51 protein-coding genes and 1 tRNA gene (2 of these 52 running past the window's edge) are annotated in these 55,888 nt (G+C 71.5%); 25 read left to right on the forward strand and 27 right to left on the reverse strand.

Going from position 1 to position 55,888, the window contains the following annotated elements; genetic code table 11:
- Both OHB04_RS19470 and OHB04_RS19475 read left to right on the forward strand, forming a co-directional pair.
- A protein-coding gene (locus OHB04_RS19470) for a helix-turn-helix domain-containing protein (protein ID WP_326688974.1) crosses the window boundary here: on the forward strand, positions 1-576 show its 3' portion. 246 nt of this gene lie to the left of the window's left edge; only the last 576 of its 822 coding nucleotides appear in the window; its start codon lies off the left edge, out of view; it ends in the stop codon at positions 574-576.
- Positions 573-908, forward strand: coding sequence for a DUF397 domain-containing protein (locus tag OHB04_RS19475; protein WP_326807910.1), 336 nt, complete (start codon positions 573-575; stop codon positions 906-908). Before OHB04_RS19470 ends, OHB04_RS19475 begins: the two co-directional genes overlap by 4 nt.
- A 21-nt stretch (positions 909-929) precedes the next feature.
- On the opposite strand, the gene OHB04_RS19480 is transcribed toward OHB04_RS19475, so the two are convergent.
- Both OHB04_RS19480 and OHB04_RS19485 read right to left on the reverse strand, forming a co-directional pair.
- Positions 930-1,538 carry a DUF7691 family protein gene (locus tag OHB04_RS19480; protein WP_326807911.1) on the reverse strand — a complete coding sequence of 203 codons (609 nt, stop codon included), beginning with the start codon at positions 1,536-1,538 and terminating at the stop codon, positions 930-932.
- A gap of 29 nt (positions 1,539-1,567) precedes the next feature.
- Complete coding sequence (locus tag OHB04_RS19485) at positions 1,568-2,557, reverse strand: hypothetical protein (protein ID WP_326688977.1); 990 nt, start codon at positions 2,555-2,557, stop codon at positions 1,568-1,570.
- 569 nt (positions 2,558-3,126) lie between these two features.
- Between OHB04_RS19485 and OHB04_RS19490 the strand changes: the two genes are divergently transcribed.
- Complete coding sequence (locus tag OHB04_RS19490) at positions 3,127-4,059, forward strand: D-alanyl-D-alanine carboxypeptidase family protein (protein WP_326807912.1); 933 nt, start codon at positions 3,127-3,129, stop codon at positions 4,057-4,059.
- A gap of 26 nt (positions 4,060-4,085) precedes the next feature.
- Here OHB04_RS19490 and OHB04_RS19495 read toward each other — a convergent pair whose 3' ends face one another.
- The 3 genes from OHB04_RS19495 to OHB04_RS19505 all read right to left on the reverse strand — a co-directional run bounded on the left by OHB04_RS19495 (position 4,086) and on the right by OHB04_RS19505 (position 7,807).
- Positions 4,086-4,970: a geranyl diphosphate 2-C-methyltransferase gene (locus OHB04_RS19495; protein ID WP_326688979.1), complete on the reverse strand. Its 885-nt coding sequence runs from the start codon at positions 4,968-4,970 to the stop codon at positions 4,086-4,088.
- 50 nt (positions 4,971-5,020) lie between these two features.
- Positions 5,021-6,274, reverse strand: a complete 1,254-nt coding sequence (locus tag OHB04_RS19500) for a family 2 encapsulin nanocompartment cargo protein terpene cyclase (RefSeq protein ID WP_326807913.1) — start codon at positions 6,272-6,274, stop codon at positions 5,021-5,023.
- Between the two features lie 120 nt (positions 6,275-6,394).
- Positions 6,395-7,807, reverse strand: a complete 1,413-nt coding sequence (locus OHB04_RS19505) for a family 2B encapsulin nanocompartment shell protein (protein ID WP_326807914.1) — start codon at positions 7,805-7,807, stop codon at positions 6,395-6,397.
- A gap of 929 nt (positions 7,808-8,736) precedes the next feature.
- On the opposite strand from OHB04_RS19505, the gene OHB04_RS19510 reads away from it, so the two are divergent.
- Positions 8,737-10,206, forward strand: a complete 1,470-nt coding sequence (locus OHB04_RS19510) for an FG-GAP repeat domain-containing protein (RefSeq protein WP_326807915.1) — start codon at positions 8,737-8,739, stop codon at positions 10,204-10,206.
- A gap of 112 nt (positions 10,207-10,318) precedes the next feature.
- Here the strand turns inward: OHB04_RS19510 and OHB04_RS19515 are convergent, their stop codons facing one another.
- Complete coding sequence (locus tag OHB04_RS19515; RefSeq protein WP_326688983.1) at positions 10,319-10,894, reverse strand: YciI family protein; 576 nt, start codon at positions 10,892-10,894, stop codon at positions 10,319-10,321.
- A gap of 409 nt (positions 10,895-11,303) precedes the next feature.
- Entirely contained in the window at positions 11,304-11,873 is a 570-nt protein-coding gene (locus OHB04_RS19520; protein ID WP_326688984.1) for a DinB family protein, read from the reverse strand.
- A 597-nt stretch (positions 11,874-12,470) separates the two neighbouring features.
- Here OHB04_RS19520 and OHB04_RS19525 point away from each other — a divergent pair.
- The 3 genes from OHB04_RS19525 to OHB04_RS19535 all read left to right on the forward strand — a co-directional run bounded on the left by OHB04_RS19525 (position 12,471) and on the right by OHB04_RS19535 (position 15,000).
- On the forward strand, positions 12,471-13,745 hold the full coding sequence (locus tag OHB04_RS19525) for a DMT family transporter (RefSeq protein ID WP_326807916.1): 1,275 nt from the start codon (positions 12,471-12,473) through the stop codon (positions 13,743-13,745).
- Positions 13,746-13,932: 187 nt separating this feature from the next.
- On the forward strand, positions 13,933-14,505 hold the full coding sequence (locus tag OHB04_RS19530; protein ID WP_326807917.1) for a DUF5994 family protein: 573 nt from the start codon (positions 13,933-13,935) through the stop codon (positions 14,503-14,505).
- 123 nt (positions 14,506-14,628) lie between these two features.
- A complete protein-coding gene (locus OHB04_RS19535; RefSeq protein ID WP_326688989.1) occupies positions 14,629-15,000 on the forward strand; it encodes a hypothetical protein in 372 nt (123 codons plus the stop codon).
- Between the two features lie 6 nt (positions 15,001-15,006).
- On the opposite strand, the gene OHB04_RS19540 is transcribed toward OHB04_RS19535, so the two are convergent.
- A complete protein-coding gene (locus OHB04_RS19540) occupies positions 15,007-15,171 on the reverse strand; it encodes a hypothetical protein (protein WP_326688990.1) in 165 nt (54 codons plus the stop codon).
- Between the two features lie 212 nt (positions 15,172-15,383).
- Here OHB04_RS19540 and OHB04_RS19545 point away from each other — a divergent pair, with 212 nt between their 5' ends.
- Complete coding sequence (locus tag OHB04_RS19545) at positions 15,384-16,553, forward strand: sensor histidine kinase (protein ID WP_326688991.1); 1,170 nt, start codon at positions 15,384-15,386, stop codon at positions 16,551-16,553.
- On the forward strand, positions 16,544-17,191 hold the full coding sequence (locus tag OHB04_RS19550) for a response regulator transcription factor (protein ID WP_326688992.1): 648 nt from the start codon (positions 16,544-16,546) through the stop codon (positions 17,189-17,191). Before OHB04_RS19545 ends, OHB04_RS19550 begins: the two co-directional genes overlap by 10 nt.
- A gap of 12 nt (positions 17,192-17,203) precedes the next feature.
- On the opposite strand, the gene OHB04_RS19555 is transcribed toward OHB04_RS19550, so the two are convergent.
- The 5 genes from OHB04_RS19555 to OHB04_RS19575 all read right to left on the reverse strand — a co-directional run bounded on the left by OHB04_RS19555 (position 17,204) and on the right by OHB04_RS19575 (position 22,900).
- Positions 17,204-19,768: an ABC transporter permease gene (locus OHB04_RS19555; RefSeq protein ID WP_326807918.1), complete on the reverse strand. Its 2,565-nt coding sequence runs from the start codon at positions 19,766-19,768 to the stop codon at positions 17,204-17,206.
- A complete protein-coding gene (locus tag OHB04_RS19560; protein WP_326807919.1) occupies positions 19,765-20,559 on the reverse strand; it encodes an ABC transporter ATP-binding protein in 795 nt (264 codons plus the stop codon). The genes OHB04_RS19555 and OHB04_RS19560 overlap by 4 nt, the downstream gene beginning before the upstream one ends.
- A 239-nt stretch (positions 20,560-20,798) precedes the next feature.
- Entirely contained in the window at positions 20,799-21,056 is a 258-nt protein-coding gene (locus tag OHB04_RS19565; protein WP_326688995.1) for a hypothetical protein, read from the reverse strand.
- Between the two features lie 126 nt (positions 21,057-21,182).
- On the reverse strand, positions 21,183-22,121 hold the full coding sequence (locus tag OHB04_RS19570) for a 3-hydroxyacyl-CoA dehydrogenase family protein (RefSeq protein ID WP_326807920.1): 939 nt from the start codon (positions 22,119-22,121) through the stop codon (positions 21,183-21,185).
- 35 nt (positions 22,122-22,156) lie between these two features.
- Positions 22,157-22,900 (reverse strand): acetoacetate decarboxylase, encoded by a 744-nt coding sequence (locus tag OHB04_RS19575; RefSeq protein WP_326688997.1) that lies wholly within the window; start codon positions 22,898-22,900, stop codon positions 22,157-22,159.
- Between the two features lie 212 nt (positions 22,901-23,112).
- Here OHB04_RS19575 and OHB04_RS19580 point away from each other — a divergent pair, with 212 nt between their 5' ends.
- The 5 genes from OHB04_RS19580 to OHB04_RS19600 all read left to right on the forward strand — a co-directional run bounded on the left by OHB04_RS19580 (position 23,113) and on the right by OHB04_RS19600 (position 28,248).
- Positions 23,113-24,798, forward strand: coding sequence for a bifunctional phosphatase PAP2/diacylglycerol kinase family protein (locus OHB04_RS19580; protein WP_326688998.1), 1,686 nt, complete (start codon positions 23,113-23,115; stop codon positions 24,796-24,798).
- A gap of 314 nt (positions 24,799-25,112) precedes the next feature.
- The gene (locus tag OHB04_RS41865; RefSeq protein ID WP_405804766.1) at positions 25,113-25,256 is read left to right on the forward strand and encodes a hypothetical protein; all 144 of its coding nucleotides are present in this window, start codon (positions 25,113-25,115) and stop codon (positions 25,254-25,256) included.
- Between the two features lie 202 nt (positions 25,257-25,458).
- Positions 25,459-26,304: a DUF4097 family beta strand repeat-containing protein gene (locus tag OHB04_RS19590; RefSeq protein WP_326688999.1), complete on the forward strand. Its 846-nt coding sequence runs from the start codon at positions 25,459-25,461 to the stop codon at positions 26,302-26,304.
- Positions 26,305-26,407: 103 nt separating this feature from the next.
- Positions 26,408-27,460, forward strand: coding sequence for an ATP-binding cassette domain-containing protein (locus OHB04_RS19595; protein ID WP_326807921.1), 1,053 nt, complete (start codon positions 26,408-26,410; stop codon positions 27,458-27,460).
- Positions 27,457-28,248 (forward strand): ABC transporter permease, encoded by a 792-nt coding sequence (locus tag OHB04_RS19600; RefSeq protein WP_326689001.1) that lies wholly within the window; start codon positions 27,457-27,459, stop codon positions 28,246-28,248. Before OHB04_RS19595 ends, OHB04_RS19600 begins: the two co-directional genes overlap by 4 nt.
- Positions 28,249-28,448: 200 nt before the next feature.
- On the opposite strand, the gene OHB04_RS19605 is transcribed toward OHB04_RS19600, so the two are convergent.
- Positions 28,449-29,246 carry a hypothetical protein gene (locus tag OHB04_RS19605; RefSeq protein WP_326807922.1) on the reverse strand — a complete coding sequence of 266 codons (798 nt, stop codon included), beginning with the start codon at positions 29,244-29,246 and terminating at the stop codon, positions 28,449-28,451.
- A 163-nt stretch (positions 29,247-29,409) separates the two neighbouring features.
- Positions 29,410-31,014: a CocE/NonD family hydrolase gene (locus OHB04_RS19610; protein WP_326809474.1), complete on the reverse strand. Its 1,605-nt coding sequence runs from the start codon at positions 31,012-31,014 to the stop codon at positions 29,410-29,412.
- 186 nt (positions 31,015-31,200) lie between these two features.
- On the opposite strand from OHB04_RS19610, the gene OHB04_RS19615 reads away from it, so the two are divergent.
- A complete protein-coding gene (locus OHB04_RS19615) occupies positions 31,201-31,956 on the forward strand; it encodes a TetR/AcrR family transcriptional regulator C-terminal domain-containing protein (protein ID WP_326689003.1) in 756 nt (251 codons plus the stop codon).
- 311 nt (positions 31,957-32,267) lie between these two features.
- Here OHB04_RS19615 and OHB04_RS19620 read toward each other — a convergent pair whose 3' ends face one another.
- Entirely contained in the window at positions 32,268-32,579 is a 312-nt protein-coding gene (locus OHB04_RS19620) for a hypothetical protein (protein WP_326689004.1), read from the reverse strand.
- A gap of 72 nt (positions 32,580-32,651) precedes the next feature.
- Positions 32,652-33,374, reverse strand: a complete 723-nt coding sequence (locus OHB04_RS19625) for a DUF4097 family beta strand repeat-containing protein (RefSeq protein WP_326689005.1) — start codon at positions 33,372-33,374, stop codon at positions 32,652-32,654.
- Between the two features lie 172 nt (positions 33,375-33,546).
- Here OHB04_RS19625 and OHB04_RS41870 point away from each other — a divergent pair, with 172 nt between their 5' ends.
- Positions 33,547-34,281 carry a GbsR/MarR family transcriptional regulator gene (locus tag OHB04_RS41870; protein ID WP_405807440.1) on the forward strand — a complete coding sequence of 245 codons (735 nt, stop codon included), beginning with the start codon at positions 33,547-33,549 and terminating at the stop codon, positions 34,279-34,281.
- A gap of 773 nt (positions 34,282-35,054) precedes the next feature.
- Positions 35,055-35,528 carry a hypothetical protein gene (locus tag OHB04_RS19645; protein WP_326807923.1) on the forward strand — a complete coding sequence of 158 codons (474 nt, stop codon included), beginning with the start codon at positions 35,055-35,057 and terminating at the stop codon, positions 35,526-35,528.
- Positions 35,529-35,839: 311 nt separating this feature from the next.
- On the opposite strand, the gene OHB04_RS19650 is transcribed toward OHB04_RS19645, so the two are convergent.
- From OHB04_RS19650 to OHB04_RS19660, 3 genes are all read right to left on the reverse strand, one after another.
- Entirely contained in the window at positions 35,840-36,250 is a 411-nt protein-coding gene (locus OHB04_RS19650) for a TraR/DksA family transcriptional regulator (protein WP_326689007.1), read from the reverse strand.
- 53 nt (positions 36,251-36,303) lie between these two features.
- Complete coding sequence (locus OHB04_RS19655) at positions 36,304-37,155, reverse strand: class I SAM-dependent methyltransferase (protein WP_326807924.1); 852 nt, start codon at positions 37,153-37,155, stop codon at positions 36,304-36,306.
- A 101-nt stretch (positions 37,156-37,256) separates the two neighbouring features.
- Positions 37,257-38,306 carry a methyltransferase gene (locus tag OHB04_RS19660; RefSeq protein ID WP_326689009.1) on the reverse strand — a complete coding sequence of 350 codons (1,050 nt, stop codon included), beginning with the start codon at positions 38,304-38,306 and terminating at the stop codon, positions 37,257-37,259.
- 337 nt (positions 38,307-38,643) lie between these two features.
- Between OHB04_RS19660 and OHB04_RS19665 the strand changes: the two genes are divergently transcribed.
- From OHB04_RS19665 to OHB04_RS19695, 7 genes are all read left to right on the forward strand, one after another.
- The gene (locus OHB04_RS19665) at positions 38,644-39,147 is read left to right on the forward strand and encodes a PhzA/PhzB family protein (protein WP_326807925.1); all 504 of its coding nucleotides are present in this window, start codon (positions 38,644-38,646) and stop codon (positions 39,145-39,147) included.
- A gap of 152 nt (positions 39,148-39,299) precedes the next feature.
- On the forward strand, positions 39,300-39,935 hold the full coding sequence (locus OHB04_RS19670) for an isochorismatase family protein (RefSeq protein ID WP_326807926.1): 636 nt from the start codon (positions 39,300-39,302) through the stop codon (positions 39,933-39,935).
- Positions 39,932-41,995 carry an anthranilate synthase family protein gene (locus tag OHB04_RS19675; RefSeq protein WP_326807927.1) on the forward strand — a complete coding sequence of 688 codons (2,064 nt, stop codon included), beginning with the start codon at positions 39,932-39,934 and terminating at the stop codon, positions 41,993-41,995. Before OHB04_RS19670 ends, OHB04_RS19675 begins: the two co-directional genes overlap by 4 nt.
- Before the next feature lie 182 nt (positions 41,996-42,177).
- Positions 42,178-43,125 (forward strand): PhzF family phenazine biosynthesis protein, encoded by a 948-nt coding sequence (locus OHB04_RS19680; protein ID WP_326807928.1) that lies wholly within the window; start codon positions 42,178-42,180, stop codon positions 43,123-43,125.
- Between the two features lie 121 nt (positions 43,126-43,246).
- Entirely contained in the window at positions 43,247-43,891 is a 645-nt protein-coding gene (gene phzG, locus OHB04_RS19685) for a phenazine biosynthesis FMN-dependent oxidase PhzG (RefSeq protein WP_326689014.1), read from the forward strand.
- A gap of 436 nt (positions 43,892-44,327) precedes the next feature.
- The gene (locus tag OHB04_RS19690; protein ID WP_326807929.1) at positions 44,328-45,416 is read left to right on the forward strand and encodes a hypothetical protein; all 1,089 of its coding nucleotides are present in this window, start codon (positions 44,328-44,330) and stop codon (positions 45,414-45,416) included.
- 182 nt (positions 45,417-45,598) lie between these two features.
- A complete protein-coding gene (locus OHB04_RS19695; RefSeq protein WP_326689016.1) occupies positions 45,599-46,333 on the forward strand; it encodes a GOLPH3/VPS74 family protein in 735 nt (244 codons plus the stop codon).
- Positions 46,334-46,415: 82 nt separating this feature from the next.
- Here the strand turns inward: OHB04_RS19695 and OHB04_RS19700 are convergent, their stop codons facing one another.
- From OHB04_RS19700 to OHB04_RS19730, 7 genes are all read right to left on the reverse strand, one after another.
- Positions 46,416-47,090: a response regulator transcription factor gene (locus OHB04_RS19700; protein WP_326807930.1), complete on the reverse strand. Its 675-nt coding sequence runs from the start codon at positions 47,088-47,090 to the stop codon at positions 46,416-46,418.
- A gap of 102 nt (positions 47,091-47,192) precedes the next feature.
- A complete protein-coding gene (locus tag OHB04_RS19705) occupies positions 47,193-48,497 on the reverse strand; it encodes a hypothetical protein (protein WP_326689018.1) in 1,305 nt (434 codons plus the stop codon).
- Between the two features lie 488 nt (positions 48,498-48,985).
- Positions 48,986-49,990: a CPBP family intramembrane glutamic endopeptidase gene (locus OHB04_RS19710; RefSeq protein ID WP_326807931.1), complete on the reverse strand. Its 1,005-nt coding sequence runs from the start codon at positions 49,988-49,990 to the stop codon at positions 48,986-48,988.
- Between the two features lie 517 nt (positions 49,991-50,507).
- Positions 50,508-50,580: transfer RNA gene (locus tag OHB04_RS19715), tRNA-Lys, on the reverse strand.
- A 149-nt stretch (positions 50,581-50,729) separates the two neighbouring features.
- Positions 50,730-52,856 (reverse strand): DEAD/DEAH box helicase, encoded by a 2,127-nt coding sequence (locus tag OHB04_RS19720; protein WP_326807932.1) that lies wholly within the window; start codon positions 52,854-52,856, stop codon positions 50,730-50,732.
- A 332-nt stretch (positions 52,857-53,188) separates the two neighbouring features.
- Positions 53,189-53,833 (reverse strand): hypothetical protein, encoded by a 645-nt coding sequence (locus OHB04_RS19725; RefSeq protein ID WP_326807933.1) that lies wholly within the window; start codon positions 53,831-53,833, stop codon positions 53,189-53,191.
- A 167-nt stretch (positions 53,834-54,000) separates the two neighbouring features.
- The gene (locus OHB04_RS19730; protein WP_326689022.1) at positions 54,001-54,363 is read right to left on the reverse strand and encodes a metallopeptidase family protein; all 363 of its coding nucleotides are present in this window, start codon (positions 54,361-54,363) and stop codon (positions 54,001-54,003) included.
- Between the two features lie 241 nt (positions 54,364-54,604).
- On the opposite strand from OHB04_RS19730, the gene OHB04_RS19735 reads away from it, so the two are divergent.
- Positions 54,605-55,888, forward strand: partial view of a metallophosphoesterase family protein gene (locus OHB04_RS19735; protein WP_326689023.1) — the 5' portion only. 426 nt of this gene lie beyond the right edge of the window; only the first 1,284 of its 1,710 coding nucleotides appear in the window; the start codon lies at positions 54,605-54,607; its stop codon lies off the right edge, out of view.

Raw genomic sequence — 55,888 nt, forward strand, 5'->3', positions numbered from 1 at the left:
ATGGACAAGTACCCGTTGTGGGCGGAGGAGTTCATCGACCGGGAGCGGGAGGCTGTGGCCATCGACTGGTTCGAGAACCAGGTGCTGCCCGGCCTGTTGCAGACGGAGGAGTACGCCCGCGCGGTGTTCCGCAGCAAGGAGCCGCCGCTGGACGCGGATGAGCTGGAAGTCCAGGTCGCCGGTCGCCTCGACCGGCAGGACATCCTCCAACGGAAGTGCCCGCCCTCCGCGAGCTTCGTCATCTCCGAGGCGGTCCTGCTGGACCGCCTCGGCGGACACGCCGTGCGGCGGGAGCAGTTGCGCCGCCTCCGGCAGGACGCCGAACTGACCGGACTGTCAATCCAGATCATGCCGCTCGGGCGTGAGACGCACGCGGGGCTCAACGGACCCTTCATCGTCCTGGAGAGTCCGGACAACGAGACCTTGGGTTACATGGAGACACAGCGCGGAAGCATGCTCGTCTCCGAGGCGCATGAGGTCAGCATCCTCTCGCGACAATATGCAATGCTGCGAACTCAGGCTCTCAACATCGAAGAGTCACGGAGCCTGCTTGATCGACTGCTAGGAGAGGCATGACGAACGCACAGTCCACCCTCGGCACCGAAGACCTGGCGTGGTTCAAGTCCAGCTACAGCGGCGACCAGGGAGGCGCCTGCCTCGAAGTCGCTTTCGACTGGCGGAAGTCCAGCTACAGCGGCGAGGAAGGCGGCAACTGCCTCGAAGTCGCCTACGACTGGCACAAGTCCAGCTACAGCAGTGACAAGGGCAACGCCTGCCTCGAAATGGCCACCTGCCCCGACGCCCAGGTCCACATCCGGGACTCCAAGGACCTCACCGGTCCCACCCTCGCCCTCTCCCCCGCCGCCTGGGCCTCGTTCACGGCGTTTGCCGCGAGCCGACGGCCCTGATCCGCGCCCGCGGGGCTTCGCTCACGAGCGGAAGCCGATGACGCCGAAGCCCTCCCGGGCTTCGGCGTACCGCATCCAATCGAGGCACTGCATGACGGCCTCGACCACCTCCGGTTCGAGCGGCGGGGCGTGCTGCGCCGCCTTGGTGGCCTCGAACTGCTCCAGTGCGCTGGCGATCTCCGTGGGGGTCCAGGTGCCGCAGCCGGGCATGTGGGTCCACGGGAGGGGCTCGGGAAAGTCGGAGTAGCCGAACTCCTCCACGGAGACGGCGGTGATGCGGAGGGCCTTCAGGCCCTCGTCCACGACGGACAGCCAGTCGCCCCGGTGCGGGGTGAAGCAGTCGTTGGGCAGGAACGAGCCGGTCAGGTCGCACAACCGCTTGTAGGCGTAGCCGTACTGGAAGGCGTGGTCCTGGTTGTCGCTGAACGGGCCGCCGTTGACCACCGCGCTGAGCGCGTCGTAGGCGTTCGGCGCACCGCGTTCGATCTCGAAGCTGTGGTAGTCGTCGTCGCGCTTGAGGTCATCGGCGAAATTGGTCCGTATGGACTCCAGAAGCTGCTCGTCGCGGGATCCGACGAACGCGCGGGTGGCGGCGACGTCGAGCAGATACACGCTCAGTCCGGAACTCATGGGGCGATCCTGGGTTCGTGGGCGGACACTCATGCCCGCCCCCCGTCGGCCTCCGCCTGCGCCGCCCGTATGACGGCGTCGGCGTCCCGTGCCGGGGCGATGCCCAGGTGCTCGTCCAGCCAGTTGAGGTACTCCACGTGGGCGGGGCTCGGTTCGCAGTCGCGCAAGGCGACACCGTCGTCGGTCACCTGGATCTCGGTGCCGTCGAGAGCGCCCAGGAGTGCGAGGAACTCGCGCACGTTCCGGGCGACCACATGGCGGCTGTCGTCCTCCCCGACCACCACGACCGGGTGGCCGGCGAGGTCCGACCGGTCGTCGCGCAGCCACAGGGCGTAAGTGTCGAAGTCGTCGTTGGCCTCCGCGACAGGCATCAGATCGCTGTCGCCGTCCCAGTCCTCCCGGTCCTCGGAGGAGAGCAGGAAGAAGCCGCCCGCGTAGCTCTCCTTGGTGCCGTCCTGGAACCTCTTGAGGAGGTTCAGTTCGTGCACGGGGGAGAAGACGGCCCCCGGCAGGAGTGGGTGGATCCACTCGGCCCACTCCTTGCCGAGCTCTTCCTGGGCCGCTTCGATGATGTCCCAGGCGTCCTCGGGCGGGGTCAGCCCGAAGTTCTCCTCCAGCCAGGCGTGGTAGTCGGCCCGAGCAGGAAGCTCTTCCTCGTCCCGTTCGTAGACGTCGTCCCAGTCGCAGGCGAGATCGGCTTCGAGCCCCGCCAGCAGCCGGAAGAACTCTCTGAGGTCGCGAGCGACCAGGTGCAGGCCGCCCTCGTCCCCGAGCAGTACGACCGGCAGGGCGGCCAGGTCGGCGCGGTCGTCGCGCTTCCAGAGGGCGTACAGCGAGCCGCTGTGATTGGCGTACGCGAACCCGGTCAGGCCGCGCATCAGCTCCGGGGTGTCGCGCAAGAACGACAGCTCGCGGAAGTCGTCCAACCACGCCCAGGGGGCGTAGGCCTCTTCGCAGCGCTCGTCGAACTGCTTGAGAAGGTTCAGTTCAGGGATCGGTGAGTAGGCGTCGTCCGGCATGGGAGGCTCCGTGAGCAGTCAGGTCGTGGCGGTCTTGGCTGCGCGAATGCAGCCCGAATGCAGCGTTGCGGATCTTACGGAAGAGCGGACCGGCGCGAGGCGCGGCGGCGGACAGACGCGTTGCCGGATTTCCACAACCCGTGCCCCTGAACTGACGCCCGACGGGACCGAGGACGACGGCGGCGGCATCCACCTACACCCCTGGCCCCTCCCTACCTCCTGACCAGCGTCACCGGTCAAGGGGGTGATCCCATCACACTGCCCACCCCGCCCGGACGCCCGCCCCATGCGCGGCGCCTTTGAAGCGATCAGTCAGTGGCTGTCGTCGGGGCGCACGCCTTCTCAGCCACCGGTCGGCCGCCTCCGCGCAGACAGCGGCGGCGGGCTCCGCGCAGACAGCGGCGGCGGGCTCGCCATGGTCGCTCTTTCCGCCCGGCCGTGAACTTTTCCCCCGGGCCCGCCATCGAACCTCGGTGTCGGGCCCCCTGCCTCCACGTCCGCACCGGCGCACGCCGTCGCGCCCCAGAACCCGTTCCACCACACACCCCGCAGATGCGGAGCACCTCGTCATGAATGCCAGAACTCTGAAGGGACGCAAGGGCGTTGTCGCCCTCGTCATCGGCAGCGCACTGCTCGTCGGCAGCCCGCTGGCCGCCTGGGCCGTCACGTCCGGGCACGGCGACCCGCCGACGGTCTCCGCCAAGGGCGTCACGCTGCTGGACGACAAGAAGGGCAGCACCCTCTACAGCAAGGACGCCGACACCGTCCGGCCCCTGGCCAGCACCGTGAAGATCATGGTCGCCTCCGTGGTCCTCGACACCAAGAACGTCGACCTGAAGCGCAAGGTAGCCGTCCGGCAGCAGTACCGCGACTACGTCAACAAGCGCCACGCCAGCACGGCGGACCTCCAGACCGGCGACAAGGTCACCGTCCGCCAGCTCCTCTACGCCTCGCTGCTGCCCTCCGGCGCCGACGCCGCCTATGCCCTGGCCGACACCTTCGGCACGGGTGACACCCGTGCCGAGCGGATCACGTCGTTCATCACGAAGATGAACGCGAAGGCCCACGAACTCCACCTTCGCAAAACGAAGTACGAGACCTTCGACGGCACGGGCAAGGACTCCAGCACGCCGACCGAGCTGGCGCGGCTGGCCCGGCACGCCATGAAGGATGCCACCTTCCGTCAGGTCGTGAAGACCAAGAAGTACAAGGGCGACGCTCCGGCGGCCAACGGCGGCACCCGCACCTACACCTGGACCAACACCAACCAGCTGCTCGGCGCGTACGACGGTGCCATCGGTCTCAAGACCGGCACGACCGCCCGGGCGGGCAAGTGCCTGGTGTTCGCGGCGACGCGCGGCGGCAAGACCCTCGTCGGCGCCCTGATGAACAGCGACGACCGGTTCAACGACGCCGCGAGGGTACTGGACAAGGGCTTCGGCTCCGACAGCGCCAAGGACCTGGACATCCGCGAGCTGCCGTCAGGCGGCGGGCACGGCTGACGCGCCGCCCTTCGGCCGACGACCGGTCAGACGCGGTCGGCTGCGATCAGGAGGTACTGGAAGGAGCCGTCCTTGTAGGAGTTGATGAACGCCTCTTCGATTCCGGTGATCAGGGAAGACGTGGCCCGCAGCTCCCAGTAGGGCAGGGTCGCGGCGGTCAGGTCGACGACGGCCGCCGGTACGAGACGGTTGTCGGCCATGGCGCGCAGGTACTCCCGGCGGGAGTGGATGTTGCACTCGAAGTGCGCGTTGATCTGGGAGACCCACTTCGAGGGCTGGCCGTGACGCGGATTCCAGCAGCCGGTGATGGTCACGTAGCGACCCCCGGCGGCGAGGACGCGGGAGTGCTCCGCGAAGAGGTCGTGCAGGTCGACGTACATGCTCGACTCGTTGTTCCACGAGGCCGCGGCCAGCCCCGTCTCGAAGGGCATGTCGAGCATGTTGCATACCCGGGCCCGGACATGGTCCTCGATACCGAGTTCTAGTGCGCGCTGATGCGCGAAGTCGGCCTGCTTGGTCGACAGGGTGACGCCCTCGACCTTGCATCCGAAGCGCTGGTGGGCCATGACCATCGAGCCGCCCCGGCCGCAGCCGGCGTCCACGAGCGTGTCGTCACGCCCGATGGGGCCGAGGTGGTCCAAGAGGACTTGGGTCTGCGCCGACTCCAGGCGGTGGAGCTCGGCGATCAGCCTCTTCTCATAGTCGCTGTCGTGGGCGTCCCCGAGGGCGGCCCGGTCGACCTCGCCGACCCCGTAGTGATGGTGGTAAAGCCCGTCGACATCGCCGAGCCGCAGGTTCACCGGCCTGGCTTCCTGGTCCCAGTATCGGGCGATCTCGCCCTGATAGGGCGACGAGGGGGCGGGGATGAACGCGGAGGGAGCCTTGGCGTTGGTGAGCTTCGTGCTGGCCACGGAGCGGTCCTTTCTTGCAGGTCTTACGGGTCTCACGGGTCTCACGGGTCTTACAAGAAATCAGGCAGGCTGTACCGATAGGTGTTGGTCTGGTGCCAGTAGTGGTTGCCGTCGACCCATGCGGCCACTCCGCGAAGGAAGCGCAGCACGCTCGGGGCCGGACAGGCGGCGGCCAGGGCGGCGGCCTCGGCTTCGAAGCCGTGCATCAGCTCGTTGTGGACCTCGATCGCCTTCAGGTACGCCTCCCGCTCGGAGAGGCCCTCCCGTTCGGCGATCACCACCGGCAGGTTCAGGTGCAGGCCGGGGCTCTTGAGCTCCTTGGTGTAGGAGTACAAGTCGTTGACGATGGTGGTGGCGTTGCCGCCGAGCGCGATGACCCGCTGCATGGCCGGCCGGGCGTGCAGGTCCGCCGGGAGTTCATAGCCGCCGACGGTGTCGGTGATGGTGGGACAGGGGCGGAAGTTGTTGAACTGGCGCATCGCCAGGTACTCCCACACCTCGGGCACCTGTTCCGCCTGGGCCCACGCTGCCTCCGCGAGATACCCCAGGTGCAGACGGCCCATGTCGTGCCGGAACCGGTCGGCCTGGGAGGGGGTGGCCTGCTGAAGGAAGTACTCCATGGCGGAGCGGTAGGCGCGCCGGGGAGCGTCCGACTCCAGCGACTCCTTCCACTGCGGCTCGTACTCCTTCGTCGTGTGGAGCGGGTCGAGAGCCGTGTGGGCCAGCAGAAGTCGGCTGCCGAGGCCGATGGGTGAGCCGCCGTGGTCCTCGCAGTAGCAGTCGTCGACCGCGTTCTCGGCGACCATCAGCCGTGTGGCGACCATCAGGTGGTCGATGGTGGGAGCGTCCGGATGGCAGGCGACCATGTAGCGGCCGACGGCGAAGCCGTCGAACTGGTCCGCCCACTCCGGGGGGTACGCCTGGACCTCGTCCACCGCCCACGCCTTGATCCTTCGGCTGACCTCCTCCACCCGCACAGGGTCGGGTTCCCGCACGGGGTGGTGGTAGAGACCCGGGATCGCCTCGCCCTCCGCCGGTGTCCCAGGCCCCGCGGGCTCCTCGAACCGGCCCAGGTGCAGCCCCACCGTGCCCAGACCGCTGGGGCCGCGCAGGATCCGTTCCATGGCGATGCCCGACTGCCTCGCCGCAGCGGCGCCCTCCGCCACGTGCTCGGCGATCAGGTCGCCACCCGGGCCGTCGTCGGGGACGGACACGTCTGCGGGAAGGGCCCTTGCGGCAGGGACGGGGACGGGGGCGGGGACGGGGGGCGGGCCGGGCAGAGGAGAAGGCCCAGGATCGGACATCCGTGGCTCCTTGGTGAGGTGGGTGGGCTGCCCCGAATCTCGGGCGGTCGCGCCCGCTCCGGGCGGGTCCGGACCGTCGCAACCGTCGGTCGGGCGTCCTCTGGTCGCGCCTGGTCGCGCCTAGTCGCGCCAGTGGCCGACCTGCACGTTCTCCAGAACGCCGAGTGCGTCGGGCACCAGGATCGCGGTGGAGTAGTAGGTGCTGACCAGGTACGAGATGATCGCCTGCTCGTTGATGCCCATGCAGCGCACCGACAGGCCCGGCTCGTACTCCTCCGGCAGGCCGGTCTGGCGGAGGCCGATGACACCTTGGTTGTCCTCGCCGGTACGCATGGCGAAGATCGAGCTGGTGCCCTCCTTGCTGACGGGGATCTTGTTGCAGGGCAGGATCGGGACCCCGCGCCAGGCCGGGACCTGCTGCCCGCCGAGGTCGACGTGGGTCGGGTAGAGGCCGCGGGCGTTGAACTCCCGCGCGATCGCCGCGATCGCTTTGGGATGGGCGAGAAAGAGCTTGGTGCCCCGGCGGCGGCTGAGCAGCTCGTCGAGGTCGTCCGGGGTGGGCGGGCCGGAGTGGGGCTGAATGCGCTGCTTGAAGTCGGCGTTGTGAAGCAGACCGAACTCCCGGTTGTTGACCAGCTCGTGCTCCTGGCGCTCACGCACCGCCTCGATGGTGAGCCTGAGCTGCTCCTCCGTCTGGTTCATCGGCCCGTTGTAGAGGTCCGCGACCCTCGTGTGGATCCGCAGAACGGTCTGCGCGACGGAGAGTTCGTACTCGCGCGGGTTGAGTTCGTAGTCGACGAAGGCTCCCGGAAGCTCGACCTCGCCGGTGTGACCGGACGACATCGCGATCTCGGCCTCGCCCTTACGGTTTTGCGGTTGGCGGGGAAGCGAGCGGTACTGCCGAATGTGGGCCTGGAGGCTCGGCGCCGCGGAGAGCACAGCGGCGAAGTCGTCACGGGAGAGGGTGAGCAGGGTGCCGGACGTCTCGGCAGTGGCGGTGAACTCCCAGTCGGCGTCGGTGTCCAGGAGCACGTGCTCGCCGAACTGGTCGCCGTCGGCGAGCACGCCCACGTCGATCTCGTCGCCGTACTTGCCGACGGAGGTCTGCTTGATCCGGCCGTGGGCGATCAGGTGGATCCGCTCGGCAGGGGCACCGCGTTCGACCAGCACCTCGCCGGTGCGGAAGTCGCGCTGTACGCACCGGTCGGCGATCCGGGCCAGGGCATCGGCGTCGTCGAAGCCGCGCAGCAGGGCCAGTTCGCCGAGCTCGTGGGGGATCACCCGGACCTCGGCACCGTCCTGGACGAACTCGATGCGACCGTCGCCGACGGTGTAGGTCAGCCGCCGGTTCACCCGGTAGGTGCCGCCCTTGACCTCCACCCAGGGGAGCACGCGCAGCAACCAGCGGGAGGTGATTCCCTGCATCTGCGGGGCGGACTTGGTCGTGCTGGCGAGGTTCCGGGCGGCGTCGGTGCTCAGGCTGGACTGCTGAGGCAGCCCCAGCCGCGCTTCCGGGTTGGTCTCAACGGTCATCGAGCGAACTCTCCTTCGAGACGGTGATGATCGGCGTGCGCGCGCCGACCAACGACGCGCAACCAACAAAAGGGGAGAATGCGGGTGAATCCATAGGAATCCGTGCAGTTCCCTGGCAACAGTACGACCGGCATGCCCGGCCCGCCCCATGCGGCCGTTGGAGTTACCTCGATGCGGTGTTCTTGTACCGCCCCGGGTTTATCCGAATAACCGATGCCGTTCGGACCACGACGCGGCTATGGGCGCGGCGGCTGCCGGGTCGTCGCCGGGCGGGGCTTACCCGGGTCTGTGAGCGGGGGTTTCCACACGTTGCCGGAGTGTCAGGCAAGGCGGCGTCGAGGCGGTAGAGGCAGTGGTGGGCAAACGCAGTGGTGGGCCGACCGCTGTCCCCGCGCGTCGGCCCACCACATATCCACTCACCCGCTCAATCGCTCAACCACTCCTCCAATTCGCCACTCAGCCGCTCATCCATCGGCCACGTCGCCGCGCCGGCAGCCCGCCTTGCGGCCGTGATCCGTCTCCCTCAGCAGTCCCACCCGTGCTGACCGGGCCGTACACAAGATGAGATGGCGGGTACGGCGAAGAAGTTCACGGGAACCCCGGAGAATTTTCCGGCCGGGCGGGCGCCGGTCAGCTCCGGCACATCAGCCCCGGCGCGTCGGCCCCCGCGCGTCAGCTCCGGTACGTCGTCCTCCAGCGGGCGCGGTGCCGTCTGTCGCCCTGCCCCGCGCCGTTGACCCTCTCGCCTCGCCCCCCAAAGCAGTCTGAGCGGCCCCTCGGTGCCAGGGAAGAGCGCCTCTCCGCCCGTACGTACAGGCGGGGAAGCGGGCGGGGAAGCGGGCGGGGACGGGGCCCGGTCGCCGCGCGTGGGCGTAACGGAGTGATCTCGGCGTTGGCATCCCGAGGACAGTTTCCGTTGTAGTGGCCATATGGAACATGAACCGGAGCCCGGTTTCCGGGGTCGAACACTGCGGCGAGGGAGCCTCGTCGTCCTCGCCGCCGCGCTGCTGCTGTGCACCACCACAGGCGCCCGGAACCAGGAAGTCCGCCCCCCGATCCCGGACAGCGCGTGCCGGGCACCGGCATCCGCCGCCACGTCGGCCACCACGTCGAAGTCCGCAGGCCAAGCGGACGCGGGAGGCACCGACTTCGACGGCGACGGCCATCCCGAACTGGCCTTCGTCGTGCCGTTCGCCAACGGGCCCGACGACGTCTACCAAACCGGCCGGATCGCCCTGGTGCGCGGCTCCGCGCACGGCCCGGATCCCGAACGACGCAAGGTGTTCACGCCCAAGGACTTCCAACTCCCCAAGAACGACGGCATGGCCTTCGACCGTGACGCACCGACCGTCGCCGACCTGGACGACGACGGGCACCCCGACCTCGTCGCGGGTGGGATGGCCCACGTGCAGTGGGGCGGCCCCGACGGCCCGGACCCCGCGCACGAGCCCGCCCGCATCCGGCTGCCGCACGCGGCCACGTCAGATCCCGCCAAGATCGGCGAGGGCACCGGCAGCTACCGCCAGCCCCCCATAGCGGGGGACTTCGACGGCGACGGCCACACCGACCTGGCCACGTACTGGACCGGCATGGAAAAGCGGCGGCTGGTGGTGCTGCACGGCCCGTTCACGCGGGAGGGAAAGCCCGCGCGGACGGTCGAGCGCGCGGACCCGGACACCCGGGGAGCCAACGCCGTGGTCGATATGAGGCTGTTCGCGGCGGAGATCACCGGCGACCGGGCCATCGATCTGATCGCGTACGAGGACGACGAGCCGAGCAGGCCCCTGTTGCTCACCGGCGGCGCCGACACGGCGACGGGGCTGAGCGCGCGGGCCACCCGGCTGCCGACGGGCGAGAACGTCACCGTCGGCGACTTCGACGGCGACGGCCGCCCCGACCTCGCCCTCGGCGACAGCGGCATCCCGACGGACGAGGAAGCGGAACCGGCGGACCGCAAGGGCAGGGTGACCATCCGCTACGGAAAGGCGCCCGAAGCGCCGGTCGTCATCGAGGGCGGCCCCCGCAAGGGCGGATTCGGCATCGGCCTGCTCGCCGGGGACCTCAACGGCGACGGCTGCGACGACCTCGCCGTCCAGCGGGCGGGCAACCGTGAGAGCACCACCGACCGAGTCGAGGTGCTGCGCGGCGGCTCCTCCCCCGGCCTCGGCTCCCGGCCCTGGCTCCCGGCGCACCGCTCCCGCCACGTACCGGACTCCGGCCCCGCCGCACCCCAGCGCTGGACGGGCTGGCCCATAGCGGCGGACGACCTCGACGGCGACGGCCGCGAAGAACTCCTCCTGGACAACCCAAGGCAGAAGAACGAGGACTGGGACTGGTGGCTCACCGACACGACCGGAAAGGACGTGGCGCACTTCGACGCGAAGCGCTTGGCGCGGTAGGCAGACCAGGCATGGGGAGCGCTCGGGAGTGCGACGGAAGCGACCGACCCGACGGGGCCGACGGAGGCCGACGGAGGCGACCGGGCCCCGTCGGCCCGGTCGCCTCCCTGACTTATGACGGCCGCCCTCCTGGCCGCCAGTTGTGGACCTCGATGTCCGCGTACGGGCCCGGGGTCAGGACGGCGCGTGCCGTGTCCGGGTCCGGCGCTCGGACCAGCGCCGCCGTACCCAGCCAGGCGGTGCCGCTGTCGGACAGCAGCGGCCCGTAGGCGATCAGCTCGTCCGGGGCGGGCGGCACGCCGGGGTCGGCGGGGTTGGCGGCGACCTGCCCCGTGCTGAGGCCGAGCACCAGGTACCGGTTGCGGTCGGTCGGACCCTCCGTCCGGCCGCCGGGGAACTCCCACATCGTGCGCCCCAGCGTGTTGCGCCACCGGAGCAGCAGTACGTCCCGGTACACACCGGCCTGGTAGTTGGGCTCGTCGAAGGCGAACGCCCGCGCTGCGGCGGAATCCGGCAGGTCGACAAGGTGCACGCTGCCGGTGGGCGTGTCACCGTCGTCGGCGAGGGTCGGGCCCCGGGCGATCATCTCCGTCGCGTACCGGTCCATGTAGGACCAGTGCTCCTCCAACAGCTCTTCGCGCAGCGGCAGTGAGCCGGGCCGATCGCGGTGGTAGCAGAAGAACTCCATGACCGCAGACCCTTCCCCACCGTGGGGCAGCGTCTCAACCGGCTTTGGCGACGCTGCCCCACGTCCGACGCTGCCCCACCTTCCCGACGCGGCGGGCGGCCCGGTCCGGGCGCGGCCCAATCCAGGCGCGGCTCAGTCCGGGCGCGGGCCCGTCTCGCGGGTGACCGTGCGGAGCAGGGGGCGGCCGATCGGGCGAGGCCGGGGAAAAGGTCCTGGAACGCCGTGAACTTTCCTGCCGGACCCGTCATCGAAGTCTGTGTACGGCCGGATAGCGGGGACAGCTACCGGCGGGGAGCATCAGCCATGAGCGAGCGCCGGTACGGGGCGTCGTGGCCCGGCGCCCCACAGACCGCAGCCGAGTACGTCCTGCCCCCCGTACAGGACGTACTCGGCTGCTACCGGCCCTCGGTCACTGGCCCACCCTTCCGTCGACGCACTCGCGCAACAGGTCGGCGTGCCCGCAGTGGCGGGCGTACTCCTCGATCCTGTGCACCATCAGCTCGCGAACCGATGTCCCGTCCTTCCCCAGACGCTCACTCAGATCCGGGTGCCCGGCCAGCGCGGCGTCGGTCGCGGACTGCTCGCGCTCCAGAGCGGAGTACGCGGCGTCGACCACGGCCTGCTCGGCGACGGCTCCGTCGAAGTCCGCGTCACGCTCGCCGTACAGCTTCGGCAGCGGATCGCCGTCACTGATCCAGTTGCGCCAGTCCCGTTCCACCTCGACGAGGTGCCGAAGCAGGCCGAGCAGCGACATCGTCGACGGCGGAACCGACCGACGGGCCAGCTGCTCCGCGTCCAGGCCCTCGCACTTCATCCGCAGGGTCATGCGGTAGCCCGCCAGGAAGTCCTGGAGCGTGGCAAGCTCGCCGTCCGGACTGACACCTTCGCTGTGGCGGGGGTCGTCGTCCGGGTCGGCCCACATGTCGGGGTAGACGCTTGCCCGGCTCCAACGTGCGGGTTGGTCACTCATACGTCGCATGTTCGGCGGCGAGGGCCCGAGATCGCCAGTGAGTTTCGCTCCGGAGGAAGAGGAAAGGGCCCGCTCCCCGGCCGACGGCAGCCGTGCCCGCCAGTCCCGCCGGCCGCCGCGGCCGGGGTCCGTTCGGCCTGCGCAACTCCACCCGTCAGGGCACCGCCCATGGTCCTCGCGGGCATGGTCCTTGTCCTGCGGGGTGCTATCGGCCGCTGGTGCTTGCCGGGATCCGGTACAGGCCGGTGGAGTGGAGCCTGCGTTGCGTGAACTGACGGAACGCAGTGCGGCTGCGTCGCTCGGGTCTGCCCGCCCACAGCCCGTCCGAACGACGAGGACCCCTCGGCGCCTGCCGGGCCCACCTCTGTTGTCGAAGGCCTGAGCCGCCCCCCACCCCCAGCACAGGAACCACGTACCAGTGATCAATATCGGACATACAACCGACGGCCCGCACTGCATGGACGTGTTCGATCACGGCCACGGCGGGAGAAGCGGCGCGGAACACCGCCACGCGAGCGCCCATGTTCCGCCGCCGCGTTCCACGGGCGACGGCATCGGAACCCCGGCAGCCGCCGCCCGATCGACCGTTGACGGCGGTACGAACGCGTGAAATCCCGAATCGATCCCCTGTCCATGGCGGCGATGGCGGTCACCGTGGTCTCGTTCTCGGCCACCGCCCCGCTCACCGCCTACGCCTCCGCCTCGCCGCTCGCCATGGCCTTCTGGCGCAACTTTCTGGGCTTCGCCACGCTCGGGCCGTTGCTCTTGTTACTGCGCCGTCGCGAGGTGGTGCGTGTCGCGCGCGGCGAGCGCGGCCTGCTGCGCCGGGAGCAGTGGCGGCCCCTGGTCTTCGGCTTCCTCGCGGCCACGGCGCTCGCCTGCCACTTCGCGGCCTTCATGACGAGCACCCGGCTGACCTCGGTCGCGATGTCCACGGCGCTCGTCGCCACTCAGCCCGTCTGGCAGGCCCTCATCGCACGGACGCAGGGCGCCCGGATGTCCCGCCGGACACGGGCGGGGCTCACGCTCTCCGTGGTGGGAGCAGCCGCGGCGGGCGGTCTCGACATCAGGTCCGGCGGTACGGCGCTGCTGGGCGACCTGCTCGCCCTCCTCGGGGCCCTCGCTCAGGCCGGGTACACCGCCCTGAGCGAGAAGGCGCGCACGGATGTGAGCACACCGCTGTATTCGACGGTCACTTCGCTGATCTGCGGTCTGGAACTCCTCGCCGTCTGCTGGCTGGCCGACATCCCGCTGACGGGCTTCGACAGCTCCACGCAACTGTCACTGCTCGGACTGCTCATCCTCCCCCAGCTGCTGGGGCTCGGCTCGATGAACTTCGCCCTCGGCAGGACATCGGCGACGACAATGAGCGTCCTGCTCCTGCTGGAGACCCCCGTGGCGGCGCTCGCCGCGTGGTGGTTCATGGGCCAGGGCATCGAGCCCGCGACCGTGCCCGGGCTCCTGTTGATCACCGTCGGCGTCACGGTCGTGGTGACGAGCGGCGGCGTGGAACAAGCCACGGCACAACAGGGCAGAGACGGCAGCACAGGAATACCGCCGTACCCGGCCTACGCCCCGTACACACCCCAAGCCCCGCCCCCGCGCCCGCACCAACACCCGCGCCCGCCCCAGTCCCAGTCCCAGTCCCAGTCCCAGTCCCAGCCCCCGGAGCAGCACCTGACGTTCCCGGATTCCGGCAAACGGGACCCCAGAGTGGACTGGGCGAGGCATGCCGGGACCGAGACCCCTACGGTCACGCTCACTCATCACGGTGCGGGCGCGTTCGACACGCTGTTCCTGCGCATGCCGCGCGTGGTGAAAGAGGAGCCTGGCGTCGACGGGCCCACCGAGGCACTGGCGGACCGCGGCCGACGAAGGTAGCCCCCCCCCCAGCGCCCTCACCGCCCCCGGCACCCGCCGCTCAGCTCCGCGCGGGTGTACCGCCGCTCGCGGGAGTAACCTGGACATAGGCCGAGAGCACTTCTTGACCGGCTTCCAGCCGGCATCTCTCGGAGCGACAGCGCAAAGCGCACCGGGCCGGATGCCGGCTCGGGGACAGGTTGACGCCATGACGGTGATCACCGAACGTACTTCGCCGGACACCTCGGGTTCGGGCCTTCCGCCCGTCCGGCTCTCTCTGAAGCCGCAAGGCCCGCAGTCGGGGCTGCTCGACGGGGCGTGGTGGCCTCGGTCGCGGGATCTGGCGGGGGAGCTGCCCGCGCTGATCAGCACGCTGGATCCGCTGTGGGGCCGCATCACGCGGGTGACGGTGAATCCGACGCACTGGGCCGGCGTTCCTGCCAAGGTGCCCGTCGCGGGGCGGGTGGTGAAGGCCGGATGGTTCACCGAGCAGGACCCGCACAAGCTCCTGCTGCTCTCCTACCGCGTCGGGCGCTGGGATCTGCTGGTGATTCCTCCGCAGGTGAGCGAGGACGCCGCCGCGCGGCTCATGACCGCTGCCACCGATCCCCAGACCGCCCGCACCGCCAGCGAACTCCTCGCCGAGGAGGGCGCCGAAGAGGGGCCGGAGCGCGCGGGGCATGCCGCACCTGCCGCACCTGCCGACGACTCAGCGCCGGTGAAGCCCACCGAGGCGTGGGAGGACGAGGGGGGCGCCGTGCCCGAGGCGGGCGCGCCATGACCGTCCCGTACGAACCCGGCTCCCGGACCCCAGATCACAGGTCCAGGTCCCGGACTCCAGATCACAGGTCCGGATTCCAGATTCCAGACCCCGGATCCGCACCATGAGCGGAGGTGAATCCCCATGGAGATCGGTATCACCATCGCTGCCGTTGTGGCGATGGTCGCGTTGGGGGTGCTCCTGATCCATCGTCTCAACGAGCAGCAGGAAGACCACATGGTCCCGCACCACCACACACGGCGACTGGCCGCCTTCGGGCGAAACCGTGGCCAGGGCCGGGACCAGGGCCGGGACCAGATGCGAGACCGGCGCCACGGCCCATGGAGCAGCCAGCCGCAGCCGCACGAGAAGCCGCACCCCATGCCCCGTCCGCAGCCCGGAGCCTTCGAGCACGAGCCACCGGCCGAGGATCCCGAGCACGCCGAGCGCCGTGACCTGCCCACCGAGGGGACGGGGCGCTTCCGCCACCGTCGCGGGAACGCCCGGCACGAGTAGGGACGTTCACGCCTGCCTGTCCCTCTTCACCCACAGGGCCCCCGCACAGGCGAGGGTCAAGACCCCCGTGCCCACGCTCATGACGATCTGCTGGACGCCGTCGAACGCGACGCTGGTGAACACGTTGACGACGACGGCGGCGGAAAGCACGAGCCAGAGCAGAGCCTTCATGATTCTTCCTTCCAGAGGTACGGAACGGGATCGTGCTGGGATCCACAGGAGAACGGCGGGATTTCGCAGTGGGTTTCGCGGAAACCCGGTGTGTTTCGCTGGGATCAACAATTCCAGCCCCCGGCTGCCGGCACGAGGGAGCGCCCTCCCGGATCAAGGGTGTAGCCAGCTACACCACTTCCTCCCCGGCCGGGTCGCATAGCCTCATCCCCATGCGGGAGGACATAGGCAGAGCGCGGCGGGCCTCGGCCCATCTGGGGACGGCCGCCGGGCTGTCGATTGCCACGTACCTCTTCGTCCCGCTGCTGATGTTCACCGCTGTCGCCGTGGTCTTCGTGGTGGGCGCGGGCGTGGTGCCCGAGACGGTGCAACTGCTGCGCAGGACCGCCGCGTTCAAGCGGCGGCAGGTGGCCGCCTGGACCGGTACGGAGATCCCCGAGGCGTACCCGCCGCTGACCGGAACCCTCGTCGAGCGGGTCCGTACGGCGACCCGCGACCCGAGCACCTATCAGGACCTGCGCTGGATGGCAGCGCACTACGTGTACGGGCTGGCCCCGGCGCTGGCCGCCATGCCGCTGGCGGTGCTCACGCTGTGCGCGGACGCGGTGTGGTGCGGGCTGCTGGGGCGGCCGGCGCTGACGCCGCAGCTGCTGGTCCGGCTGGCCGACGCCGACGCCGGATGGTCGCGCACGCTGCTGGAGCCCACACCGGAGGCGCAAAACAGCGCGCGACTGGCCGAGCGCGTCGAGGAGTTGACCGTCACGAGGGAGGGCGCGCTCACCGCGCACGGCGCCGAACTGCGCCGTATCGAGCGGGACCTGCACGACGGCACCCAGGCCCACCTGGTGGCGCTCTCCATGCGGGTGGGGCTGGCGCGGCGCGCGTACGAGAAGGACCCCGACGCGGCGCGCAAGCTCCTGGACGACGCGCAGGACCAGGCGGAGGCCGCGCTGACCGAGCTGCGGCACGTCGTACGCGGCATCCACCCGCCGATCCTCACCGACCGGGGCCTCGTCGGCGCGGTGCGCGCGCTCGCGGCGGGCAGCGGGCTGGAGGTCGCGGTGCGCGCCGACGGGGTGGAGGGCGCGGGAGTGCCGCGCGCACCCGCCGCCGTCGAGACCGCCGCGTACTTCGTGGTCGCCGAGGCGCTGACCAACGCCGCGAAACACAGCGGCTCGGAGCGGGCGTGGGTGGAGCTGGTGCGCGATACCCGGACGCTGACCGTCTCCGTGCGCGACGAGGGGTGCGGCGGGGCCGACTCCTCGGGCGGCAGCGGGCTGCTGGGCGTTCGGCGCCGGGTCGCGGCGCTCGACGGGACCGTGGAAGTGACCAGCCCCACCGGGGGGCCGACCGTGATCGAAGTGGAGCTGCCGTGCGCGTAGTGGTCGCCGAGGACAACGCGTTGCTGAGAGAGGGCATGGTCCTGCTGCTCAGTTCCGCCGGGCACGAGGTGGTGGCCGTCGCCTCCAGCGGGCCCGAGGTGCTGCCCGCGCTGCTCGAACACCGTCCCGATGTGGCGGTCCTCGACGTACGGATGCCGCCCGGCTTCCGCGACGAGGGCCTGCGCGCCGCGCTCGCGGCCCGCGAGGAGATCCCCGGCATGCCGGTGCTCGTGCTCTCGCAGTACGTCGAGGAGACGTACGCCGAGGAGCTGCTGGGGCAGGGGACGAGCGGCATCGGGTATCTGCTCAAGGACCGGGTGGGGCGGGTGGATGAGTTCCTCGGCGCTCTGGAGCGGGTCGCCGACGGCGGCACCGCGCTCGACCCCGAGGTGGTCACCGAGCTGCTGACGCGGCGCCGCAACGACCCCCTGGAATCCCTCACCCCGCGCGAGCGCGAGGTCCTGCACCTGATGGCGGAGGGCCGCGACAACACGACGATCGCCGAAACCCTGGTGGTCTCCGAACGCGCGGTGAGCAAGCACATCGGCAACGTCTTCTCCAAACTCGGTCTCCCCCCGACCGACGCGGGCCACCGCCGCGTCCTCGCGGTGCTCGCGTACCTGAACAAGTCCGGGTAGGGCGCGCGGCCCCTACGTTCCGGCTGGGCCGCCGGAGCGGGGGTGGTGGCCGCGCAAGGTGGACCACAGGGGTGGGACGGTGCCGCCGACCGTCGTCGCCAGGACCACGACGACGATCGACACGGCCTGGACCGGTGGCAGATACGGCACCGTGCGGGCCATTGCCAGGCTGAAGGCGAGGAGCGGGACGGAGGCGACGGCGGCGCCCACGAGCAGGCCCGTCGCCGCTGTGACGGCTGCCTCCAGACGGAGCATGCGGCGGAGTTGGGCACGGGCGGCGCCCGCCAGGCGCAGGAGCCTCAGTTCGGGGCGGCGGCCCACCGAGATGAGGGTGAGGGTGCTCAGGATGGCGATCACGGTGTAGCCGCCGATGGCGGCGACCGCCGCGACGGTGAGCGTCTCGCCCAGCGCCTGGTCCTCGGGCTCGACCCGCACCGGCCCTGGATCCCGCTCGACGCGGGTGCCCGGGACCGCGGTGTGCAGGGCCTCGGCGACGGCCGCGCGGTCCGCGCCGGGCGCGGTCGCGACCAGGGCCCGCTCCGGGCCGGGTGCGGAGGTGTGACGCAGCAGCTGGCCGCGGGAGAAGAGGAAGTCGCCCAGGGCGAGGCCGCGTTCGTAGGTGGCGACGACCCGCAGCCGCGCCCGCTGCCCGTCGTCGAAGCGCAGCGTCACCGTGGAGCCGGGCCGCAGGTCCAGGGCGCGGGCCCGCTCGGTGCTGACCGCGAGCGTGCCGGACCGCAGCCGGTTCAGGTTGCCCTCCGCCACCTGGGGGTCGAGCGTGCTGGTCATGTCCTCGGGGGTGACGCCGAGCGCCGGCAGCCGCTCCAGTCGGGGCTCGCCCGCTTCCTTCCGGGCCAGGACGGCCGTGCCCGGCACGACGCTCGTGGCGCCGCGCACTCCGGGCACCTGCCGGATGCGTCGGTCGGCGCCGTCGGGCAGTCCGCCGTCCGCGCGCACCGCGAGGTCGGCGCGCAGCGCCTGCCCCGCCTGGTCGCCGCCCGCGTGGATGAGCGTCGCGCCCCCGCCGAGCTGGACGCCGATGAACGCGGTGACCAGCACGATCGGGGTGATGGCCGCGCCCAGCCGGGTCGCGGAGGCCGTGCAGTTGGCGGCGGCGAGCTTGCCGCCGACGCCGCCGAAGCGGCGCAGCGGAGCGCCGAGGACGCGCGTCGCGCCCTGGGCGATCCACGGCCCCAGCAGCGCGCAGGCGATCACCATCGTGATCGCCGCCGCACCGGCCGCGGCGGCGGCGGTCTGGCCGTGCTGCGCGGTGGCCGTCCCCGCCGAGCTGATGCCGAGCAGGAGCAGCACCAGCCCCGTGATGCGGCGGGCCTTGCCGGGCGCTGCGTCGCGCAGCGCCTCCATGGGGCGGACGCGTCCCGCTCTGGCGCAGGCGAACGCCGCCGCCACACGGGCGATCAGGACGGTGAGGCCCGCGGTGGCCAGCGGCGTGAGCGCCAGCCATGGGGGGAAGGGCAGTTCGAGCCCGGCGGGCAGCGCACCACCGGCGGACAGCAGCGCGCGCAGGGCCAGGTACAGGGGCACCGAGGCCACGGCTCCGGCCAGCCCGGCGCCCACGGCGACGCGCCCCACCTCCCGGCCGACCGCGCCGCGCACCTGCCGGGGGGTGGCCCCGACCGCGCGCAGGAGGCCGAGTTCGTGCGCGCGCTGCCCCAGCGCCTGCGCGATGGTGGAGGAGACGACCAGCAGCGCGACGAGCACGACGGTCGCCGCCACGGACGCCAGCAGGGCCAGCGTGTTCGTACGCGCTGGCGCGACCGCCAGGAACTCGGCGTCGCCGCGCTCGTCCCCGGCCAGGACGCGCAGCGGCGCCGCGTCGCCGTCCGCGCGCCGCCCCACGCTGTCGAGGCGCGCCTTCTCCAGGGCGTGGGCCACGCGGGGGGCCAGCGTGCCGGCCGCCGTGCCGGGCTCGGCGACGATGCCGAGGGCGTCGACCGTCGTGGGGTGCCCGGCCAGGCGGCGGGCCTCGGCGCCGGTGAAGTAGGCGGCGGCCCGGGGGCCTTCGGCCGCGCCGACGACGGTGTACCTCGCGTCCTTGCCGTGCACGCGCAGGCTGACGCGCTTGCCGAGGCCCGTCCCGTGCTCCTTGAGGGCGGGGCCGCTCAGGACGACCTCGCCGGGGCGCTGCGGGGCGCGGCCGTCCCGTATGCCGTAGGGGGCGAGCCGGGCCGCGTCCCAGGGGTGTCCGGCGGCGGCGCGGCCGTCGATGCCGACGGTGAAGACCGCGTCGGGGACGACGGCGCGCACTCCGGGGACCTTCCGCACCGTGCCGAGCGCCTTCTCGGGTACGCGGACCCGCGAGGTGAGTCCGGCGCGCGCCGTCTGGCGTTCGCTGCCCCAGGGCTTGGCGGTGAAGCTGGTGCTCTGGTCGCCGGAGACGACCAGGTCGGCGCCCGCGTACCGCTCCACGCGGGCGTGGCCGAGCCCCGTCGAGGAGAGGGTGAGCGCGAAGGCGCCCAGCAGTACGGAGGTGAGCGCGAGCGCGGCGAAGACGGCCGCCCACGCCTTGCGGTGGGTACGGGCACCCTTGGCGGCCAGCAGCTTGGCGGCGCTCATCGCTGACGCTCCCCGTCACGCGCGTTCATGTCCACCAGCGCGCGGCGCACGTCGTCGGGTCCGGGCCGCTCCAGCTTGCCGACGGTGCGGCCGTGCATGAGGAAGAGCGTCTCGTCGGCCCAGGCGGCGGCTTCCGGGTCGTGGGTGACCATGACGACGGTGTGGCCCTCGACGTCGACGGCCTGCCGCAGCAGCGCGAGGACGTCCCCCGCGGTGACGAAGTCGAGCGCCCCGGTGGGCTCGTCGGCGAAGACGATCTCGGGGCGGGTGACCAGGGCGCGGGCGATCGCCACGCGCTGGCGCTGCCCGCCGGACAGCTCGGCGGGCGCGTCGTCCGCCCGGTCGGCGAGCCCGACGGCCGCGAGCCCGTGCAGGGCCCGCCCGTCCGGCGCCGCGCCGCCCAGCAGCAGGGGCAGCGCCACGTTCTCCACGACGCTCAGCGACGGCACCAGATTGTGCGCCTGGAAGACGAAGCCGACGCGCTCGCGGCGCAGCCGGGTGAGCGCTGCCTCCTTGAGCGAGGCCAGCTCCGTCCCCCCGATGCGCACCGTGCCCGAGGTGGGCCGGTCGAGCCCGGCGGCGCACTGGAGCAGCGTCGACTTCCCGCAGCCGGAGGGCCCCATCACCGCGAGGAACCGCCCCCGGGGAACCGTCAGATCGAGCGGGTGCAGGGCCACGCTCCCGCGCCGGTACTCCCGGCTGATGCCCTCCAGCACGAGCGCTTCGGAAACGCGCCCCTGCCCTTCCCGCTCAGCGGTTGCCGTACCGGCCCCGCGCCGCTCCCCGAACATGACTACGCCCTCTCAGTGGTCGATCACCTCTCGGTGCCACTGAGAACGCTAGAAACGACGGGGGCGGGAAAGGAGAGAGCGCGGTCCCGAGCCTGTGGTGTAGCCAGCTGCACCACAGGGCCGCGCCCCGGACGTGGCAAACCGTCTCCGGATACGGCGAACGGGCGTGAAACCGCACCCGGCACCAGGCCGAGGGCGGTCTCACGCCCGCTGGATCTCACGCCCGCTGGGGCGCTGAGTCAGCGTCCGCGGACGTTGCTCTGCTGCGGCCCGAAGACGAAGATCACCGAGTCGGAGACGATGCGGTCGTTGTCCTCGGTGTGGACCTTGACCAGCTCCTTGTTGATCTGCTTGTTGACCTGCTTCTGGATGTGGTGGTGGGAGTGGTGGTGCGGCCTCGGCTTGGGCCACGTCGAGGCCGAGGCCGCACCCACGCCGGCGCCCGCCAGACCGAGGACAGCAGCGCCGACAACAAGGGAACGCGTGATCGCACGCATACGCATGGAACCTCCAAGGGGAGAGCCAAGGGAAGAACGAACGGTCACCACGATCCGGCACAAACAACCGATTTCCCGCAGAGAACATGAACGACACGGCGGAAAGCACGCATACGGACCATTGCGCTAGCCGTCCGCGCCGACGTGACCGCCCTCGCCGCCGTAGTCGCCGTAGTCGTCGTAGAAGCCCGCGCCCGACTTCGTGCCGAGCCGGCCGCGCTCGATGTAGCTCCGCAGCACGGCGCGCGGGCCCTCGGGCAGGTCGGGGTTCTCGTCGGCGTAGTGCTCCTCGATGGCGAGGACGACATCGAGGCCGATCGCGTCCATCGCCCGGAAGGGGCCGGAGCCGCCGCCGTTGATCTGGATCAGCCGGTCGACCTCCTGCGGCGTGGCGACGCCCTCCGCGACGACCGAGAGGGCCTCGCGCTTGATGGCGGCCCAGATGCGGTTGTGGATGAAGCCGGTGCTCTCCTTGCGGGCCTCGAAGGGGTGGAGGCCGTACTCAGGGAGGACGGCCAGCATGAGGTCGAGGACGGCGCGGTCGGTATGGCCGCAGGTCATCAGCTCGACGACGGTCTGTTCCGGCGGCATGTAGAAGTGCGTGTTCAGCACGCGCGCGGGCCGGGTGACGCCGCCTAGGAGCAGCCGGCTGGCGAACGAGGAGGAGTTGGTCGCCAGGACGGCGTCCGGCGCGCTGAGCCGGTCGAGGTCGGCGAAGACCCGCCGCTTCAACTCCAGCTCCTCCGGGACCGCTTCGACCACGAGCCAGGCCCCCTCGACCGCCGCCGCCAGGTCGTCCACGGCCCGCACCTCCCCGGCCGCCGCGCCGGCGACAGCCGCGTCGGCGGCGTTCCGGGCCGCGATCACGCCCGGCAGGGTCTCGCGGACGTACCGCACGGCGGCGGTGCGCCGGCCGGCCGAGGGGTCATGAACCCGTACGGCGCCGCCCCGGGTCGCGAACACCAGCGCGATACGGCGGCCCAGCGTGCCGGCGCCGATCACCGCGACGGGGCGCGCGGCGCGGCCGGCGGGGAGTACGGCGGCATCGATGTCGTCCACAGCCATGGAACGGCCCCCTTTTTCGCGCTCCGGCGGGCCGGCTACAGCCCCGCGAGGTAGTTGTACACCGGTTCGAAGGGGGCCAGGGTCAGATCGGCGAGGATGTAACCGGCCTCGACGACCTCCCGCACCGGCAGATCGGCCAGCGGCGCCATGACGTGCTCGAACAGCTGAAGCCGCGCGGGCCCCCGCCACGCCTGTTTGACGGTGACGTCGGTGATCGCCGTCCGCATCAGGTCACAGGCGTAGAGCTGGTCGGGCGGCTTGGGGACGACCTTCAGCGCGAACGTCGGCACGGTGACCCGCCGCCGGGCCAGCTCCGGGTCCATCGGCTCGTACTTGTAGGGCATGGTGGCCGTCGCAACCCGCTGCGTGCCGTAGTCGAGGGTGCCGACCATGGCGCTGGCCTCCGTGAACAGCCGGGGCGCCCCCATCGACTTGGGGTAGGCGGCCCACTCCCTCCCGGCCAGGACCGCACCCACGTTGTCCAGGTACATCGCGTGCAGGTACTCGCCCGGCTCGCCCTCGAAGGAGACGGACAGCGCCTGGCCGCACTCGGTGTAGGAGCCGTAGCCGTCGACGTCGCCCATGTGCATCACCTCGAACCGGACCAGCGGCTCGGGGCCCGGCTCCAGCGGCTCGGGCACGGCGGCGCGCAGCGCCTCGGGGTCGGTGCGGTAGACGACGGTGAAGTACTCCCTGTCGACGAATCGCGGCACGCGCAGCGGGTAGGGCGACGCCGTCAGCGGTACGACGGGTCTGCGCAGCACCTCTTCGATGTTCACGGCGAACCTCTTTCGGGGGCGGGCCGGACGGGTCCTCGGGCGGCGCCTCACGGTAGCCGCCCCTCGGCCCCCGTACGCCCCACTCGTACGCACCTTTCGCACATCGGGCCCGGCGCTCCCGGCCGACCTCACACCGGCCGCCGGTGTGGCCTGCGCGTCTGCGGGCACGCGTTACGTGCCCACGGCCAACCGACGGAAGCGAGGGGGCATCCATGGAGACCCACCGGAGGTCCTGGCTCGGACGAGCCCTGACCACCCCGACAGCCGGCCGCTCCCCGGGCGGCGGCGCCCCCGGGCCACTCGCTCCCCTGACGCGGACGCTGAGCACCTGGGACCGGTCGGTCTACCGCAGCGTCGCCGTACGCCACTGGCCGCGTGCCGAGGCCTTCCTGCCCCGCCTGAGCCGCTCGGCCGACCACAGCAAGCTGTGGATGGGCGTGGCGGCGGGCATCGTGCTCTCCGGCGCCGGGGGCCCGCGCGCCCGCCGTGGCGCGCTGCGCGGGCTGGCCTCGCTCGCGGCGGCCTCCGCCGTCGTCAACACGGTCGGCAAGGGCGCGTTCAGCCGCGCCCGGCCCGTCCTGGACGAGGTGCCGGTGATACGGCGCCTGAAGCGGCTGCCGCGCAGCACCTCCTTCCCCTCCGGGCACTCGGCCTCGGCCGCCGCCTTCGCCACCGGACTGGCGCTGGAGTCGCGCGGCTGGGGAGCCGCGGTGCTGCCGGTGGCCGGGGCCGTCGCGTTCTCCCGCGTCTACACCGGTGTGCACTACCCCAGCGACGTGCTGGCGGGCGTGACGATCGGCGCGGCCTCGGCCTACGCCGTACGCGGCTTCCTCGACGCGCGCCGCCGCATCCCCCCGGCCCAGCCGCTGGTCGAGGCGCCCGCACTGCCCCGGGGCCGCGGCCTGTCCGTGGTCGCGAACCCGGGCTCGGGCTCGGCGGCCTTCGTCGACGAGATCCAGGAGGCGCTCCCCGAGGCGCGGGTCACCCACTGGGACCCGCAGCAGGGAACGCTGGCCGACCTGCTGGGCAAGACGGCCCAGCTGGCCGCCGAGGAGGGCGGCGCGCTGGGCATCTACGGCGGCGACGGCTCGGTCAACGCGGCGGCGCGCGTCGCGCTCCAGCACGGGGTGCCGCTCGCGGTGCTCCCGGGCGGCACGTACAACCACCTCGCACAGGACCTGGGCATCGGCACCTGCGAGGACCTGGCGAACGCGGCGGACGAGGGCCACGCGATCGCCGTCGACCTCGGCCGCTTCGCGCCGCTGCGGAGGACCGCGGGCGACCGGGCCGCGGAGAGCCCGGCGTCGGACGGCGCGGCGGCCGAAATGCTGGCGGCGGACGGGCTGGCGGGCTCGGAGACCGACCCCGGCTACTTCGTCAACACCTTCAGCCTGGGCGCGTACGGCGACCTGGTCGAGGTGCGGGAGCGCTGGACGGGGCGGATCGGGCCCTGGGCCGCCGGGGTGGTCGCGGCCGTGCATGTGCTGCGCCACTCGCGGCCGTTCGAGGTGCGGGTGAACGGGCGGACGCGCTCCCTGTGGCTGCTGTTCGTCGGCAACTGCTCGTACAGCAGCGCCAGCGGCGGCCCCGGCGGCGCCCGCCGCTTCAACCTCGCCGACGGCATGCTGGACATCCACCTCGTCCGCGCGGGCCGCTGGGCCCGCACCCGGCTGGTGGCCTCGGCCCTGGCCGGGGTGCTCCACCGCTCCCCCGTGCACGCCGCCGCACGGGGCCGCTATCTGCGGCTGACGGGCATTCCGCGGGGCACACTGTGCTCCTACGACGGGGAGACGGCGCCGGCGCCCTCGACCCTGCTGCTCGACAAGCCCGGCACGTCTTTGACGGTCTACCGCCCCCTCCCGCCCTGGCTGAGCGGCCACAGCCTGCCGGACGGCTGAACGGGCCCCTGGCCGGGGCGACGGGGCTGGGTGACAGGGCTGGGTGACAGGGCTGGGTGACAGGGCTGGGTGACGGGGGCCGCGCCTTCAAGGGGCCGGGTCGGCTGAGGCCGACCCGGCCCCTTCGTGATGTCACCCCGGCGCCGATGACATCACCGTTGCGCCACAGGGGCATCACAGAGGCGGCGGGCCGTCGGGTGCGGTGCAGCAGCCATCCGAGCCTTACCTGCTCCCACCAGGCACAACACCCACCCCCAAGCCCCCGGCGCCACGAAGGCTTGCACCTGGCGTCGAGATGGTGCCATTATGGCGCCATGGACCTCACACCGTACGTCGAAACCCTGCGGCAGGAACTCACCGTGGCCGCCGGGGCCGGTGGCGAGAAGGAACGCGCGGTGGCCGAGCGGCTCGCCGGGGCGGGTACGAGGACGCCGCCGGGCACGACGGCCTCTCGGTGAACGCCTGGCTGGTGCGGGCCGCGGCGAGCGCCGTCCACACCGCCGGGCCCGCACCCGGCGCCCGGGGCCGCCGCACCAAAGGGCTGGCCGTCACCGGCTGGGCCCGCTGACCGCGGCACCCGCCGAAGACCTCGTTACCGGACCACCGGACCACCACCCACCCCCACCCCCACGCCCGCCAGGGCCATGAGACGGGACAGCCATGCCTGAGTTCGACACTCCCCAGCCTGTGAACGTCACCCTCGACTTCGTCGCCGGAGCCGTCCGCGTCATCGCGACGGAGCGCACCACCACCACCGTCGAGGTCCGCCCGGCCGACAGCTCCGAGCAGGCGGACGTACGTGCCGCCGGGCGCACCGAAGTGTCCTACGCCGACGGCTCCTTGCAGATCAAGAGCCCCAAGTGGCGCTCGCTGACGGGCGGGAGCGGCTCCATCACCTTGCACATCGAGCTCCCGGCCGGCTCCCATCTCCAGGCCGCCGCCTCCCTGGGCGACTACACCTGCGAGGGCCGCCTCGGAAGCTGTGAGCTGAAGACGGCGGTGGGCAGCATCCGCGTCGCCGAGGCGGAGACGGCGCGGCTGAAGACCGACCTCGGCGACATCAGCGTCGAGGAGGTCACCGGCACGGCCGAGGCATCCGAGGTCACCGGCGCCGGACGGATCCGCGTGGGCCGGTTCGCGGGCCCCGCGACGGTCAAGAACCGCAACGGCGACATCGCCGTCGGCGAGGCGGGCGGCGACCTGCGGACCAACGCGTCCAACGGCCGTACGTCCGTGGACGTCGCCCGCGCGGGGGTGGACGCCAAGGCCACGCACGGCGGCATCCGCATCGGCGAGGTCGCGCGCGGCTCGGCCGTCCTCAAGACCGGCGTCGGCGACATCGAGGCCGGCATCCGCGAGGGCACGGCCGCCTGGCTCGATGTGCGCTCCCGGCTCGGGGGCGTGCACAACGCGCTCGGCGCGGCGGAGGGGCCGGGCGAGGCCGAGGAGACCGTCGAGCTGCACGCCCGTACCGGCCTGGGCGACATCGTCGTCCGCCGCCCCTGATGCCCCCGTCCGCTCCCCGCACTCCGCGCACTCCCCGCGACGCTCACGCACTCCGCTCCCCACTCCGCACTCCGGCACCCGCCACGGAAGGACCCGAAGCGTTATGAACGTTCCGACACCCGCCGCCCCAGCCGGGGCCGCCACCCGCAGCGGAGCCGCGACCTCCGCGACGGCGGCGATATCCGCCACCGGCCTGCGCAAGTCCTACGGCACCAAGGTCGTGCTCGACGGCATCGACCTGCACATCCCCGAGGGGTCCGTCTTCGCGCTGCTCGGCCCCAACGGCGCGGGCAAGACGACCACCGTGGAGATCCTCTCCACGCTCGTCACCGCCGACGGCGGGCAGGCGCGGGTGGCGGGCCACGACCTGGCCGAGGACGCGGACGGAGTACGCGCCTCGATCGGCGTCACCGGCCAGTTCGCCGCCGTGGACAACCTCCTCAACGCCGAGGAGAACCTGCTGCTCATGGCCGACCTGCACCACCTGGAGCGCCACGAGGGCCGGCGGCGGACAGCGGCGCTGCTGGAGCGGTTCGATCTGAGCGAGGCGGCGCGCAAGCCGGTCTCCTCCTTCTCCGGCGGCATGCGGCGCAAGCTCGACCTGGCGATGACGCTGGTCGGCAACCCGCGCGTCATCTTCCTCGACGAGCCCACCACCGGCCTCGACCCGCGCAGCCGCCGCACCATGTGGGAGATCATCCGGGGCCTCGTGAACGACGAGGGCGTCACGATCTTCCTGACCACGCAGCACCTGGACGAGGCCGACCAGCTGGCCGACCGCATCGCCGTCCTCGACCACGGCACGCTGGTCGCGGAGGGCACGGCCGAGGAGCTGAAGCGCCGGATACCCGGCGGCCACATCCTGCTCCAGTTCGGCGACATCCACCGACTCGACGCCGCCGCCGAGCTGTTCGGCGCCGCCGCGCCCGACTCCGCGGCGCTCACGCTCCAGATCCCCAGCGACGGCAGCATTCCCACGCTGCGGGCCGTGCTCGACGTGCTGGCCGCGGGCGCGGTGGAGGCCGAGTCCCTCACCGTCCACACGCCCGACCTCGACGACGTCTTCCTGACCCTCACCGCCCGCTCCGGCTCGCCGGCCGGTGCGCAGACCCGGCCCGATTCCCCCTCCATGTCCCGCAAGGAGAGCGCCCGATGAGCACGCAGGCCTACGCGATGCGCGACTCGCTGACGATGCTGCGCCGCAACCTCAAGCACGCGCGGCGCTACCCGTCCATGACCGTCGCGGTCGTCGCGATGCCCGTCATGATGCTGCTGCTGTTCAACTCCGTCTTCGGCAACGCGCTGGGCGCCGGAATCGGCGGCACGCCCACCGGCGGCGGCGACTACATCGACTACGTCGCCCCCGGCATCATCCTGATGGCCGCGACCTCGGGCTCGCTGGCGACGGCGGTGGGCGTGTGCGTCGACATGACGGAGGGCATCGTCAACCGCTTCCGCACGATGGCGATCTCCCGCGCCTCGTTCCTCAGCGGCCATGTCATCGGTACGACGCTCCAGACCCTGGTGAGCATCGCGCTGGTCATCGGCGTCGCCCTGGCGATCGGCTTCCGGCCCAACGCCACCCCCGTCGAGTGGCTCGCCGCCGGCGGCCTCCTCGCCCTGCTCGCGCTGGCGCTCAGCTGGCTGGCGGCCGGCATGGGCCTGACGGCCAAGACCCCGGAGACCGCGAGCAACCTGCCGATGCCGCTCCAGTTCCTGCCCTTCCTCGGCAGTGCCATCGTGCCGACGGAGTCGATGCCGACGGGCCTGCGCTGGTTCGCCGAGTACCAGCCCTTCACCCCCGTCATCGAGACCCTCCGCGGCCTGCTGCTGGGCACCGGGATCGGCAACAACGGCTACGCGGCCCTCGCGTGGTGCGCCGGCCTGACCCTCGTCGGCTACCTCTGGGCCCGCACGGTGTTCACCCGGTCGGCGGCGCGCTGAGGGAGGCAAAAAAATGACCCCCACGCAGGTGGGGGTGGTCCCGAGGGGGACGGGTCCCCGCGGGCGAAGCGGGGCGGGGGAGGTCCGGAAGGGGGTGCCGGACCTCCCTCATGCCGCTGCCGCTGCCGCTGCCGTTGCCGTTGCCGTTGCCGTTGCCGTTGCCGTTGCCGTTGCCGTTGCCACTGTCGTCGCCACCCCTGCTACTGGGCGGCGACCCGCTCGGCGACGCCCTTCTTGACCGTCACGGAAACCTTCAGGTTGCCCTTCTTCGCGGTCGCCTCCAGGTCCTCGACGGTGCAGTTGTCCGCGTCCGTGTTCTCGGCGTCACCGCAGATCTGGCCGCCCACCATCTCCGTGTCCTCGGCGACGAAGAAGGCACGGTTGCCGACCATCAGCTTGCCCGGCGCCAGGTAGGTCAGGGTGCCGGAGAACGTACCGTCCGCAGTGCTCCCGCCACCGCTGTTCCCCCCGGTCGACCCCCCGGAGTTGCCCGCGCCGCCGTTCGTCCCGGTCGGCCCCCCGGAGTTGCCCGCACCGCCGTTCTCCCCGGTCGAGCCGCCCGAGTTCCCGCCGCCGCTCTCCGGCCCGCCGATGACCTCGAGCGCTACGCCCTTCTTCATCGTCACCTGGGCGTCGACCCCGCCGTCCTTGGCCGCCGTCTCCAGCTGCTCGGCGGTGCAGTCCTCCACCCCCGTCGTCTCGGGGTCACTGCATATGTCGGCGCCCTGGATCTTGGTGTCCTCGGCGACGAAGAAGGCACGGTTGCCGACCATCAGCTTGCCCGGCGCCAGGTAGGTCACCTTGCCGCTGAGCACCCGCTTCTTGCCACTGGCCGTCTTGCCGTCGAGGGAACGGGAGTCGGAAGCCGCCTTGGAGTCGCCCTTGTCGGAACCACCGGCGGCATCGTCGCCGGAGTTGCACGCGGTGAGGAAGAGGCCGGCAGCGGCCAGGAACCCGGCGGCGGCAACGGTGCGGGTGGCGGTGCGGTTGCGGAACATGTCGGGGCCCCTTCGGCGTCGTTCTCTCGTCGGCTTCAACACGTCTGATGCCGTGCCCAGGAGGGAAGTTCATGGGCCCCTGCCCCTGTTGCACGCCCAAGGTGAACCACGGGTATCTGTTACAGAGCCCCGTTCGGTGACGGCGGAGGGCGGCGCCGGCGGGTCAAGCGGGCTCGGAGCTTTGGGCAAGCAACAGTGCCGAGTCCGAATGCACGGTGATGCGCACCGGCGTGAAGGTGGTGGCGTCCACCCGCGGCTCTCCCGTGCCGGGGTTGCGGGCGAAGCGCGGATGGGCGCCTCCGCTGACCTGCCAGCGAATGCGGTGACCGACGGCGAAACGGTGCGCTGTGGTGCTCATGGGCACGGTGACCTGCGACGGCGTCCGCTCGGCCGCGCTCGCCCGGCCCACCCCGTCACAGACGTTGACGGAGCGGCCCTGTGGGTCCACGTCGCACAGGCGGGTGAAGACGTCGGCGTGGCCGGTGTCCGTGGAGACGCTCAGCCAGGCGGAGACCGGGCCGAGGATGTCCACGGGTTCGGTCAGCGGCGGGCCGGTGAACGTCAGGACGTCGTCCCTGGCCTCCAGGGCGGTGTTGTCGCGAGGACCGGCAGCGGGGGAGAGCAGAGGGCCGCCGACGGACGGGGTGGGGTCGGCCGGGTCGTAGTGGAAAGACGTCAGCGGCGAGGAGTCCGTGGGGGCCTCCTGGGTGAGGTGCCCGTCCTTGGTGGGGTACCACGCGGTGGCGGCCGGGGCCGTCGGCCAGTCGTCGAGGTCCCGCCAGGTGTCTTCCCCGCCGATGTGCACGCGCACCTCGGTGGGACGCAGGCCGGAGGGGTCGTCGCACAGGTGCGCGCGCAGCCAGGCGAGGCTCTCGGCGAACACCTCGGTCCACCCCTGCTGCACGGCGGAGGTGTGGGTCCAGGGGCCGACGAGCAGCGCCGTCTCGCACCCGGCCTGCCGCAGCCGGTCGTACTGCTCGAAGGTCTGGTCGACCAGCGCGTCGTGCCACCCGGTGATCAAACTGGTCGGCACGCGCAGCTTCTCCGCCGCCTCCGCCACCGACGCGCCCTGCCAGTACGGGTCCTGGGCATCCGGGTGCGTCATCACATCGTCCAGCCAGGGCACTTCGCGGCCGAGCGCGGACTCTTGCGCCCCGCGCAGCGGCTGCGCGACGACGACCTCACTCATGCGGCGCTTGAGGCGCAGCATCGCCTTCAGGAACCTGGCCATCCCCTGATGCTGATACGTCATGCCCGCGCCGACAGCGAGCGCGTTGTCCAGGCGGAGCACGCCGTCCGAGTGGAACAGGGCGTAGGGATCGTGCAGCCCTACCTGCACCACCATCGCCTTCAGCTCCGGCGGCGGGTCCAGGGCGAGGGCCCACTGCACATATCCCAGGTAGCTGGGGCCGACCGTCCCCAGCGTTCCGTTGAACCAGGGCTGCTCGCGCAGCCAGGACACCGTCGCCTGGCCGTCGGCGGGCTCGTTGCGCCACAGGTCGAACTCACCGCCTGAACCGCCGGTGCCGCGGCAGCTCTGCAAAATCACGTGAAAGCCCTGTTCGGCGAAGAGCACGCCGTACATCGGGGACCACGGCAGACCCCTGCCGTAGGGCGAGCGCACCAAGAGCGTGGGGAAGTCGCCCTGTGCGCGCGGGAAGTAGTGGTCGGTGATCAACGAGCTGCCGTCCGCGCCCGGAACCACCAGCCCCGGCTCCCACCCGGCATCGTGCCGTTTGGCCGGGAGGCTGCGCCATGTCGCCCTCATCATCCGTGCGGCCAGCGGCGGCTTCCCGGACGGCGGCACCCAGGCCGGAGTCGGCGTCGGAGTCGGCGTCGGACCCTGCGTGCGTGATGGCATCGTTTCCCTCTCTCCTTTACGTACGTTGTACGAGAATAGAGGATGCTTGGATGACGCCGACAGGGGCTGCCGTGTGAAGGGCTCCCGTTCGAGATGAGGGTGAGGAGTACGAGGACCGTGACACGTGACGGAGAGTCCGGGGCCGCGGGCGTCGGCGTCGACCCTCAACAGCTATGGCTGGGTCGCCCCCAGCCCCGCAGAGGCCGTAGACCCGCCTACAGCCGTGAGGCGATCACCGCGGCAGCCGTCGCCCTGGCGGACGCGGAAGGGCTCGAAGCGGTCACCATGCGGCGGGTCGCCGCCCAGGTCGGGGCCGGCGTCATGTCGCTCTACAGCTACGCCCCCGACAAGGAGACGCTGCTGGAGCTGATGGTCGACCACGTCAGCGGCGAACTGCCTGCCTCGTCCACGCCCACCGGCGACTGGCGCGCCGACCTGAAGGCCATCGGCCACCTCCAGCGCTCCCTCATGCTGCGACACCCCTGGCTGCCCGCCGCGTTGTCCACCCGCCGCACCCCCGGCCCCAACACCCTGGCCTTCCTGGAACACGCGCTCGCCGTCCTGCGGCCCACCGGGCTGGACGGTGCGACGAAGATGGAGATCTTCGCCCAGCTCACCGCGTTCGTGGCCGGGCACGCCGCGCACGAGATCGCCCAGTCAGCGGCCTCGCGCTCCGCCGACCGGACCGCGGCCGAAGCCCGCTACCTCGCCGCTGTCGCAGCGGACGGCCACCACCCGGAACTCGCCGAGGCGCTCTCCACCCCCGGCCGCCCCCTCACCCCCGAACCCCCCGAAGCCCCCTTCACCCGCTTCCTCAACCGCCTGATCGACGGCCTCGACACGGACTGAGCCCGCGCTCGGGGGGGGCGTGCGCCATGTCCGTCTCCCGGGCCCGCGAGGTCGCCCTGCACACGAACGAGGCGGCGTACTCCGACGCGGTGTCGGGGTACGCCGCCCTGGGGCGCCGGGAGCTGCGAGGGCCCGCGCGCTCATGGCGGCTGCTTCGGGCCGCGGTTGCTCTTCGACGTCGACCTGCCACCGTGTGGTCCGGGTGGACCTGGTCCTCCCTGGCCGGCGGGCGTCGGCCAGGGTGAGCGAGCCGGCTTGGCCCGTGCGGGTCCACGCCGCTCGACCCTGTCTACCGAGCCGGCTCGTCGGCGTCAGCCGACTGACTCGGCCTGCCCGCCGCCGAACACCTCTTTGACGAGCCTCGGCGTCGCCTTCTGGAACGCCTCTGCCAGGGACAGTGCGGCGTCGTCCACATAGTTCAGCGCGGCGGTCAGGGTCTTGCTGCCGTCGGGAGTGCTGTACATCAGCGCCCCGTGGCCCGCCATGCCGCCGTTGTGGGTGATGACGGTGCCGCCGTTTTCGCCCGCGTCCCGCACGAACACCCCGGTGAAACCGGACTCGGCCATCTCCTCGACGGCCTTCTGCAGCTCCGGGCGGTCCTGGCCGGTGAGAGTGATGGACATGGTGGTGTGCTCCTTGAGAACTGTTGAGAAATTCCACCGAAAGGACAGGGGCACCGCGTCTGAGGGGTTCCTTTACAGGCTGCGGGCGGTGATGTCGCCGTGGGCGGTGGTCGCGTGGATGGTCAGGCCGGCATCGGCGCCGTCGGTGTTCTTGAGCGCGTTGTGGATGCGGCCGTAGGTGGTGTCCGCGTCCAGGGCGGCGGAGGCTCCGCGGGCGGCGCCGACCGAGATGTCGCCGGACTCGGTGCGCAGCGTGACCGTGCCGCACACGGCCTCGGTGATGCGGAGGTCGCCCTTTTGGGTGCTGATCTGCGCGGGACCGCCGCTCAGGCGGCCGACCGAGACGTCGCCGGACTGGAGGGCCAGGCGGGCACTTTCGGCCTCGTCGAGCTTGACCGCGCCCTGCGCGCCCTCGAAGGAGACGTCGCCGAACCGTCCGACGCCCCGGAACTCGGCGAGGGCTGCCTTCGCCTCGATGTGGGAGCCGGCGGGCAGCTGGACGGTCACCTCGATGGATCCGGAAGGGCCGAGGATCTGGTTCTTCGCCTCCGGGGCCTTGATCCGCAGGACGCCGTCGCCGTATGCGACCTCGGTCTGCTCCGCCGCCTTCACGTCGCGGCTCTTGGAGGCGTTCGCGGGGCGGACCTCGACTGCGGTGTCGGCCCGGTCGGCGGCGATGAACTGGATGCGGCCGGCGGGGATGTCGAGGACGGCGGTCACCGGGGCGGGGGTGTCGAACTGCATCGTGCTCTCCTTCGACTCGTTGTTTCTGACGATGGAAAAGCTACGTTGCATTTCTGGATACGGCAATCGATCCGTTGCAGATGATTGCCATCATCGCAGGTAGAAGTAGCAAATTCGTTGCAATGGTTTTGAAATCTAACGCAACAACCCTCACGCTGATCGTTGCAATGAATCGAGGGTGAACGCTATCCTGGAGACGCCACAGACCATGAAGGAGGCCGCGATGCCGGGCGGCAGACTCACCCAGCAGGAACGCCAGCAGATCGCGCTGGGGCTGGCCGACGGCCTCCCCTACGCGGAGATCGCCAGACGCCTCGACCGTCCGACCTCGACGATCACACGTGAGGTGATGCGCAACGGCGGCCCCACCGCCTACCGCGCCGACCTGGCCCACCGCGCCACCGAGCACCGCGCCCACCGCCGCAGAAAGGCCGCGCCCCGGGACCCCAACACGCCCCCGCAGGCCCACGGACGCGATGCCGAAGCCGTACGCGAGTACGAGGAGACGTTCACCACCGTCTTCATGCAATCGGGCCTGCCCAAGATGACGGCCCGGGTACTGGCCAACCTCTACACCACCGACGCCGGCAGCCTCACCGCCTCCGAACTCGCCGGGCGCCTCCAGATCAGCCCGGCATCCGTCTCCAAAGCGGTCACGTTCCTCGAAAGCCAGGGCCTCATCCGCCGGGAACGCGACGAGCGCCGCCGCGAGCGCTACGTCGTCGACGACGACGTCATGTACCAATCCATGATGGCCAGCGCCCGCGCCACCGCTCACCTCAGCGAGGTCGCCCGACAGGGCGTGGGCATCCTCGGCCCCAACACCCCGGCCGCCGCCCGCCTGGAGAACATCGCCCGCTTCGTCGACTTCGTCTCCGAGAGCATCGCCCGCGCCGCGGACCAAGCCCGCGAGATCCTCCACGCGAAGCCCGAAACGACCTCGGACAGCACTACCTGAGCCACCTTCAGATCGCGGTCGGGCAGCCTCGGCGACCACCGCCGGGACATCGGCCAACTTCGGGACACACCCCAACCACCGGTACGCCTTCAACCACACCAACAACGCCGGCAAACCGCCGCAGCCTTAGGGTCTTTCGTTTGGATCATGCTGGGCTCGCGGGCCCCGGCACCGCGCCTCGCGGCGTTGTCGTCGGTCGCCGCTGCTCCGCAGGGTCCCCCAGCCTCCGGCCGGGAGGTGCCCCCACCCTCCTCCGCCTTGCGATGCACGGCACCGGACCCCGCTCCCTGATCCAGCCTGATCCAAACGAAAGACCCTAGCCCGCTCGGTCCTCGCCGTCGTCGTCCCGCTCGGCCGCGGTCGCGTTGCGCAGCGGGCGCAGGCCACCGCATGGCATGGCTGGAGAAGTCATGCCACTTGCGGTGTTCAATGACCGGTCGGTTACGGAGCTGTCCCAGTGGGCTGTGGCCGTGGAGATCCCGATGAGAGCTGCGGGAACCGGCGGTTCGGCGAGCGGCAGCTCGCATCGGCGCAGCGCTCCACATGGCTCTCGGGCCCCCATTTCCCGGGGCGGACGGCGGTACGGGGACGGGTGGCGCCGTTGGGCTCGGGCGGTGCGTACCCGGCAGCGGCAACGCCCGTGACCCTGGTCGCCCGTAACAGGCGTGTAAGACGGGCGGTCGGGCGTGAACATTCCCTGGGCCGGGCGGATCCAAGCACTCGTAACGCTCACTCGTGCCGGGCAGACGGCACCAACCGCTAAGGAAGAAACGATGCGCGCTCAGAAGCTCACCCTCACCGCCCTGGCCCTCGTCGCGGGTCTCTCGCTCACCGCCTGCGGGGGCAGCGAGGACTCCAACGCGAGCAAGGACGCCTCCGGGTCCTCCTCCTCGAAGGTCGCGAATGAGTCGGAGGCGAAGTCCGGTGGCGGCAAGGGCCAGGGCAGCGGCGACGACGTGAAGACGCAGTCCGGCCGCAAGGGCGCCGCCAGCGGCACCTGGTTCGGCAACGTCAAATATCTCGCCCCGGGCAAGTACACGGTCAGCGACATGAAGGGCGTCGAGAAGGCATTCTTCACCTCCAAGACCACCAACATCCAGGGCGCCGGCGACATCTGCGGCGACGCCGACGGCCAGGCAGCCCAGAAGTGCACCGAAGCCGAACTCGAAGCCGCCTCCAAGAAGGGCGTCTCCGCAACCGTGAAGATCAAGAACGGCATCGCCGTCAGCGTCATCGAGGACCACTGACGCCCGCGCCGGCCGCTGTCCGGATCAGCCATCAGCCCGTGCGCCCCCGTCCACAACCGCGGGGGGCGCCGAGGCCGGGCGGAACAGCGCGGCGATGCGGGGTCCGTACCCAGGACGACGTTTGTGAGGATGGGTCGCATGTCCGTTCCCGCTCAGCGGCGGTCAGCACCGACCGACGTACGGACGCCCGCACAGCTGACGGACCGCTCAGCCGCTCCGTCGCAGCACTCGGGTCTCGCGCGGCGCAGGTCGGCGCACGACGGCGCGGGTCGGCGCACGACGGGCGCGGGTCGGCGCACGACGGCTGTCGGTCAGCGGGGGTGGTGGGCGCGGGCAGCCGCGCAGCGTACGCAGGTGACGGCCGCCGGGCGTACCTCCAGGCGTTCCGCCGCGATCGGCTCGCCGCACACCTCGCACCGCCCGTACTCGCCCCGCTCCAGGCGTTCCCCCGCGCGGTCCAGCTCAGCCACCTGATCGTGCGCCTGCGCCAGCAGCGCGGCGACGTGGGCCCGCTCGAACGCGGTGCTGGCCCCCTCCGGGTCGTGCTCGTCGTCGACCGCCACCAGCGCGTTCGCCGCGACGATCGCGCCGAAGTCCCGCTCCAGCGCCTCGATCCGCGCGCACGCAGCCGCCCGCTCGGCCGCCAGCCGCTCCCGGACAGCCTCCCGGACGGCCTCGCGCGCGGCGGACGGGAGCCCGGCACCGGAGGGGAAATCGCTCATACCCCGACAATGCCAGAGCCCGGACCCGCTACGCGTGCGAACGCCCCGCGGCCTCAGCACCGCTCGGCGCACACCAGGAAGATCCGGCGGACGCCGGGGACGCTCCGCGGGGGCACCGGATCCTGCCAGCGGCCGTAGTTGGCGCTCGGATCGCCCGGCTGGACGACCTCGGCGGTGAAGCGGTGCCGGCCGAAGAGGGCTTCCGGCTCGTCCGTGCCGAACCGCCAGGGGCAGCCCCACCGGGCGAAGACGTCCAGCTGACCGCGTGCGTGGGACAAGGTCAGCGCTTCGGAGTTGACCAGATCCCCCGCCACCAGACTGCCGGCGGCGGTGATCGTGCGGATGCGCTGGAGCAGACGGTGCACCTCGTCCTCGTGGAGGTACGGGAGCACGCCTTCAAGGAGCCACACCGAGGGCGCTTTCGCCTCGTATCCCGCCTCTTCCAGGCGGCGCTCCCAGCCCGGCGCTGTCAGATCGGCGGCGACCATCCGGTGCGCCACCCGGGGGCGCACCCCGGCGAGCCGGTCTCGTTTGTAGTCCAGCACGGACGGGCGGTCGATCTCGAAGTAGCGCACGTTTGGCGGCCATTCGAGCCGGTAGGGCCGCGAGTCCACCCCCGAAGCGGCGGACACGATCTGCGCGTGGTCCTGGGACGCGCGCTGGAGAAGGTCGTCGAAGAAGCGGGTGCGGATGGCGTTGACGTCGAGGGAGTCGGGCATGGCGCGCCGTCGGTGCGGCGGGAAGGTCGCCCCCCGCACCTCGTCCAGCAGCTTCGGTCCCTCCTCGCCGCACAGGTCCTGTGCGTACGGGTCCGTGTAGAGCCGGTCCGGTCGGCGGCTCTCCAGTGCCCGCATCGCCGCGGTCAGCAGCGCTGTACGCCCCACCGCGTCCATGGTTTCGGTCATGACGCCCTTTCCGGCCGCCGGCTTCCGGCCGCCGATCAGCGGTGCCGACGTCCGATTCCCCTCGTCGGCACGTCCCCCTCCCGGGCACGGTGGGTGCCCGGTCAAACCTCCTCGGCCATGGCCTCGATGATCGACGCGTGCGCGGAGACGGTCCGCACCCGGCACACGGTCAGCCCCGCCCGCGCGAGGAGCTCCTCGTACTCCCCGCGCGTCCGCCCCTTCCCGTTGAGTACGGTCATCATCAGCATGTCGTGGGTCTTGCCGGGGTGCGGCTCGTTCCCCTCCGGGATCAGCCCGTTGACGACCAGCACCCGGCCACCGGCCGCAGCCGCACGGCCGCAGGTGCGCAGGATCCGCACGCACTCCTCGTCCGGCCAGCTGGCCAGCACGTGTTTCAGCAGGTAGACATCGGCGCCCGCCGGAACCGAGGTGAAGAAGTCGCCCGCCTCCACCCGCCAGCGCCCGGCCAGCTCGGGGGTGTCGAGCACGTGCCCGGCGACCACGGACTCCAGGTCGAACAGCGTGCCCGTCACGTGTGGATTGCGCAGCAGGACCGCCCGCAGCAGCCCGCCGCGTCCGCCGCCCACGTCGACAACGCTCCGCGCGGCGGAGAAGTCGTAGGCGTCCGCGACCTCGTTGCTCAGCGCCCGCGAGAACGCCGCCATGCCGGAGTGGAACGCGGCGCCCAGCTCGGGGTCGGCCGCCAGGTGGTCGTAGAAGGGGAGACCGTAGAGCTGCTCGAAGGCCGTGCCACCGGTGCGTACCGCGTCCGGCAGCCGGGCCGCCGAGAGCCAGAAGATGTCCTCGCCGCGCGTCATGACGTAGTCGCGCAGGGAGCCCTCGACGTCCGTGCGCAACGGCTGGGCGAGCGGGGTGAGGTGGAAGCGGCCGGTCGCGTCCTGCCGGAAGACGCCCTTCGTCGCGAGGAAGCGCAACAGCCGCCGCAGGTGGGGGCCGTGCGCCCGCGCCGTCTGAGCGAGTTCCTCCGCGGTGCGCGGGCCGTTCGCCAGGTGATCGGCGATGCCCAGGCGCGCCGCGGTCTGGAGGGCGGCCGAGTAGAGGTAGCCGAAGGACAGCTCCAGCAACCGACCGGCCGGGTCCTCGGAGACCGCCTGGGTGGCCGGGTCGTCGGGACGGGCGGCGCTGGTCATCGACTGGGTCCCCTTTCGTCGCGCGGACTTGTCCGCGCTACGTCGTGGCGGCGTCGCGTCCTGCCGAGAGCGTCGCGATCTGCCGAGAACGTGCGTCCCGCCGAGAGCGTGCGCCTTGCCGAGAGCGTCGCGACCGCTGTCGCGCGGTGCGGCCTCAGCCTGCGGCGTGCGGATCGCGCGGTGGTCGAGGAGCGCATGAAAGACGGCGCAGCGGGGGTGGCGGGGCGGCATCGACTGTGCATCGTGCGCACGTCGAGTCCGCGACGAGCCCGTTCGTGAAAGATCGGCCCACTCCGTACCAGGTTCCCGCACCCCCCGGTCCGCAAGGAGGCTTCCCATGGCCGACTCAACCCCCCGCACCGTGGCACAGGGCTTCGCCGACGCCGCTGAGCGGCGCCGCGCCAACCGCGCGACGGTCGAGAAGTATCTGGAGTACACCAAGGGTCCGAACCGGCTGCGCCGGCACGAGCTGTTCGCCGAGGACGGCAGCGGCGGTCTGTGGACCAACGACACCGGCGCCCCGATCGAGATCAAGGGCCGCGAGCGCCTGGCCGAGCACGCGGTCTGGTCGCTGAAGTGCTTCCCGGACTGGGAGTGGTACAACATCCAGGTCTTCGAGACACAGGACCCGGGCTTCTTCTGGGTCGAGTGCGACGGGCACGGGAAGATCAACTTCCCGGGTTACCCCGAGGGTTACTACGAGAACCACTTCCTCCACTCGTTCCGCTTCGACGAGGACGGGAAGATCCGGCAGAACCGGGAGTTCATGAACCCGTTCGAGCAGCTGCGCGCGCTCGGAATCCCGGTGCCGACGGTCCGCCGCGACGGCATCCCCACCTGACCCCCGCAAGGGCCCTCCCCCCCCCACAGGCCCCCGCAGGGGGCACCGCGAGCGACTCCGGGCCGGCCGACCGCAACAGCCCGGCAGGCGCGGTGAGTTCCACCGCACGACAGAGGTGAGTTCCACCGCAAGACAGAAAGGCGCCCGCGCCTATGCCAGGCATTCCGCCCATCGAGTCCTACCCGCTTCCCTCCCCCCACGAGCTGCCGGCCAACACGGCCGAGTGGGCCGTGGACCCGAACCGGGCGGTACTGCTCATCCATGACATGCAGCGGTACTTCCTGGCGCCGTTCCCCGGCACCGTGCGCGCGGAACTCCTCGGCAACGTCGCGCGGTTACGCGAACGCTGCGCCGCCTCGGGCGTGCCCGTCGCCTACACCACCCAGCCCGGCCGTATGAGTGTCCGGGACCGCGGGCTGCTCATGGACTTCTGGGGGCCGGGGATGCGCGCGTCGGCCGACGACCGTCAGGTGGCCGACGAGCTGGCCCCCGCCGAGGGCGACTGGCTGCTCACCAAGTGGCGCTACAGCGCCTTCTTCCGCTCACCCCTGCTGCGGCGGCTGCGCGAGACAGGCCGTGACCAGCTCATTCTGTGCGGCGTATACGCGCACGTGGGCGTGCTGGCGACCGCGATGGAGGCGTACGCGAACGACATCCGGACGTTCCTGGTCGCCGACGCCGTCGCCGACTTCTCGTGGGACCGCCACCGGATGGCCCTCACGTACGCGGCGGAGCGCTGCGCCATGGTCGTCTCCGCCGAACAGCTTCTCGCGGAGGTCTCGCCGTGAGCGGGGGGCTGTTCGAGCGGGTGCTCAGCGACCCGTCCACGCCGTTCGCCCTCCTCCACCGCCCGCCCCGCACCGGCCCCGACCAGCTGGACGTGCTCGTCGGGCCGGTCTCCACTCCCCCGACGCTGGCGCGGATACCGCTCCCGGCGCCCCCGGACCCGTCCCCGTCCCCGGGCCCGGACCTGGACCTGGAAAGTCCCGGGGCGCCGGGGTGGCCGGGCGGCGCCGCGTCCGCCGGCGCTCCCGGGGGCGAAGGGGACCGTCACGAGGTGCTCGTCCTCATCCCCTACCGCCAGATCACCGAACGCGGCTACGCCTGCGTCGACGACGCCACGCCGCTCGTCGCGCTGACGGTCGCGGGCCAGGAGACGCTCCCGCTCGCCGAGGCGCTGCCCCGGCTGCCGCGCGCGGCGACCACGCTCGTGAACCGGCGCTTCGTCCCCGGCGACACGGAGTACGCGGACACCGTGCGCCGCGTCGTCACCGACGTGATCGGCCGCGGGGAGGGCGCGAACTTCGTCGTCAAGCGCGACTTCGTCGCCGACATCACCGACTACTCCACCGAGCGCGCCCTCGCCTTCTTCCGCCGTCTCCTGGAGAGCGAGTCGGGGGCCTACTGGACGTTCCTCGTCCACACCGGGGAGCGCACGCTGGTGGGCTCCAGCCCGGAGCGGCACATCAGCCTGCGGGACGGCACAGCGGTGATGAACCCGGTCAGCGGCACGTACCGCTATCCGCCCACCGGCCCGGAACTCGCCGGTGTCCTGGACTTCCTGGCCGACCGCAAGGAGGCCGAGGAGCTGTACATGGTCGTGGACGAAGAGCTGAAGATGATGGCGCGGGTCTGCGAACGGGGCGGGCGCCTGGCCGGGCCGTACCTGAAGGAGATGGCCCGGCTGGCCCACACCGAGTACTTCATCGAGGGGCACACCGGGCGGGGCGTTCGCGAGATCCTGCGCGAGACGCTGTTCGCGCCGACCGTGACCGGCAGTCCCCTTCAGAGCGCGGCCCGGGTCATCTCCCAGTACGAGGGACAGGGACGCGGCTACTACAGCGGAGTCGCGGCCCTCATCGGCCGGGACGCGCGCGGCGGCCGGACGCTGGACTCCGCGATCCTCATCCGGACCGCCGACATCGACGCCACCGGGGAGGTCCGCATCGGCGTCGGTGCCACCCTCGTACGCCATTCGGACCCGGCGTCCGAGGCGGCCGAGACCCGGGCCAAGGCGGCGGGGCTCATCGCGGCGCTGGAGTCCGGCCGGTCCCGCTCGTTCGCCGCACACCCGAGCGTCCGCGGCGCGCTCGCCCGGCGCAACGAGCCACTCGCGGACTTCTGGCTCAGCGAGGCGGGGGCGGAGACGGAAGCGGAGGCGGAGGCGGAAGCGGAAGCGGAAAGGGAAACGGAAGCGGAGACGGAGGCGGAGGCGGAGACGACGCGGGCGTCGGCGTCCCGACCGTCCCTGCCGGGCGCCGGCGGTCTGGACGGCCGCAGTGTCCTGGTCGTCGACATGGAGGACACCTTCACGGCGATGATCGCCCTCCAGCTGCGCTCTCTCGGCCTGAGCGTGACGCTCCGCCGGTACGACGAGGATGCCGAGTTCGACGCCTGGGACCTGGTCGTGATGGGACCGGGCCCCGGCGACCCCCGGGACCTCTCCGGTCCCAGGATGGCCCGTCTCCATGCCGCGATCGATACCTTGCTCCAGCGGCAGCGCCCGTTCGTCGCCGTCTGCCTGAGCCATCAGGCCCTGAGCCGGCGACTCGGATTCCCGCTGTTCCGCCGGGACGCCCCCCATCAGGGCGTACAGCGGGAGATCGACCTGTTCGGCGTCCGCGAACGCGTCGGCTTCTACAACACGTTCGCCGCCCGCGCCCAGCACGACAAGACGGATGTCGACGGCGTGGGCGTGGTGGAGGCCGCCCGGGATCCGAAGACGCACGAGATCCACGCGCTGCGCGGGCCGCATTTCGCGTCGATGCAGTTCCACGCCGAGTCGGCCCTCACCCAGGGCGGCCCGCGCATCGTGGGCCAGGCCCTTCGGACCGCGCTGGAACGGTGACCTCCGGCCCCCGGCCCCGACGCCGGGACGCCGGCCCAGGCCCCAGCTCCGGCCCCAGTTCCGGCCCCAGCTCCGGCCCCGACCCCGGCCCCGGCCCCGACCCAGGCCCCGGTCCGATGACAGCGCCGACCCGCGCCGACCCTCCCCCTCACCCCGCTCTCTCCCCCCGCTTGGAGGCCCCGATGCACGCGTACGTAGTCGTGGACGCGTTCGCTCACGAGCCGCTGCTCGGCAACCCCGTCGCCGTGTTCTTCGACAGCGACGACCTGTCCCCCCGCACGATGCAGCGCATCGCCCGCGAGATGAACCTGTCGGAGACCACCTTCGTCCTCGGGCCCCGACAAGGCGGCGACGCCCGAATCCGTATCTTCACCCCCGTCAACGAATTGCCCTTCGCCGGGCACCCGTTACTGGGCACTGCCATCGCCCTGGGCGCACGAGTCCCGGGTGACCGCCTGCGTCTGGAGACGGCCATGGGCGTCGTCCCGTTCGACCTCGTCAGGGAGCGGGGCCGGGCGGTCGCAGCGCGCATGCGTCAGCCGGTCCCCACCTGGCGCCCCTTCGAGCGCGCCGAAGAACTGCTGGCCGCGCTCGGAGTGGAGAAGTCCACGCTGCCGGTGGAGATCTACCACAACGGTCCCCGTCACGTCTTCGTCGGCCTGGAGAACGTCGGCGCGCTGTCCGCCGTCCGTCCCGACCACCGCGCTCTGGCCGACTTCGAGGATCTGGCCACCAACTGCTTCGCCCCTGACCTCGACGCGCACGACACCGACACCGACACCGACACCGACACCTACGCCGACACCTACGCCGACGCCGATGCCGATGCCGACGACACCGACCTCCCGCCGGACCAGGAGAGCGGGAGCTGCTGGCGCACCCGGATGTTCTCCCCCGCTTACGGCGTGACCGAGGACGCCGCCACCGGGTCGGCCGCGGGCCCGCTGGCCGTCCACCTCGCCCGGCACGGCCTCGCCGCGCACGGCCGACAGGTCCGGATCACTCAGGGCGTCGAAATGGGCCGTCGGTCGCTGATGCTCGCCCGGACCGAAGGGGCCGCGGAATCCGTCGACACGGTGGAAGTGGGCGGTTCCGGGGTGCTGGTGGCGGAGGGCAGCTTGCACGTATGACCTCCGCCGACGGCCGCACGGCACGACGCGCGTGACGCCACACGGCACAACACACATGACACATGGCACATATGACACCCAAGGCGCGCATGGCACGCATGGCACAGAAGAAGGACGGGGCATGGACACTGACAGGTCGGAAACCCTGACGGCGGCGAGCGACGTGACCTTTCCCGAGTACGTCGCGCCGCCCGCCGAGCCACTGGGACTCCTGCGCCGCTGGCTGGAGTCGGCGGAGGCGCACGGCGTACGCGAACCACGGGCCCTGGCCCTGGCCACCGCCGACGCCCGGGGCCGCGCCTCCCTGCGGACCGTCGTCCTGAACCGGGTCACGGGGACCGGCCTCGTCATCGCCACCCACGACGGCAGCCGCAAGGGCCGCGAACTCCGCGTCAACCCCTGGGCCTCCGGCCTGCTGTACTGGCGTGAGACCGGTCAGCAGATCAGCCTGGGCGGCCCCGTCCGCCGGCTGTCCGACACCGAGTCCGACGCACTGTGGGCCGCCCGCCCGGTCTTCACCCACGCCATGACCGTCTCCTCCCGCCAGAGCGAGCCTCTTGGCGACCTGGCGGACGTGGCGCGGCTGCGGGCCCGCGCCGAGACGGTCAGCGGACAGGGCCCCCAACCACGCCCCGCCGCCTACGTCGGCCTCGAACTCGTCCCGGAATCCATCGAGTTCTGGGCGAACGGCACGTCCCGCCTGCACGAACGGCTGCGCTACGACCGCACCCCGGAAGGCTGGACCACGGCCCGCCTGCAACCCTGAGCCTCCCCGGTGACGGACCGGCACGCCGCCCGGGTACGCCGCCCGGGTACGCCGCCGACTGTCCTGGACGCGACCGTGTTCAGGAGGTCGCGTCCACCTGACGGGCCGTTCTTGCCACGGGCCAGGAACGGCCGCGGACTTCCGCTCTTGTCACCGATCAGGACCGAACGCGGACTTCCCGCCAAGGGCCGCGTATCCCCCACGCGAGCTACCGCCTGCCCCGGAATTGTCCACCAGAGGGCGACGATCTCCGGTGGTCCCGGCCCGTACCGTCCGTATCGACCCGCGGCAACCAGGCCGCCGGTTGGTACAGGAGCCGGTTGGTACTGGAGCCGGTTGGTGCGGGAGGGGCCCCTGCCGAAGCGGGCTCCTGCCGGACACGAACGCCGTGTCTTTCACCGGGACCCCGAAGTTCCCTCACGGAGCGGAGTCGTACATGGATCGGCAGCGGCGCGACGCGGACGCGGCAAACCGTTGGAAGCCGCGCCCGGCCCATCGGCGCGGATTCCTGCTCATGGTGGCTTGCTGTGTGTTTGGTGTGCTCGTCACAGCCTGCGCACCCTCGGATTCCGACCAGGCGTCCAAGGCTTCCGACCAGCCCGCCCAGCCCGGCGCATCCGCCTCCGTCCCCATCAAGCTGGCCCGCGCCGGGACCGGTCGGAAGATGGTGGTGACGATCGCTGTCGGCGACGGCGAGCCGGTGAAGGTTCTCCTGGACACCGGCTCCAGTGGGCTCGTACTCAAGGACAGCGCCTTCGGCAAGGACCAGCGCCCCACCGGGGAAAAGACCAAGGTCACCTACGGGGGCTTCAGCCTGGCGGGGGACATCGTCAAAGCTCCCGTCCGCTTCACATCGGCCACCTCGGACCTGGCCACGGAACCCATGAAGGTCGCGTCGTTTCACGGCGACCCGACCAAGACCATGGCCTCCACCGGAACGGTCGGAATTCTCGGCATCGCGGCCGGGACCGCCGCCTCTACGACCCCGAAGTTGTTGTCACCCCTGGTCCATCTTCCCGAGCCGTACTCAACCGGATTCACGATCAGAGGCATCCGAGAAGATCTCTCCTCCGGCAAGTTGTCGGTAGGCAAGGTCCAGGAGACATCCGACAGCGTCGCGGTCCCTATGCTCAAGGCGGGCTTCACCTACCCCAACGGGTCCCCGGGGTACAAGAAGCTCATCCGGCTCTGTTGGACGGTTGGAGACGCGAAGTCCTGCGCCAAGACCTCCCCGGACACCGGTGGCACGAGTGGAACCGTATCGAGCACCCTCATGCCAAACGCTCCCCGGACTGGCACATCCATCACCAAGGGGACGCCCATCACCATTGGATCCGACAGCAAAGTGCTGTGCAGGTTCGAGGCAGGCGCGAACCGCAGCACCCAGCCCGCCCCACGCCTCAATGACCACCCGAACATGAACACCGGGATCCGGTTCTTCTTCGCCAATACCGTCGGCTTCGACCTGAAGCGAGGTCAGGTTGTGATCACGCCTGACGCGGCGGCATCGCGGTCCCACTGTTGACGATTCCCGCGACGGCCGGGTGCGCGCGGCCCGTACGGTCGCGCTGCCCACGGGCAGCGGGCGCCACATCCGGGCCACTGCCGGCAAGGACGCCGAGGCCACCGAGGTCAGCGAGGCCGCTCGGTGCACGGCCAGGCGAGGCGGATTCCACACCCGGAACGACGTTGGTAAGGATGAGACGCATGTCCGTTCCCTCTCAGCGCTACCTGTCCCTGCCCGAGGAGTTCGTCCTGCTCTCACACCTGGCTTCCGGCAAGGTGCACGGCTCCGGTCGTGCCCCGGCGGTGATCGGGTGCGCGGCGGCCGAACTCGGCGAACTCGCGCTGCGCCGTAAGCTGGCGGTCCGTTCCCGGAAATCCAAGGCGCTCGGCTTCGACGTCTACCGCCTCCACGGCGTCGAGATCGAACTGCTCGACGCCCGCCCCACCGGCCTCGGCTGGGCCGACGCGTTGCTGGCCGAGTTGCAGCAGAGCTGCTCCGCTTCCGAACACGGCCGCGTCCGCCTCTACCAGTGGTTCCGGCGGCACCAAGAAGGGTTCTCGCTGCACCGGGACGCGCTCGCCGCGCGCGGCGTGCTGCACCCCAAGCCCGGCGGGCACACCGGCCTCTTCCGCGCGAGGCAACGCCACTACCCCGACCGCGTGTTGCGCGAAGCGCTCATCGCGGAGGCCCGTGCCGCCTGCGGCGAGGAGAGCCGAGTCGACGCGCACATGCTGTTCCTGTGCGACCTCATGGAGACGGTCGGGCTGAACAGGGAGCTGGGTATCCGCTTGAGCGTGCGCCAGCGGCTGGACCGCGGCCGTGGTGCCGGAGCGGCGGCCTCCCTCCCCGAGGACCTGCGGGACACCAGCACAGCGCTCGCCGCGGCGGTGCCGTCGCGCGACAACGACGCCAGGTACGGCCGCCCACGGGTCTGACGGACCGCGCCCTGTTCCGGTGACGATGCTCCGGTAGCGCGCTCCCCAGCGCTCCCCCTCAGCGCCTCTCCCCCTCAGCGCCTCACACCTCCACGACACCGGTCCGGTAGGCGAAGACGACCGCCTGGACGCGGTCACGCAGCTCCAGCTTCGCCAGGATGCGGGAGACGTGCGTCTTCACCGTTTCAGGGCTGATCACCATCTGCGCCGCGATCTCCGTGTTGGACAGCCCCGTCGCGAGCAGCCGCAGCACCTGGGTCTCGCGCCGGGTAAGGCCGACGCGCCCACACCCGGCCGGCGGCGCGGCGGGGACCGGGCGTATCCGGTCACCGAAGCGGCCGATCAACCCGCGGGTCACCGCCGGTGCGAGCAGCGAGTCGCCCGTGGCGATCGTGTGTACGGCGTTGATCAGGTCCGCCGACGGCGCGTCCTTGAGCAGGAATCCGTCGGCCCCGGCGCGCAGGACCTCGTACACATGCTCATCGAGGTCGCGCTCGGCGACCACCAGCACCTTGACCGGGTCGGCAGCGTCGGGCCCGGCAAGCAGCCTGGTCGCCTCGATGCCGTCCATACCGGGAAGGTGTACGTCCATCACCACGACGTCGGGGCGCAGTTGCCGTGCCGTGTCGACGGCTGCGCGGCCGTCACCGGCCTCACCGACCACTTCGACGTCGGGCTGCGCGTCAAGGATGGCGACGTATCCGGCCCGTACGAGCTGCTGATCCTCACAGATCAGCACGCGGACCGGGTCGCTCACGCCGCACCTCGTGACGGAATGCGGGCCGCAACGGTGAATCCACGTCCGGGGCCACCTGCCCGTAACGCGCCGCCGAGCAGGCCGAACCGCTCCCGCGGTCCCTCAGTCGGTCTTCTGTAGCGCACGGAACTGTTTGATCCACACGCGGTTCCGTCCGGGCAGACCGCCCTTGCCGGACTGGACGGTATAAGGACAGAACAGGCTGTTGAGCATCCACGGATTTTTCTTCTTGGTGAAGTTCGACGTCATGGCCTCGTCCTGGATCACCCCGTAGGTGGCCACCGCGAGCCTCTTGGTCTTGCGGAACTGCTCAAGCTGATCCTGAAGGTAGGTGTTGTTACTCGCGAACCAGGGGGTCATGGAAAGAAAATCGTCCCACTTCTGCTGCGTGAAGGGCTGTTCGGTGGCTCCGCGGAGCACCTCCCACACCTGCTTTCCCCGGGCATCTTTGTATTTTTCTGCGAATCGGGCAGAAACCGGGTCTGTCTGGTGTGCCTTCCAGAGCAGGACCAGGGAGAACTCGGTGGCCAAAAACTTCTGTTCGGGACGCATACGGGGAAGGATGTAGTCGAGGTATTCCTTGGAACCGGCCAGGGACGTCACATGCGGATGGATGTCCACACCCTCGATGTCCTTGGTCTTCTTCACGAACTCCATCCAGCGCTTGGTGGCACCCGTCTGCCCGCCGTCCCAGTCGAGGTGGTTGAGCGCCCCCATGTAGAGCTTGGTCTTGCGCGCGGAGTGCTCGGCTCGGTAGGCGATGATGTATTGCGCGATCTTCTCGTAGAAGAGGTTGAGGCGGCGATCGCGCTGGTCCTTGCGGGTCTCCAGGAACGGTTCGTTTCCGATCACCAAGATGTCGACCCTGTCCATGACGGTCGGCAGCACCTTTTTCACGCGCGCGAACGCGGTCTTCCAGGCATCGGTGCCCGGGGTCGGGATGTCCTGTTCCATGTACGGGAACTTCAGCGACAGCACCGTGCCGAATCCACGCTCCTTGGCCGCCAGAAGCTTTTTGATCTGCGGCTTTTCGGAGATGGCGCCCTTATCGGCGTCACGCATGGGGAAGAACCCGCGCAGCCATGTGGCCGAGACGTCCTCCAGCTCGTCGAATTTCACATTGTCCGGGGCGCCGTTGAAGTTCGCCCCGAGGACCCCGACGGGGGGCGGTGCGGTAACGCGAGAGCCTTCTTTCCGGCCCGCGTTCGTCTTCTTCTCACCAGACCCGGCGTCCTTGCTCGACCCGTCGGCCTTCTTGCTCTTACCCGACCCGGAGTCGTCGCCCACGCACCCCGCGGCACCCAACGCCGTCAGCCCGGCGATCCCGGACATGCCGAGCATCCGCCGGCGCGACAACGTACGCCGCTCGGCGGCTCCGGTCGAGTTCACGCCGTGGTTTTCCCCCATGCGAACTCTCCTTTCTCTCGCGCCCCAGCTGATCGAGCTGTGAACCGCATCGTGATCTCGCTGATGTGTGGTCGGATTTCCGCCGGGCGCGCGGTGACGTCAGGGTGCCGCGCTGCATGTGACTGGGGGCGCCCGGCCGCGCGGTCAGCGGAGGCCGGCTTGAGCTGAGCCCCGCGACAACCCGCCGCGTGTGTTGAGTTCGTCCCTGGCTCAGCCTGCCGCAGTCACGTGACAGTCCGGGAACCAACTCTTCTTGTATCCGCCACGGTTCTGGTCAGGACGCCGTTGCGAATCCTGCGTGCCGCACAGCATGGTGGTTGTTGATTTTTTCGTCAATGACACGGAATTAATCCGTCGGGCTCCCGGCCATCCCTGTTCCGTCTTCCTGCTGGTCACCCCGACCGGCCTGCGCCGGAAAGGCGTTCGGGGGGACGGTGCGGTCCGGGAGGCGCCGCGACGCCGTCTCCGCCACCTCAAGGAACAGGCTCTCACACGGGCCGACGCGGATCCCCGGACGCGGACCGCGGCTCGGACCACGACTCGGACCGCGACTCGGACCGCGGCTCGGACCACGGCTCGGCCAGACCTCGGCGAGCGGCGCTCTGACGCCGGGTGAGGAGGCGTCCACGTCGTCTCGCCAGGCGCAGGAACACCAGCGTGGGCAGGCCGCAGACGAGGATGGCGACGACGCTGGCTTCGGGACCGAAGGTGCCTCCGGTGAGCGCGGCGTTGCCCGACATCGCGCCGTCGAACAGCCCCGTCGGCCCCCCTGCCGCGCCGGACAGCGTGGTGCTGAAGATGCCACCTGCGGCCAGGTTCCACCCCAGGTGAAGGCCGATCGGCAGCCACAGGCTCCGGGTGGCGGCGTAGGCCGCCCCGAGCATCAGACCCGCCTCGACAGCGATGGCCACCGCTCCCCACACCGTGGCGCCGGGGTTGACCAGGTGAACGACGCCGAACAGCAGGCCGGAGATCACCAGCGCGCCCCACGTCCCGGTGAGTTCCTCGACCAGGCGGAAGACGACGCCACGGAAGAGGATCTCCTCGGTGACGGCGGCACTCACCATCAGGCCGAACATGCTCACCGCCCCGCCGACGGATCCCCAGCCGGCCACGCGGTACCCGCCGAACAGCGCTATCACCGCGATCGTGACGGTGAACAGCCCGAGCCCGAGAAGAATGCCGGTGCGCAGCCCTGGGCGGGCGGCGGCGGTGGCGAGCTCCGTCGCGGCGCGCCGTTCCATCGCCCGCACGACCGCCCCGTAGAGCAGCAGCGCGATCGCGCCCACGGCCGCACCGGACATCAGGGCCGGCACCGGATGGACTTCGCCCGATGCCTCCACCACGCCGGTGAGGGTGCCCACCGCCACGAACAGCACCAGCATCACCACCAGGCGAACTCCCGTGGGCCTCAGCCACGGTGGCGTCACACCGGCCGTGACCGGCTCCGGTGACAGAGGTCTCTTGAGAGAGCGCAGGCTCCAGACCGGCATGGGAATCCTCCTGTACCGACGGGCGACCGGGTTGCCGCCGCGTCGACAAGGACGCTACGAGCCGGGTGCCCCGAAGATCGTCGCCCGCCGGTGGACAGTTCGGGTAGCCCGGATGGGGGACAACGGCCGCCATGGGCAGGGGGATGCGCCAGACGCACGGCTTCACCGTCTCGCGGCCGAAGACCATCCCGCCGTCGACCTCGCGACCTTGGCGACCTCGGCGACCTCGGCGTTCGACAGCCCGACGGCGACCGTGCGGATCCCGTTCAACAGGTATGCGCCGGGGCGTTCTTCAGCAGGAACCCGCTCGCTCCGCTTGCAAGGCTCGGTGGACGTACTCGCCGAGGTCGAAGTGGTCCCGGCAGGCAGACGGCGACGCACAGGGGCGGCTGTGCGCCCACGCATCGCCCACGCACCACTCACGCAGAGCGCCCCGAAACGGCGGAGCGCCCGGACCGATCATCTCGGTCCGGGCGCTCCCTCGCAGGTCAGAGGGTCAAACCCTCCCCCTTGGCGGTAGGCCGTGTGGGACTCGAACCCACAACCAATGGATTAAAAGTCCACTGCTCTGCCAATTGAGCTAACGGCCCGCACCGAGCAGCATAGCCCGGGGGTCCGGCGAGCCTCGAAGGCATTCCGGGTTGAACGCCTTCGAGGCCGGTGTCGAGCAGAAATTCGATACGTGGGCCGGGCTCTGGAGCCGGTGCCGGTCACCGGCACCAGAGCCGTGGCTCAGCCGTCAGCCGTTGTTGCGCTTCCAGCGGGGCTTGTCCGAGCGGCGGTCCGAAGTACGGGGCGCCGGGGCGCGGCTCGGGCCGGCGGAGGTGGGGCGGTGCTCGCCGCCGCGGCTCTGCGGGCGGCGCTCGTCACGCCGGTCGCGGTTGTGCGGGCGCTCGCCGCTGCGGAAGGCTTCCCGGCGGAAGCCACCGCGCTCACCGCCGCCACCCTCGCGGCGGTCGTCCCGGCGGAAGCCGCCACGGCCGCCCTCACGGTTGTCGTCCCGACGGTCACGGTCGCCCTCGCGCCGGTCACGGTTCTGGCCGTAGGGGCGCTCGTCCCGGTCACGGTCGCGGCGGAAGTTGCCGCGGTCGTCGCGGCGGTCGCCCCGGTCGTTGTACGAGCGGCGGTCACGGCCGCCGTCGCGCTTGTCGTAGGACGAGCGCGAGCCACGGTCACCGCGCTGGTCGCGGTCCCGGCGCTCGCGCTCCGCCCGCTCGGCGCGCTCGCGCCGCTCGGCCTCCGCCTTCGCCTCGGCGGCGGCCTCGACGGCCTCGGCCTCGGCAGCTGCGGCGAGCGCCTCGTCGGGGTCGTCGCCCCGCTCACGGGCGGCCCGTGCGGTCAGCAGCGTGGCTTCCTCGCGCAGCTCGACGGCGCGGCGCTGGAGCTGCTCCAGCTGGCGGCCGAGCTGCTTGGCCTCGCGCTCGGCCTGGCGAGCCGAGTTGGCCGCCGACTCGGCCTGGACCTCGGTCAGCGAACGGGCACCTGTGATACGTGCCACATCTTCGTCGAAGACGTCGCCGCGGCCGATGAGGTGGCGCGAGGCGTCGACGCCCGCGTCCTCCATCAGCCGGAAGATCTGCCTCCGCTGGTGCGGAAGCGCCAGCGAGACGACCGTGCCGGACTCACCGGCGCGCGCGGTGCGGCCCGAGCGGTGCAGGTAATCCTTGTGGTCGCCCGCCGGGTCGACGTTCAGGACGAGGTCGATGCCGTCGACGTGGATGCCGCGCGCTGCGACATCGGTGGCGACCACGACGTTGACCTTGCCGCTCTTGAAGTCCTCCAGGGTGCGGGTACGGGCGCCCTGGGTCATGCCGCCGTGCAGCGCGTCGGCGCGTACGCCGGACTCACCGAGCTGCTCGGCGACGCGGTCGGCGCCGAGCTGGGTGCGGACGAAGATGATGGTGCGGCCCTTGCGCGCGGCGATCGCGGCGGTGACGGGTGCCTTGTCGCGCGGCTTCACGATGAGCACGTGGTGCGTCATGGTCGTGACGGCGCCCTGCGCCGCGTCCACCTCGTGGATCACGGGCTTGGTGAGGTAGCGCCGCACCAGCGAGTCGATCTCCTTCTCCATCGTGGCGGAGAAGAGCATCCGCTGGCCGCCCTCGGGCACCAGGTCGAGCAGCTCGGTGACCTCGGGCAGGAAGCCCAGGTCGGCCATCTGGTCGGCCTCGTCGAGGATCGCGGTCTCGACGTCGTCCAGCGAGCAGGAGCCGCGGTTGATCAGGTCCCGCAGGCGGCCGGGGGTGGCGACGAGGATGTCGACGCCGCGCTCCAGCGCGGAGATCTGGTTGGCCATGGACGTGCCGCCGCAGACGACCTTGAGCCGCAGGCCCAGGGTGTCGCCGTAGGGCTGGAGCGCGTCCGAGACCTGCATCGCCAGCTCGCGGGTGGGCGTCAGGATGACGCCGCGCGGACGCTTGCGCTGCGTACGGCCGCCGCTGAGGCGGGTGAGCAGCGGGAGGCCGAAGGAGAGGGTCTTGCCGGAGCCGGTGCGGCCCCGGCCGAGGACGTCCTTGCCGGCGAGCGCGTCCGGGATGGTCGCGGCCTGGATCGGGAAGGGCGTGGTGACGCCGTTCTGGGTCAGCTTGCGGACGACGGCCTCGGCGAGGCCCAGGTCGGCGAAGGTGGGCTCGGCGGGCTCAGCGGCTTCCTCGGCCACGGAGGCCTCTTCGGCTTCGTCCGCAGCGGGGGCCTCTTCGGCCGTGGGGGCCTCGGCGGCCTCGTCGGCCGCCTGGACGTCGGTGGTGGTCCCGGTGGCCTCGTCGGCCTCCGTGACGGCGAGCAGGCTGGCCTCAGCGACGGCCGAGTCGGCCTGCTCGGGGGTGCTGTCCTCGGGCAGGACGGCGGCAGGGGTGGTAACAGACATGCGAAATGCGAACCTTCCGGAGTCATTCGGCACGCGCCCAGAACTCCGTGAATTCGCAAACGACCGCCTCAATGCGGTCAGCCACGGCCAGAGAGGAACGCGCCACGCGGCGCGCTCTTAAACGGCGCCGGGCAAATGGGATCAAACGATCTACCAGCATACGCGGCACCTGTAGCCCCACGCAAATGGACTACCTGCCGCCTCCACCGCCCCTCCCCTCCCGCCCTCTCAGGCGGGACATCAAGCTGGACAGCAGGCGGGACAGCGGCGCCCCGGAGCCCTGTCCCGGAGCCCGGCCCCAGGGCCCGGGAGGGGGCCGTGAGGCCCGGCTCTCAGGCCGTGGGGAGCCGGGCCCTGCCGGCCGAGAGGCCGGTTCTGCTGGGCGACGCGTCGGTTCTGGTGGGCGAGGGGTCCGGGTCCGGCTTGCTCGGGGAGGGGGTGGGCGAAGCGGTGGGCGACCCCGGACCGCCGCCGTGCCCGCCGCCCGCACCGCTGGAACCGCCCGATCCGCCCGGAGGGTTCGGGTGCTTGGTCGGCCGGGAACCGCCGCCGCCCGACGGAGAACCGGAGGTGGACGCCGAAGGGCCGCCCGCGCGCCCTCCGCCCGTCCCGCCTCCGTCGTCGGACCCCTTGCCGCCCCTGCCGTGCTTGCCGTGGCCGCGCTTGCCCTTGTCCCCGCGCTCGCCGTCCCGCCCGTCCCGTCCCTCGCGGCCGTGTCCCTTGCCGTGCTTGTGGCCGTCCTTGCCGTGGCCGCGCCCGGCGCCGTATCCGGACCCGTCGAGGCCGCCCTCGGGGGCCGCCGCGCCGCCGTGGTCGTCGGAGCGGCTCCCCACCGGCGCCGTGCCGCCCTCACCCGCGTCGTCGGCGCCCTGCACCGTCATGCATCCGCTGAGCGTGGAGACCGCCGCGAGTATCAGCGCGCTGATGGTCGTACGGGCGACGACGGTGGCGGTGGGTGCGGTACGGGTTCTGCGCACGGCGGGGACCTCCAGCGCGGGGCATCGGCGAGTGCGTTGCCCAACTCCCCGTCACCCCAACAGGTCACGCGCCACGGCGCCCACGGCGCCCGGTGCAGCGCGCGCCAGGAACGGCGGAGCGCCCCCACACCGCGCCCCTCGGGCGCCCTCCCCTGGGGGCCGCCCGGTCACCCGTAGCCGAGCGCGTGCAGTCTCTCGTCGTCGATGCCGAAGTGGTGGGCGATCTCGTGCACCACCGTGACCTCGACCTCCTGGACGACCAGGTCCCGGCCGCCCTCCTCCCCACCGACCATCCGGAGCGTGGGCCCCCGGTAGATCGTGATGCGGTCCGGGAGGGCGCCCGCGTACCACTCGCCGCGTTCGGTCAGCGGGGTGCCCTCGTAGAGCCCGAGCAGCTCAGGGTCGTCCGCGGGGGGCTCGTCCTCGACGAAGACCGCCACGTTGTCCATGAGCCGCGTCAGCTCGGGCGGGATACGGTCGAGCGCCTGGGCGACCAGTTCCTCGAACTCCTCGCGCGTCATCTCCAGCACTCGCCCATTGTCGGCCAGGCCCTCCCCGGCCACTACCGGCGGGGCGGAGGAACCCGGGGAAACGCGGGGGCGGGGGGCCGGGGGGACGGGGAGGACCCCGGCAGGGACCCTGGGCAGGACCCCCGGCAAGGACCCCCGGCAGCACCCCCGGCAGGCAGCAGGCGAGCCGGGGCACGCGAGAGCCGCCCGATCGGCGGGGCGCGGGGCATGGGAGAGCCGCACAAGGGGCATACCGCCCTGCATGGCCAGCGTTGCCACCAAGCCGTTCCGTGCCGCGGCCAAACCGTTGCGTGCCGCGGCGGGCTGGGCCCGGACGCTCGCCGCACCGTTCCGGCGCCGATACCGCGCGCACAGCACGGCGCCCACCGCCTCCCTCGTCCACACCCCGCACCCGTACTGGCGAAGCGTGGGCCTCGTGGCCGTCGCCGTCCTCGGAGCCTGGCTGGGGCTGCTGGTCGTGGGGAGCGTCCACACGCCCGTCGGCCCCGTCGACACCCGGATGACCGTGCGCCCCTCCCTGACCGGCGGCACCAAGGTGAACGTCTCGCCGCTGGGCGCCCTGGAGCTGCGCAGCCACTACGCCCCGCTGCGCCTGGACGTGGACGTCGACCAGCTGGACCAGGAGCGGGCCTCGGCGCTCGTGGACCATCCCGAGCGCATCGAGGGCCTGGAGGACGAGATCTCCTCGGACGTCAGCTCCGGAGCGCTCAGCCTGGGGGTGCGCTCGGTGGCCGCCGTCGTCACCGGCTCGTGCGCGCTGGGGCTCGCGGTCTACCGCCGTCCGCGCCGGGCGCTGCTGGCCGGCGGGCTCGCGCTGACGCTGCTCGCGGCGTGCGGCGCGACGGCGCTGGCGACGTGGAACCCGAAGTCCGTGCTGGAGCCGAAGTTCTCCGGGCTGCTGGCCAGCGCGCCCTCCGTGGTGGGCAACGCGCGCAGCATCGCCACCGAGTTCGACGTCTACCAGCAGGAACTGGCCCGGCTGGTCACCAATGTGACCAAGCTGTACGACGCGGCCTCGACGCTCCCCGCCTACGAGCCGGACCCGTCCACGACCCGGGTGCTGCACGTCTCCGACATCCATCTCAACCCCGCCGCCTGGCACATCATCCGCTCCCTGGTCAAGCAGTACGACATCGACGTGATCATCGACAGCGGCGACACCATGGACCACGGCACGTCCGCCGAGAACGGCTTCCTCGACCCCATCCCGGACCTCGGCGCCCCCTACGTCTGGGTACGCGGCAACCACGACTCGCTCACCACCCAGGAGGCCGTCAAGAAGCTCGGCGACCGGCGCAAGTCACGGGTGCACGTGCTGGACTCGGGCGTGCCGGTGAACGTCGCCGGGCTGCGGCTGTCCGGGTGGGGCGACCCGCAGTTCACCCCGGACCGGTCCGTGGCCGCCGAGGGCGACCCGGCGGAGGAGACGGAGGGCGGCAAGCTCGCTGCCACCCTGCGGGCCCAGCGGGACGCCGGGACCCCCGTGGACATCGCCGTCGGCCACAACCCCGTACTCGCCAAGCAG

The organism is Streptomyces sp. NBC_01775 (genome assembly GCF_035917675.1).
Taxonomy (GTDB): domain Bacteria; phylum Actinomycetota; class Actinomycetes; order Streptomycetales; family Streptomycetaceae; genus Streptomyces.

Excerpts from the sequence above, each read along its gene's own strand:
- OHB04_RS19475 (WP_326807910.1), top strand. The coding sequence starts at position 573 with ATGACGAACGCACAGTCCACCCTCGGCACCGAAGACCTGGCGTGGTTC.
- OHB04_RS19480 (WP_326807911.1), bottom strand. The coding sequence starts at position 1,538 with ATGAGTTCCGGACTGAGCGTGTATCTGCTCGACGTCGCCGCCACCCGC.
- OHB04_RS19485 (WP_326688977.1), bottom strand. The coding sequence starts at position 2,557 with ATGCCGGACGACGCCTACTCACCGATCCCTGAACTGAACCTTCTCAAG.
- OHB04_RS19490 (WP_326807912.1), top strand. The coding sequence starts at position 3,127 with ATGAATGCCAGAACTCTGAAGGGACGCAAGGGCGTTGTCGCCCTCGTC.
- OHB04_RS19500 (WP_326807913.1), bottom strand. The coding sequence starts at position 6,274 with ATGTCCGATCCTGGGCCTTCTCCTCTGCCCGGCCCGCCCCCCGTCCCC.
- OHB04_RS19505 (WP_326807914.1), bottom strand. The coding sequence starts at position 7,807 with ATGACCGTTGAGACCAACCCGGAAGCGCGGCTGGGGCTGCCTCAGCAG.
- OHB04_RS19510 (WP_326807915.1), top strand. The coding sequence starts at position 8,737 with ATGGAACATGAACCGGAGCCCGGTTTCCGGGGTCGAACACTGCGGCGA.
- OHB04_RS19515 (WP_326688983.1), bottom strand. The coding sequence starts at position 10,894 with ATGGAGTTCTTCTGCTACCACCGCGATCGGCCCGGCTCACTGCCGCTG.
- OHB04_RS19520 (WP_326688984.1), bottom strand. The coding sequence starts at position 11,873 with ATGCGACGTATGAGTGACCAACCCGCACGTTGGAGCCGGGCAAGCGTC.
- OHB04_RS19530 (WP_326807917.1), top strand. The coding sequence starts at position 13,933 with ATGACGGTGATCACCGAACGTACTTCGCCGGACACCTCGGGTTCGGGC.
- OHB04_RS19535 (WP_326688989.1), top strand. The coding sequence starts at position 14,629 with ATGGAGATCGGTATCACCATCGCTGCCGTTGTGGCGATGGTCGCGTTG.
- OHB04_RS19540 (WP_326688990.1), bottom strand. The coding sequence starts at position 15,171 with ATGAAGGCTCTGCTCTGGCTCGTGCTTTCCGCCGCCGTCGTCGTCAAC.
- OHB04_RS19545 (WP_326688991.1), top strand. The coding sequence starts at position 15,384 with ATGCGGGAGGACATAGGCAGAGCGCGGCGGGCCTCGGCCCATCTGGGG.
- OHB04_RS19555 (WP_326807918.1), bottom strand. The coding sequence starts at position 19,768 with ATGAGCGCCGCCAAGCTGCTGGCCGCCAAGGGTGCCCGTACCCACCGC.
- OHB04_RS19560 (WP_326807919.1), bottom strand. The coding sequence starts at position 20,559 with ATGTTCGGGGAGCGGCGCGGGGCCGGTACGGCAACCGCTGAGCGGGAA.
- OHB04_RS19565 (WP_326688995.1), bottom strand. The coding sequence starts at position 21,056 with ATGCGTGCGATCACGCGTTCCCTTGTTGTCGGCGCTGCTGTCCTCGGT.
- OHB04_RS19570 (WP_326807920.1), bottom strand. The coding sequence starts at position 22,121 with ATGGCTGTGGACGACATCGATGCCGCCGTACTCCCCGCCGGCCGCGCC.
- OHB04_RS19580 (WP_326688998.1), top strand. The coding sequence starts at position 23,113 with ATGGAGACCCACCGGAGGTCCTGGCTCGGACGAGCCCTGACCACCCCG.
- OHB04_RS41865 (WP_405804766.1), top strand. The coding sequence starts at position 25,113 with ATGGACCTCACACCGTACGTCGAAACCCTGCGGCAGGAACTCACCGTG.
- OHB04_RS19590 (WP_326688999.1), top strand. The coding sequence starts at position 25,459 with ATGCCTGAGTTCGACACTCCCCAGCCTGTGAACGTCACCCTCGACTTC.
- OHB04_RS19595 (WP_326807921.1), top strand. The coding sequence starts at position 26,408 with ATGAACGTTCCGACACCCGCCGCCCCAGCCGGGGCCGCCACCCGCAGC.
- OHB04_RS19600 (WP_326689001.1), top strand. The coding sequence starts at position 27,457 with ATGAGCACGCAGGCCTACGCGATGCGCGACTCGCTGACGATGCTGCGC.
- OHB04_RS19605 (WP_326807922.1), bottom strand. The coding sequence starts at position 29,246 with ATGTTCCGCAACCGCACCGCCACCCGCACCGTTGCCGCCGCCGGGTTC.
- OHB04_RS19610 (WP_326809474.1), bottom strand. The coding sequence starts at position 31,014 with ATGAGGGCGACATGGCGCAGCCTCCCGGCCAAACGGCACGATGCCGGG.
- OHB04_RS19615 (WP_326689003.1), top strand. The coding sequence starts at position 31,201 with ATGAGGGTGAGGAGTACGAGGACCGTGACACGTGACGGAGAGTCCGGG.
- OHB04_RS19620 (WP_326689004.1), bottom strand. The coding sequence starts at position 32,579 with ATGTCCATCACTCTCACCGGCCAGGACCGCCCGGAGCTGCAGAAGGCC.
- OHB04_RS19625 (WP_326689005.1), bottom strand. The coding sequence starts at position 33,374 with ATGCAACGTAGCTTTTCCATCGTCAGAAACAACGAGTCGAAGGAGAGC.
- OHB04_RS41870 (WP_405807440.1), top strand. The coding sequence starts at position 33,547 with ATGCCGGGCGGCAGACTCACCCAGCAGGAACGCCAGCAGATCGCGCTG.
- OHB04_RS19645 (WP_326807923.1), top strand. The coding sequence starts at position 35,055 with ATGCGCGCTCAGAAGCTCACCCTCACCGCCCTGGCCCTCGTCGCGGGT.
- OHB04_RS19650 (WP_326689007.1), bottom strand. The coding sequence starts at position 36,250 with ATGAGCGATTTCCCCTCCGGTGCCGGGCTCCCGTCCGCCGCGCGCGAG.
- OHB04_RS19655 (WP_326807924.1), bottom strand. The coding sequence starts at position 37,155 with ATGACCGAAACCATGGACGCGGTGGGGCGTACAGCGCTGCTGACCGCG.
- OHB04_RS19660 (WP_326689009.1), bottom strand. The coding sequence starts at position 38,306 with ATGACCAGCGCCGCCCGTCCCGACGACCCGGCCACCCAGGCGGTCTCC.
- OHB04_RS19665 (WP_326807925.1), top strand. The coding sequence starts at position 38,644 with ATGGCCGACTCAACCCCCCGCACCGTGGCACAGGGCTTCGCCGACGCC.
- OHB04_RS19670 (WP_326807926.1), top strand. The coding sequence starts at position 39,300 with ATGCCAGGCATTCCGCCCATCGAGTCCTACCCGCTTCCCTCCCCCCAC.
- OHB04_RS19680 (WP_326807928.1), top strand. The coding sequence starts at position 42,178 with ATGCACGCGTACGTAGTCGTGGACGCGTTCGCTCACGAGCCGCTGCTC.
- phzG (WP_326689014.1), top strand. The coding sequence starts at position 43,247 with ATGGACACTGACAGGTCGGAAACCCTGACGGCGGCGAGCGACGTGACC.
- OHB04_RS19690 (WP_326807929.1), top strand. The coding sequence starts at position 44,328 with ATGGATCGGCAGCGGCGCGACGCGGACGCGGCAAACCGTTGGAAGCCG.
- OHB04_RS19695 (WP_326689016.1), top strand. The coding sequence starts at position 45,599 with ATGTCCGTTCCCTCTCAGCGCTACCTGTCCCTGCCCGAGGAGTTCGTC.
- OHB04_RS19705 (WP_326689018.1), bottom strand. The coding sequence starts at position 48,497 with ATGGGGGAAAACCACGGCGTGAACTCGACCGGAGCCGCCGAGCGGCGT.
- OHB04_RS19710 (WP_326807931.1), bottom strand. The coding sequence starts at position 49,990 with ATGCCGGTCTGGAGCCTGCGCTCTCTCAAGAGACCTCTGTCACCGGAG.
- OHB04_RS19720 (WP_326807932.1), bottom strand. The coding sequence starts at position 52,856 with ATGTCTGTTACCACCCCTGCCGCCGTCCTGCCCGAGGACAGCACCCCC.